The sequence below is a fragment of the Acidovorax sp. LjRoot38 genome, from assembly GCF_964252975.1.
Lineage (GTDB): Bacteria > Pseudomonadota > Gammaproteobacteria > Burkholderiales > Burkholderiaceae_C > Acidovorax > Acidovorax facilis.
Genome location: NZ_CAXUPT020000017.1, coordinates 1 through 55,832, shown reverse-complemented (window position 1 = coordinate 55,832; position 55,832 = coordinate 1). Strand labels below are relative to the sequence as shown.

Annotated in this window: 53 protein-coding genes, 4 tRNA genes and 1 pseudogene (1 of these 58 running past the window's edge); 30 read left to right on the top strand and 28 right to left on the bottom strand. The window is 62.8% G+C overall.

The genetic code is table 11. The annotated features are described in order from the left end of the window. The 6 genes from ureC to ACSQ22_RS23070 all read left to right on the top strand — a co-directional run. Positions 1-1,536 carry the 3' portion of an urease subunit alpha gene (gene ureC / locus ACSQ22_RS23095; protein ID WP_218298662.1) on the top strand. 183 nt of this gene lie to the left of the window's left edge, so 1,536 of the gene's 1,719 nt are visible here — the last part of the coding sequence; its start codon lies beyond the left edge, outside the window; the stop codon is at positions 1,534-1,536. Between the two features lie 12 nt (positions 1,537-1,548). Then, entirely contained in the window at positions 1,549-2,037 is a 489-nt protein-coding gene (locus tag ACSQ22_RS23090) for a GNAT family N-acetyltransferase (protein ID WP_121507379.1), read from the top strand. 70 nt (positions 2,038-2,107) lie between these two features. Continuing rightward, complete coding sequence (gene ureE, locus ACSQ22_RS23085; protein WP_436131667.1) at positions 2,108-2,722, top strand: urease accessory protein UreE; 615 nt, start codon at positions 2,108-2,110, stop codon at positions 2,720-2,722. Positions 2,723-2,733: 11 nt separating this feature from the next. Further along, positions 2,734-3,444, top strand: a complete 711-nt coding sequence (locus ACSQ22_RS23080) for an urease accessory protein UreF (RefSeq protein WP_436131666.1) — start codon at positions 2,734-2,736, stop codon at positions 3,442-3,444. Positions 3,445-3,494: 50 nt separating this feature from the next. Next, complete coding sequence (ureG, locus tag ACSQ22_RS23075; protein WP_176888578.1) at positions 3,495-4,172, top strand: urease accessory protein UreG; 678 nt, start codon at positions 3,495-3,497, stop codon at positions 4,170-4,172. A 19-nt stretch (positions 4,173-4,191) separates the two neighbouring features. Then, a tRNA-Ser gene (locus ACSQ22_RS23070) sits at positions 4,192-4,279 on the top strand. 603 nt (positions 4,280-4,882) lie between these two features. Here ACSQ22_RS23070 and ACSQ22_RS23065 read toward each other — a convergent pair. Further along, the gene (locus ACSQ22_RS23065; RefSeq protein WP_228898688.1) at positions 4,883-6,634 is read right to left on the bottom strand and encodes a GGDEF domain-containing protein; all 1,752 of its coding nucleotides are present in this window, start codon (positions 6,632-6,634) and stop codon (positions 4,883-4,885) included. A gap of 317 nt (positions 6,635-6,951) precedes the next feature. Between ACSQ22_RS23065 and ACSQ22_RS23060 the strand changes: the two genes are divergently transcribed. Continuing rightward, positions 6,952-7,281 carry an I78 family peptidase inhibitor gene (locus ACSQ22_RS23060; RefSeq protein WP_082437489.1) on the top strand — a complete coding sequence of 110 codons (330 nt, stop codon included), beginning with the start codon at positions 6,952-6,954 and terminating at the stop codon, positions 7,279-7,281. A 79-nt stretch (positions 7,282-7,360) separates the two neighbouring features. Here ACSQ22_RS23060 and hemW read toward each other — a convergent pair whose 3' ends face one another. The 5 genes from hemW to ACSQ22_RS23035 all read right to left on the bottom strand — a co-directional run bounded on the left by hemW (position 7,361) and on the right by ACSQ22_RS23035 (position 12,190). Then, positions 7,361-8,620 (bottom strand): radical SAM family heme chaperone HemW, encoded by a 1,260-nt coding sequence (gene hemW / locus ACSQ22_RS23055; RefSeq protein ID WP_436131665.1) that lies wholly within the window; start codon positions 8,618-8,620, stop codon positions 7,361-7,363. A 16-nt stretch (positions 8,621-8,636) separates the two neighbouring features. Continuing rightward, the gene (gene rdgB, locus ACSQ22_RS23050; protein ID WP_182118292.1) at positions 8,637-9,236 is read right to left on the bottom strand and encodes an RdgB/HAM1 family non-canonical purine NTP pyrophosphatase; all 600 of its coding nucleotides are present in this window, start codon (positions 9,234-9,236) and stop codon (positions 8,637-8,639) included. A 68-nt stretch (positions 9,237-9,304) separates the two neighbouring features. Then, entirely contained in the window at positions 9,305-10,039 is a 735-nt protein-coding gene (gene rph, locus ACSQ22_RS23045; protein WP_436131664.1) for a ribonuclease PH, read from the bottom strand. Positions 10,040-10,242: 203 nt separating this feature from the next. Continuing rightward, positions 10,243-11,145, bottom strand: coding sequence for a PP2C family protein-serine/threonine phosphatase (locus ACSQ22_RS23040; RefSeq protein ID WP_431152021.1), 903 nt, complete (start codon positions 11,143-11,145; stop codon positions 10,243-10,245). A gap of 28 nt (positions 11,146-11,173) precedes the next feature. Continuing rightward, on the bottom strand, positions 11,174-12,190 hold the full coding sequence (locus tag ACSQ22_RS23035) for a serine/threonine protein kinase (RefSeq protein WP_008905072.1): 1,017 nt from the start codon (positions 12,188-12,190) through the stop codon (positions 11,174-11,176). 75 nt (positions 12,191-12,265) lie between these two features. Between ACSQ22_RS23035 and ACSQ22_RS23030 the strand changes: the two genes are divergently transcribed. The 4 genes from ACSQ22_RS23030 (at position 12,266) to ACSQ22_RS23015 (ending at position 16,440) form a co-directional block, all read left to right on the top strand. Then, positions 12,266-13,183 carry a YicC/YloC family endoribonuclease gene (locus ACSQ22_RS23030; protein WP_121422508.1) on the top strand — a complete coding sequence of 306 codons (918 nt, stop codon included), beginning with the start codon at positions 12,266-12,268 and terminating at the stop codon, positions 13,181-13,183. A gap of 36 nt (positions 13,184-13,219) precedes the next feature. Beyond that, positions 13,220-13,840: a guanylate kinase gene (gene gmk, locus ACSQ22_RS23025; protein WP_055399040.1), complete on the top strand. Its 621-nt coding sequence runs from the start codon at positions 13,220-13,222 to the stop codon at positions 13,838-13,840. 17 nt (positions 13,841-13,857) lie between these two features. Beyond that, a complete protein-coding gene (gene rpoZ, locus ACSQ22_RS23020; RefSeq protein WP_005794722.1) occupies positions 13,858-14,061 on the top strand; it encodes a DNA-directed RNA polymerase subunit omega in 204 nt (67 codons plus the stop codon). Between the two features lie 96 nt (positions 14,062-14,157). Then, positions 14,158-16,440, top strand: a complete 2,283-nt coding sequence (locus ACSQ22_RS23015) for a RelA/SpoT family protein (RefSeq protein WP_055399042.1) — start codon at positions 14,158-14,160, stop codon at positions 16,438-16,440. Between the two features lie 71 nt (positions 16,441-16,511). Here the strand turns inward: ACSQ22_RS23015 and greB are convergent, their stop codons facing one another. From greB to hrcA, 4 genes are all read right to left on the bottom strand, one after another. Next, on the bottom strand, positions 16,512-17,078 hold the full coding sequence (gene greB, locus ACSQ22_RS23010) for a transcription elongation factor GreB (protein ID WP_176888572.1): 567 nt from the start codon (positions 17,076-17,078) through the stop codon (positions 16,512-16,514). A 78-nt stretch (positions 17,079-17,156) separates the two neighbouring features. After that, positions 17,157-17,233: transfer RNA gene (locus ACSQ22_RS23005), tRNA-Arg, on the bottom strand. Between the two features lie 205 nt (positions 17,234-17,438). After that, positions 17,439-17,515 (bottom strand) — tRNA-Ile (locus ACSQ22_RS23000). Between the two features lie 51 nt (positions 17,516-17,566). Continuing rightward, positions 17,567-18,571, bottom strand: a complete 1,005-nt coding sequence (gene hrcA / locus ACSQ22_RS22995; RefSeq protein WP_055399047.1) for a heat-inducible transcriptional repressor HrcA — start codon at positions 18,569-18,571, stop codon at positions 17,567-17,569. A 28-nt stretch (positions 18,572-18,599) separates the two neighbouring features. Between hrcA and ACSQ22_RS22990 the strand changes: the two genes are divergently transcribed. The 3 genes from ACSQ22_RS22990 to rapZ are packed head-to-tail and all read left to right on the top strand — an operon-like array spanning position 18,600 to position 22,032. Beyond that, positions 18,600-19,496 (top strand): NAD kinase, encoded by an 897-nt coding sequence (locus ACSQ22_RS22990; protein WP_436131663.1) that lies wholly within the window; start codon positions 18,600-18,602, stop codon positions 19,494-19,496. Positions 19,497-19,498: 2 nt separating this feature from the next. Then, entirely contained in the window at positions 19,499-21,169 is a 1,671-nt protein-coding gene (recN, locus tag ACSQ22_RS22985; RefSeq protein ID WP_436131662.1) for a DNA repair protein RecN, read from the top strand. Then, positions 21,169-22,032, top strand: a complete 864-nt coding sequence (gene rapZ / locus ACSQ22_RS22980) for an RNase adapter RapZ (RefSeq protein ID WP_436131661.1) — start codon at positions 21,169-21,171, stop codon at positions 22,030-22,032. The genes recN and rapZ overlap by 1 nt, the downstream gene beginning before the upstream one ends. Positions 22,033-22,059: 27 nt before the next feature. Here the strand turns inward: rapZ and mutY are convergent, their stop codons facing one another. From mutY to mutM, 3 genes are all read right to left on the bottom strand, one after another. Continuing rightward, on the bottom strand, positions 22,060-23,130 hold the full coding sequence (gene mutY / locus ACSQ22_RS22975) for an A/G-specific adenine glycosylase (protein ID WP_436131660.1): 1,071 nt from the start codon (positions 23,128-23,130) through the stop codon (positions 22,060-22,062). Next, entirely contained in the window at positions 23,127-25,088 is a 1,962-nt protein-coding gene (locus ACSQ22_RS22970) for a dynamin family protein (RefSeq protein WP_055399056.1), read from the bottom strand. The genes mutY and ACSQ22_RS22970 overlap by 4 nt, the downstream gene beginning before the upstream one ends. A 106-nt stretch (positions 25,089-25,194) precedes the next feature. Next, on the bottom strand, positions 25,195-26,010 hold the full coding sequence (mutM, locus tag ACSQ22_RS22965; protein WP_121422496.1) for a bifunctional DNA-formamidopyrimidine glycosylase/DNA-(apurinic or apyrimidinic site) lyase: 816 nt from the start codon (positions 26,008-26,010) through the stop codon (positions 25,195-25,197). A gap of 29 nt (positions 26,011-26,039) precedes the next feature. Between mutM and ACSQ22_RS22960 the strand changes: the two genes are divergently transcribed. The 7 genes from ACSQ22_RS22960 (at position 26,040) to pth (ending at position 31,943) form a co-directional block, all read left to right on the top strand. Further along, positions 26,040-27,818, top strand: coding sequence for a tetratricopeptide repeat protein (locus tag ACSQ22_RS22960; RefSeq protein ID WP_436131659.1), 1,779 nt, complete (start codon positions 26,040-26,042; stop codon positions 27,816-27,818). A gap of 44 nt (positions 27,819-27,862) precedes the next feature. Then, positions 27,863-28,354, top strand: a complete 492-nt coding sequence (locus tag ACSQ22_RS22955; RefSeq protein ID WP_436131658.1) for a lipoprotein insertase outer membrane protein LolB — start codon at positions 27,863-27,865, stop codon at positions 28,352-28,354. 30 nt (positions 28,355-28,384) lie between these two features. After that, positions 28,385-29,242 (top strand): 4-(cytidine 5'-diphospho)-2-C-methyl-D-erythritol kinase, encoded by an 858-nt coding sequence (gene ispE, locus ACSQ22_RS22950; RefSeq protein ID WP_436131657.1) that lies wholly within the window; start codon positions 28,385-28,387, stop codon positions 29,240-29,242. Positions 29,243-29,272: 30 nt separating this feature from the next. Then, a tRNA-Gln gene (locus tag ACSQ22_RS22945) sits at positions 29,273-29,349 on the top strand. A 46-nt stretch (positions 29,350-29,395) separates the two neighbouring features. Continuing rightward, complete coding sequence (locus tag ACSQ22_RS22940; RefSeq protein ID WP_055399067.1) at positions 29,396-30,370, top strand: ribose-phosphate pyrophosphokinase; 975 nt, start codon at positions 29,396-29,398, stop codon at positions 30,368-30,370. 171 nt (positions 30,371-30,541) lie between these two features. Further along, entirely contained in the window at positions 30,542-31,177 is a 636-nt protein-coding gene (locus tag ACSQ22_RS22935; protein WP_055399069.1) for a 50S ribosomal protein L25/general stress protein Ctc, read from the top strand. 157 nt (positions 31,178-31,334) lie between these two features. Beyond that, the gene (gene pth / locus ACSQ22_RS22930; protein ID WP_055399071.1) at positions 31,335-31,943 is read left to right on the top strand and encodes an aminoacyl-tRNA hydrolase; all 609 of its coding nucleotides are present in this window, start codon (positions 31,335-31,337) and stop codon (positions 31,941-31,943) included. A gap of 119 nt (positions 31,944-32,062) precedes the next feature. Here the strand turns inward: pth and ACSQ22_RS22925 are convergent, their stop codons facing one another. Further along, positions 32,063-32,320 (bottom strand): YfhL family 4Fe-4S dicluster ferredoxin, encoded by a 258-nt coding sequence (locus ACSQ22_RS22925; protein ID WP_436131656.1) that lies wholly within the window; start codon positions 32,318-32,320, stop codon positions 32,063-32,065. 208 nt (positions 32,321-32,528) lie between these two features. Here ACSQ22_RS22925 and ACSQ22_RS22920 point away from each other — a divergent pair, with 208 nt between their 5' ends. From ACSQ22_RS22920 to ACSQ22_RS22885, 8 genes and pseudogenes are all read left to right on the top strand, one after another. After that, on the top strand, positions 32,529-33,491 hold the full coding sequence (locus tag ACSQ22_RS22920; RefSeq protein WP_055399075.1) for an ABC transporter permease: 963 nt from the start codon (positions 32,529-32,531) through the stop codon (positions 33,489-33,491). A 7-nt stretch (positions 33,492-33,498) separates the two neighbouring features. Further along, entirely contained in the window at positions 33,499-34,371 is an 873-nt protein-coding gene (locus ACSQ22_RS22915; protein ID WP_436131655.1) for an ABC transporter permease, read from the top strand. A 33-nt stretch (positions 34,372-34,404) separates the two neighbouring features. Next, positions 34,405-35,445: an ABC transporter ATP-binding protein gene (locus ACSQ22_RS22910; protein WP_121423058.1), complete on the top strand. Its 1,041-nt coding sequence runs from the start codon at positions 34,405-34,407 to the stop codon at positions 35,443-35,445. After that, entirely contained in the window at positions 35,442-36,317 is an 876-nt protein-coding gene (locus ACSQ22_RS22905; protein WP_436131654.1) for an ATP-binding cassette domain-containing protein, read from the top strand. Before ACSQ22_RS22910 ends, ACSQ22_RS22905 begins: the two co-directional genes overlap by 4 nt. A gap of 102 nt (positions 36,318-36,419) precedes the next feature. Continuing rightward, positions 36,420-37,910, top strand: a complete 1,491-nt coding sequence (locus ACSQ22_RS22900; protein WP_055399081.1) for an ABC transporter substrate-binding protein — start codon at positions 36,420-36,422, stop codon at positions 37,908-37,910. A 264-nt stretch (positions 37,911-38,174) separates the two neighbouring features. Continuing rightward, a complete protein-coding gene (locus tag ACSQ22_RS22895) occupies positions 38,175-39,578 on the top strand; it encodes an amidase (RefSeq protein ID WP_436131653.1) in 1,404 nt (467 codons plus the stop codon). A gap of 103 nt (positions 39,579-39,681) precedes the next feature. Continuing rightward, a complete protein-coding gene (locus ACSQ22_RS22890) occupies positions 39,682-40,290 on the top strand; it encodes a hypothetical protein (RefSeq protein WP_055399085.1) in 609 nt (202 codons plus the stop codon). A 23-nt stretch (positions 40,291-40,313) separates the two neighbouring features. Next, positions 40,314-41,651, top strand: a pseudogene (locus ACSQ22_RS22885) (tetratricopeptide repeat protein); the annotation flags it as partial. Between the two features lie 581 nt (positions 41,652-42,232). Here the strand turns inward: ACSQ22_RS22885 and ACSQ22_RS22880 are convergent. The 8 genes from ACSQ22_RS22880 to ACSQ22_RS22845 form a co-directional block, all read right to left on the bottom strand. Continuing rightward, on the bottom strand, positions 42,233-42,904 hold the full coding sequence (locus ACSQ22_RS22880) for a histidine phosphatase family protein (RefSeq protein WP_209817548.1): 672 nt from the start codon (positions 42,902-42,904) through the stop codon (positions 42,233-42,235). A 133-nt stretch (positions 42,905-43,037) separates the two neighbouring features. After that, entirely contained in the window at positions 43,038-43,256 is a 219-nt protein-coding gene (locus ACSQ22_RS22875) for a hypothetical protein (protein ID WP_431152007.1), read from the bottom strand. Between the two features lie 84 nt (positions 43,257-43,340). Continuing rightward, positions 43,341-44,189 carry a DUF429 domain-containing protein gene (locus ACSQ22_RS22870; protein ID WP_436131652.1) on the bottom strand — a complete coding sequence of 283 codons (849 nt, stop codon included), beginning with the start codon at positions 44,187-44,189 and terminating at the stop codon, positions 43,341-43,343. Next, a complete protein-coding gene (locus ACSQ22_RS22865) occupies positions 44,186-45,067 on the bottom strand; it encodes an EamA family transporter (RefSeq protein WP_436131651.1) in 882 nt (293 codons plus the stop codon). Before ACSQ22_RS22865 ends, ACSQ22_RS22870 begins: the two co-directional genes overlap by 4 nt. A 248-nt stretch (positions 45,068-45,315) precedes the next feature. Beyond that, positions 45,316-45,738 (bottom strand): BLUF domain-containing protein, encoded by a 423-nt coding sequence (locus ACSQ22_RS22860; protein ID WP_055399097.1) that lies wholly within the window; start codon positions 45,736-45,738, stop codon positions 45,316-45,318. 2 nt (positions 45,739-45,740) lie between these two features. Further along, entirely contained in the window at positions 45,741-46,469 is a 729-nt protein-coding gene (folE, locus tag ACSQ22_RS22855; protein ID WP_055399357.1) for a GTP cyclohydrolase I, read from the bottom strand. A 197-nt stretch (positions 46,470-46,666) separates the two neighbouring features. Beyond that, positions 46,667-47,905, bottom strand: coding sequence for a cardiolipin synthase ClsB (gene clsB / locus ACSQ22_RS22850; protein ID WP_436131650.1), 1,239 nt, complete (start codon positions 47,903-47,905; stop codon positions 46,667-46,669). 133 nt (positions 47,906-48,038) lie between these two features. Continuing rightward, a complete protein-coding gene (locus tag ACSQ22_RS22845) occupies positions 48,039-48,776 on the bottom strand; it encodes an endonuclease/exonuclease/phosphatase family protein (RefSeq protein ID WP_055399101.1) in 738 nt (245 codons plus the stop codon). A gap of 176 nt (positions 48,777-48,952) precedes the next feature. Between ACSQ22_RS22845 and ACSQ22_RS22840 the strand changes: the two genes are divergently transcribed. Beyond that, positions 48,953-50,698 (top strand): tetratricopeptide repeat protein, encoded by a 1,746-nt coding sequence (locus tag ACSQ22_RS22840; protein WP_436131649.1) that lies wholly within the window; start codon positions 48,953-48,955, stop codon positions 50,696-50,698. Positions 50,699-50,704: 6 nt separating this feature from the next. Here ACSQ22_RS22840 and nudB read toward each other — a convergent pair whose 3' ends face one another. The 6 genes from nudB to ACSQ22_RS22810 form a co-directional block, all read right to left on the bottom strand. After that, positions 50,705-51,187 (bottom strand): dihydroneopterin triphosphate diphosphatase, encoded by a 483-nt coding sequence (nudB, locus tag ACSQ22_RS22835; protein ID WP_436131648.1) that lies wholly within the window; start codon positions 51,185-51,187, stop codon positions 50,705-50,707. A gap of 18 nt (positions 51,188-51,205) precedes the next feature. Next, positions 51,206-52,021: a CsgG/HfaB family protein gene (locus tag ACSQ22_RS22830; protein WP_369801375.1), complete on the bottom strand. Its 816-nt coding sequence runs from the start codon at positions 52,019-52,021 to the stop codon at positions 51,206-51,208. A gap of 154 nt (positions 52,022-52,175) precedes the next feature. Continuing rightward, positions 52,176-53,978, bottom strand: coding sequence for an aspartate--tRNA ligase (aspS, locus tag ACSQ22_RS22825; RefSeq protein WP_121507410.1), 1,803 nt, complete (start codon positions 53,976-53,978; stop codon positions 52,176-52,178). Positions 53,979-54,018: 40 nt separating this feature from the next. Then, positions 54,019-54,642: a DUF502 domain-containing protein gene (locus ACSQ22_RS22820; protein ID WP_055399363.1), complete on the bottom strand. Its 624-nt coding sequence runs from the start codon at positions 54,640-54,642 to the stop codon at positions 54,019-54,021. Positions 54,643-54,651: 9 nt separating this feature from the next. Further along, positions 54,652-54,996, bottom strand: coding sequence for an FmdB family zinc ribbon protein (locus ACSQ22_RS22815; RefSeq protein ID WP_436131647.1), 345 nt, complete (start codon positions 54,994-54,996; stop codon positions 54,652-54,654). Positions 54,997-55,137: 141 nt separating this feature from the next. Further along, a partial coding sequence (locus tag ACSQ22_RS22810) for a group II intron maturase-specific domain-containing protein (protein WP_436131646.1) occupies positions 55,138-55,832 on the bottom strand: 695 nt, incomplete at its 5' end.

The window sequence follows — 55,832 nt, the reverse complement described above, 5'->3', positions numbered from 1 at the left end:
AGCCAGCGCAGCAACGCCCAGGGGGCGGTGGACACGGTGCTGACCAATGCCCTCGTTGTGGACCACACCGGCATCTTCAAGGCCGACATCGGCTTGCGCGCAGGCCGCATCGCATCCATCGGCAAGGCCGGCAACCCCGACACCCAGCCCGGCGTTGACATCATCATCGGCCCCGGCACCGAGGTCATCAGCTGCGAGGGCAACATCGTCACCGCAGGCGGCATCGACAGCCACATCCACTTCATCTGCCCGCAGCAGATCGAAGAGGCCCTGGCCAGCGGCGTGACCACCATGCTGGGCGGCGGCACCGGCCCCGCCACGGGCACGCTAGCCACCACCTGCACCTCAGGCCCCTTCAACATGGAGCGCATGCTGCAGGCGGCCGACGCTTTCCCGATGAACCTGGGCTTTCTCGGCAAAGGCAACGCCAGCCTGCCCGATGCCCTGCATGAGCAGATCAACGCAGGCGCCATCGGCCTCAAGCTGCACGAAGACTGGGGCACCACGCCGTCGGCCATCAGCAACTGCCTGGACGTGGCCGAAGAAACCGACACGCAGGTGGCCATCCACAGCGACACGCTCAACGAATCGGGCTTTGTGGAGAACACCATTGCCGCCGTAGGTGGGCGCGGCATCTGCGCCTTCCACACCGAAGGCGCGGGCGGCGGCCATGCCCCCGACATCCTGCGCGTGGTGGGCGAGGACAACTTCCTGCCCAGCTCCACCAACCCCACCATGCCGTACACGCACAACACGCTCGACGAGCATGTGGACATGCTCATGGTGTGCCACCACCTCGATGCCAGCATTGCCGAGGACCTGGCCTTTGCCGAAAGCCGCATCCGCAAGGAGACGATTGCCGCGGAAGACATCCTGCACGACCTGGGCGCCATCAGCATGATGTCCAGCGACAGCCAGGCCATGGGCCGCGTGGGCGAAGTCATCCTGCGCACCTGGCAAACCGCGCACAAGATGAAGGTGCAGCGCGGCAGCCTGCAAGGTGACACCGCCCGCAACGACAACACGCGCATCAAGCGCTACGTGGCCAAATACACCATCAACCCCGCCATTGCGCACGGCATCAGCCATGAAGTGGGTTCGCTCGAAGTGGGCAAATGGGCCGACATCGTCATCTGGAAGCCCGCATTCTTTGGCGTGAAGCCCGCGCTCATCTTGAAGGGTGGCCTCATCGCCATGGCGGCGATGGGCGACCCGAACGCCTCCATCCCCACGCCCCAGCCCGTGCACTACCGGCCGATGTTTGGCGCGTTTGGCGGAGCGATTGCCAAGACCTCCCTCACCTTTGTCTCGCAGGCAGGTTTGGCGGCGGGCATCGGTGAGCGCTTCGGCCTGCGCAAAACGCTGAGCGCGGTGCGCAACATCCGCAGCGTGCGCAAGCAGCACATGGTGCATAACAGCTACACGCCCAAGATGGAAATCGACGCGCAGACTTATTCGGTACGCGCAGATGGGCAGCTGCTCACTTGCGAGCCCGCCACCGTGCTGCCCATGGCGCAGCGCTACTTTTTGTTCTGAGGCCCACGTCCCATGAGCGCCGTATTGCAAGACCTGATGATCCGCCTGGACGACCTGAGCGACCCGCGCATTGAAGCCTTCATGCAAGAGCACCTGGTGGACATGCGCGCCGTTTCACCGCCTGAAAGCGTGCACGCGCTGGACATGGACCAGCTGCGCCAGCCGAACATCGCGTTCTGGTCTGCCTGGCTGACCGGAGCGGATGGCGACATGCTGGTGGGCACGGGCGCGCTCAAGCGGCTCGATGCCGGCCACGCTGAACTCAAATCCATGCGCACCAGCACCCGCCATCGCGGCCGGGGCATTGCGCGCCAGCTGCTGAACCATTTGCTGCAAGAGGCCCGTGCACGCGGCTTTGCCCGCGTGAGCCTGGAGACGGGTACGCAACCGTTCTTCGAGCCCGCGCGGCAGCTCTACCTGCAGAACGGCTTCGTCGAATGCGGCCCTTTTGCCGACTACTGCCTCGACCCTTACAGCTTCTTCATGACCCGTACGCTGTAAACAAACGCGCTGCCCAGGGTTGAGCCCCTGGCACACAATGCACGTTTGCCCGCTGCAACAAAGAACCTCCATGATCCAAGCCTCCAAACTGATCCCCCAAGGCAAGGGCCTTGCGCCCGTACTGGTCAAGCGAGCCACCACCATCGAACTGGACTGGGACGTGCGCCAGAAAAGCCGCTTTGCCGCCACCGACTCCGCCGGGCGCGAGCTGGGCATCTTCCTGCCGCGCGGCACGCTGGTGCGTGGCGGTGACGTGCTGGTGGCCGAAGACGGCTCCATGGTCCGCGTCATCGCCGCACCGCAGCCCGTGCAGGTCATCACGCACTGCACACAGCACGGCACCCCCTTCGACCTGACCCGCGCCGCCTACCACCTGGGCAACCGGCACGTGCCCATCGAGCTGCAGCCCGGCCACCTCAAGATCGAGCCTGACCACGTGCTGGCCGACATGCTGCGCGCGATGCACCTGATCGTGAACGAGCAAAACCTGCCGTTCGAACCCGAAGGCGGTGCCTATGCGGCGGGACACGGTGGCGGGCACCACCACCATGGTGGGCACGATCACAGCCATGATCACAGCCACGCAGCAGCAAACACCACAGCCCCAGGCCCCGGGCGCACCGTGTCCATCCCCGTGGTGGCCCAGGGGCATGTGCACGGCCCCCACTGCAACCACGACCACTGACTCCCCGCTCCATGCGCCTGGACCGCCCCGCGCCCCTGCCCGCCGCCAGCTTCCTGCAGCTGATGTGGCTGGCCTCCCCCGCGTTGCCCGTGGGCGGGTTCTCGTATTCCGAAGGGCTGGAAAGCGCCATTGAAAACGCGGGCCTCGCCAGCGAAACCGCCGTGGGCGACTGGCTGCTGGACCAGTTGCACATCACGCAGGCGCGCGGCGACATGGCCCTCATCGCCAAAGCAGCAGGCGCCTGGCGCCGCGCCGACTGGGCGCACGTGCGCGAACTCAACGACTGGGTGCTACACACCCGCGAAACCAGCGAAATGCGGCTACAGACCGAGCAGATGGGCCGGTCGATGACCGACTGGCTGCGCAACCAGCACCAGGGTAACGAAGAGTCCCTGCCCGCCATCCGCCACCTGGCCGCCCTGCCCCCCACATACCCCGTGGCATTTGCACTGGCCGCCTCCACCACCCAGGCGCCCGTGCGCGATGTTCTGCTGGCCTACGCCTTCGGCTGGGCCGAAAACATGGTGCAGGCCGCCCTCAAATCCATGCAGCTGGGCCAAAGCGCAGGCCAGCGCATCCTCGCAAAACTGGCCGATGCCATACCTGCCGCCGCCGACCACGCCATGGGCCTGATGGATAGCGAGCGCCAGGCCTTCTCGCCGATGCTGGCCATCCTGAGCGCCCAGCACGAAGTGCAATATTCAAGACTTTTTCGTTCCTAGCGCTTGCAAATACTGCGCCAGCAGCTACTTATTTGATAGCAAAAAACGCCATGACCAACACACTGCACCACATCCCGAACCGCACCAAAAACCTGCCCCCGCTGCGCGTCGGCATCGGCGGCCCCGTGGGCTCCGGCAAGACCACGCTGCTGGAAATGCTGTGCAAGACCATGCGCGATGAATACGACCTCATCGCCATCACCAACGACATCTACACCAAGGAAGACCAGCGCCTGCTGACAGTGAGCGGTGCCCTGCCCGCCGAACGCATCCTGGGTGTGGAAACCGGCGGCTGCCCCCACACCGCCATCCGCGAAGATTGCTCCATCAACCTCGAAGCCATCGACCGCATGCTGGGCGAGTTCCCCAACGCCGACATCGTGTTTGTAGAAAGTGGCGGCGACAACCTGGCCGCCACCTTCAGCCCTGAGCTCTCGGACCTCACCATCTACGTGATCGACGTGGCCGCCGGCGAGAAAATCCCCCGCAAAGGCGGCCCCGGCATCACCAAGAGCGATCTGTTCATCATCAACAAGACCGACCTGGCCCCCCACGTGGGCGCCAACCTGGACGTGATGCACGCCGACACCACCCGCATGCGCACCAACGCCCAGGGCCTCAAGCCGTTTGTGATGACCAATCTCAAAACCCTGGCAGGCGTGGCCGATGTGGTGAAGTTCATCGAGACCCGGGGCATGCTGAAAAAATCAGCACCCGCAGTCGGCTAGAATTCGCGCCTTCCCTCCCGGAGACTTGGGTGAGTGGTTTAAACCAGCAGTCTTGAAAACTGCCGACGGGCAACCGTCCGTGAGTTCGAATCTCACAGTCTCCGCCAAAACATCCAACACAACGGGCCTTCACGGCCCGTTGTGCTTTGTGCCCCACCACCCTACCCGCCGTCAGTGGCGGCCTTCGGGCAAGCCAGAAGCATGGGGCGAAATGGGTGTCAGATCTTCTGGTCGGCACACCTCCTCACTGCCGGCCAATCGGACCCACAGGCCCGTTCTTCGGATGATGACGTAGTCCACGCTGACACGTCGGCCCTTGTAGATGAATTGCGCCCCGGGCTTGTACAGAATCATTCTGGTTTTGTAATCAATAGCGGTGGCCCCACGATGACACCCCACCTGGCTGTGAATGATGCAGCCCCCTAGCGCAACGTGCAGAGGATGGGGTCAAAGAACCCAGTATTCACCTGCTCATTCATGACAAGCCCCATGTCTTGCGGTTAGCGGTGCAGGCACTGGCAGGACGGGAAACGGGCAAAAAAAAGCCCGCTGGGTGCGGGCTGAACACTTGCTTGTGCAAGCGGGAGGGATGTCGACGGGGTATCGACGGACAAATAGTAGGCCGCCCCGTGACCGAGGTGTGTAGGACATCTTCGACTTTCGAAGGACGTCTTCCAAGCCCGCTGACCCGGCGCATGCACGCTGGGCGGTCACGCACCATAAATCCGCACACAACCGCGCCCAGAGGCTTTCGCCAGGTACATCGCGGAATCGGCCTTGCGCAGCAGCTCTTCGGCGTTCGTGGCGTCGGCAGACGACATCACGATGCCTACAGAGGCTCCGATCTGGATGAAATGCGATTCAATTTCCGTCGGCTGGGCAATGGCCTGCACCAGACGCTCGCCCAGCCGAAGAGCGCTGTCGCGGTCAGAGACGCCACGCTGCAGCAGGGCAAATTCGTCGCCCCCCAGCCGCGCCACCACGTCGTTTTCGCGCGCCGCCTGGGCGAGCTGCCGGGCCACCCACGCCAGCAATTGGTCGCCCACAGCATGTCCGAAGCGGTCGTTGATGGGCTTGAAGCCGTCCAGGTCCACATACAACACGGCAAAGCCCTGGCCCTGGCGCCGCGCATCGGGCACCGCCGCCTGAAGGGTTTGCAGGAAGGCCGAGCGGTTCAGCAACCCCGTGAGTCCATCGTGTTCGGCAACATGCCGTATGCGGTGCTCGGCCTGTTTGCGCTGGGTCACGTCGGTGAAGGTGCGCAGCGCACCTCCACCTTTGATGGGCACGGTCTGGACCTCCAGGATGCGCCCGTCGGGCCGGGGGCGGTCATAGACCTGCTGCTGATCGACCCCGCCGTCACTGTTCAGCAGCATGTCTTGGATCTCTTGCGAGGCCCCGTCAAACTCGCCCCGTGCGCGCAGGTAGGCCAGCACATTCACCAGCGAGGGCTTGGAGGCCATCAGTTCGACGGGCAAATCCAGCAGCTCTAGCGCGCGGCGATTGCACAGCTCCACAATGCCCGTGGCACTGATCTTGGCCACGCCCTGGTCCATGTTTTCCAACGTGGCTTCCAGCAGGATGGACTTCTCACGCAGTTGCGCCTCGCTGTCGCGGGCACTGCGCTCGGCCTGGGCAAGCCGACGCTGCTGGCGCTTGAACTCGGTGATATCCACATGTGCATAGAACACGGTCCCGTCCAAACCCTGCTTGGCGATCACGCGGCTCCAGCGGTTGCGGGGCAAGGGCACCTCAAACGGTGCGCCTGCAAATCGCATGTGTTCGTGCAGGATGGTGAGCCCCTCATAAAAGGGCGCCATGTCACCCGGCCCATCCGCAGCCCAGGCCCCCCGGTAAATGTCCTCAAAGCTCAGGCCCGTTGCAGCGGCGCGATCAACAAGGCTGTACATCTGCATGAACGGCTCGTTGACCCATTGAATGCGCTGGTCCTCCCCACAGATCATCAAGCCATCGGGAATGCGGTCAAAAAGCTCTGTACTTTCCACCATGGGGCTGCGCGGATAGCCGGGCTCGTGGATGTTGGCATCGCCCACCTTGTCCAGCTTTTCCTGTTCTTGTGGACTTTGCACCGCCTCTGCACGCCAGACCCGCACGCGCCCTACCCCGGCGATCGGCAACGACGATACGTGGACCCGCAGGCCCCGGTGCTCAAAGCTGTAGGGGCGCGTCTGTGCGCGGTGCCGCTCCACGCCTGCCGCGATGTAGCGGTCGATATTGGGCAGCTCCTGCGCATCCAGCCGCTCGGTGTAAAAGCGCCGCAGATTGGCGTGGTAGGGCTCGCCCACGTAGACATGCCCCTCATGCTCCGGGAAGAACTTGAAGAACGTACGGTTCCATGCGAGCGTGCAATCGTTTTCGTCAAACGCGCACAAGGCGACGTCCAGACCATCCAGGGTGTCGCCGAGAGAGTGGATGAGGCTGAAGATGGGATCGTCGGACATGGTGGTTCGGGGATGCACAAACTCGGTTGCCAGAAGCCCGTGCGCTCCACACTGGCCCCGGTGTTCTGCCTACCCAGTGCGGGGCGCAGACCACCAACAGTCCATTGTGCGGACAGGGCCTTACGGCAAACCATCGCCGGGCACCCTTCGTGCAATGGAGGCGCGCTGCCTGTCGCATTCAGTCAACATTTTCTTGACCCTCATCAAGTCATCCAACCAGCTGGAGGGACAACCGCCCTCCCCCCGTGTTACGCGTGGACACCCGCGCTCACAGGGCTTCCGGTATGGTGAGGGTCTTGTTTTCTGGAGCCTCACCCATGACGAAAATCCCTTTTGGCATCTCTGGCAGCCTGGTGGTTGCGGCGCTGATGACGGGTTGCGCCAGCCAAGGCCAGCCCCCGGCCCCCTCTGGCAGCCCGGCGCCGGCAGAGCCCGCGCCAGGCGGCCTGTGCAACGCCCAGCCGGCCCAGTCGGCGGTGGGGCAGAACAGCACGGCATCGGTGGTGGAACTGGCCCGGGTGCGGTCGGGCGCACAAATGGCCCGCGTCCTGCGCCCCGGCCAGATCATCACCAAGGAATTCAATGCCCAGCGGCTCAACCTGGAGGTGGATGCCAACGGCCGCATTGTGGCGGTGCGCTGCGGCTGACCACGCGGGGACGGTGCGCTGCACACAGCGCCAACCATAGGCAGGTGCGGCGGCGCCACGGCATCAGCGGTAGCCCCGGTCAGTCCGCCAGGAACAGCTCCTGCAGGTCGCTCAGAAAATCAAAGCCCCGCTCTGTCGGGCGCACATGGGTCAGGTCGCGCTCGATCAAACCTTTGCTTTCGGCCGCCTTCAACCCCTTGGCGATGGTGGTCAGCGGCAAACCCGTGCGATCCATGAAATCCTGCAGCGCAAAACCACCGCGCAGGCGCAGGGCGTTGAGCATGTATTCAAACGGAAGTTCGGCCCGGCGCACGTCTTCATCCTGCGCCACAGCCCTGCCGACCAGGGCGTTGTCCATGTAGCGGCCTGGGTCGCGAAAGCGCACCTGGCGCACCACGCGGTGCGCAAAACTGAGTTTGCTGTGTGCGCCCGCGCCAATGCCCAGGTAATCGCCAAACTGCCAGTAGTTGGTGTTGTGGAAACACTGGTGGCCGGGCTGCGCATAGGCCGATATTTCGTAGCGCGCCATGCCCGCCTGGCCCGTCATCTCGGTGATGCGGTCCAGCATGGCATAGGCCTGGTCGTCCTCGGGGATGGCTGGCGGAAACTTGGCGAAGTAGGTGTTGGGCTCGATGGTGAGGTGGTAGATGGAGATGTGCGGCGGCTTGAAGGCCAATGCCGTCAACATGTCCTGCTCCAGCTCCTGCGGCGTCTGGCCCGGCAACGCGTACATGATGTCGAGGTTGTAGGTGTCAAACGACGCGGCAGCCTCTTCCACCGCCGCCAAGGCCTGGCTGCTGTCATGCACACGGCCCAGGGCCTTGAGGTGCTGGTCGTTGAAGCTTTGCACCCCCACCGACAGGCGCGTGACGCCCGCCGCCCGGAAGGCGCGGAAGCGGTCTTTCTCGAACGTGCCGGGGTTGGCCTCCAAGGTGATCTCGCAGTCGGGCGCAAGGAGCAGGCGGGCGCGGATGTCGCCGATCAGCCGGTCAATGGCGGCTGGTGAAAACAGGCTGGGCGTGCCCCCACCGATAAAGATGCTGTGCACCGTGCGGCCCCAGATGAGCGGCAGCGCGGCTTCCAGGTCGGCCATCAGCGCGTCGATGTAGCGCTGCTCGGGCACCCCTGCATTGCCCGCCGCATCGCTGCCACCTTCGCGGTACTCATGCGAGTTGAAGTCGCAGTACGGGCATTTCTTGAGGCACCACGGCAGGTGCACATACAGAGACAACGGTGGCAGGCTGGGCAGCTGCAGCAGGCCGGGGCGCATGTAGTGCTGGATGTCGCGCACCACGGCGGGTTCGGCCTCAGCCTGCGGCGTGATCGGGATGTGGGCCACGTTCTTGTCGTCCCTTCTACAGCCAGCGTTCGCGCATCAGCGCCAGCATCTGCGCGGCCGAGCGGCCCCGGTGGCTGTGGGCGTTCTTCACTTCCACAGGCAGCTCGGCAAAGGTCTTGCCGAATTCGGGGATAAACATCACGGGGTCGAAACCAAATCCGTTGCTGCCCCGGGGTTCGGTGGTGATCTCGCCCACCACCCGGCCCACGGCAATCAGCGGCTCAGGGTCTTGCGGGCTGCGCACGGCAACCAGGGTGCTGACCATGGCGGCGCGGCGGTTGGCGACGCCCTGCAGCTGCTCCAGCAGGGCGCGCACATTGTTGTCGTCGCTTTTCTCGTAGCCAAACTGGGTGCAGTAGTAGGCGGTATCGACGCCCGGCAGGCCGCCAAAGGCATCCACACACATACCGGCGTCATCCGCCAAGGCGGGCAGGCCGGTGTGGGCCGAGGCAAAGCGGGCTTTGGCCAAGGCATTCTCCACAAAGGTGCGAAATGGCTCTTCGGCCTCACCCACGCCCAAGTCGGCCTGGCGAACCAGCTCGACCCCGAGTGGCGCGAACATGGACTGCAGCTCGGCCAGCTTGCCACGGTTGTTGGATGCTAGAACGATTTTCATGATTCAAATTGGCATCTAGCGCTTATCCAGCAAGCGCAAGTAGCTATCAATTAGTGAGTATCAACGGGTTACGGGGTTTGCAGCAGCGCCCGCTGCTGCAACTGCACCAGCTCTGCGATGCCTTTTTCGGCCAGCGCGAGCAGCTGGTCCATCTCCGTCCGGGTAAACGCCACGCCTTCGGCCGTGCCCTGCACTTCCACAAAGTGGCCTGCGCCCGTCATCACGACGTTCATGTCGGTGTCGCAGTCCACGTCTTCCACATATTCCAGGTCCAGCAGCGGCGTGCCCTGCACGATGCCGACCGAGATGGCGGCCACGGGCTGCACCAGGGGGGACTGCGTGATCTTGCCGCTGGCCAGCAGCTGGTTAACCGCATCCTGCGCCGCGACCCAGGCGCCGGTAATGGCGGCGGTGCGGGTTCCGCCATCGGCCTGGATCACGTCGCAATCGAGCTGGATGGTGCGCTCGCCCAGCAGCTTGAGGTCAAACACCGCGCGCAGGCTGCGACCGATGAGGCGCTGGATCTCTTGCGTGCGGCCGGTCTGCTTGCCGCGCGCGGCCTCGCGGTCGCTGCGGCTGTGGGTGGCACGCGGCAGCATGCCGTATTCGGCCGTGACCCAGCCCTCGCCGCTGCCGCGCTTGTGGGGCGGCACGCGCTCTTCCACCGAAGCGGTGCAAAGCACTTTGGTGTTGCCGAACTCGATCAGCACCGAACCTTCGGCATGCATGGTGTAGCGGCGGGTGATGCGCACGGGGCGCAGCTGGTGGGCGGCTCGGTCGCCGGTGCGGGTGAAGGTGGTCATAGAATTTTCAGTAGAAAAATGGGCGTGCCTCATGCATGACCAAAGGCTCGCCCGAAACGCGCGGCCGAGGCCAGCGATCGCCGTGCGAGGGCCGCCCAGGCTGCGTAGCTGCGTCTCCCTTGCGTGCACTGGCAGTGTCCCTTTTCCCGAATCGCACAGCGATTCGAGAGAAGGGGGAAGACGCGCAGCGACTCAGGGGGGTGTCATGCTTTCCGTGCGGCCGAGCGGCGAATGGCTTCGTTGATTTCGGCGATGGACCGCTCGATGGCGGCATCGTCCAGGTCATCCACCAGGCCATCGAGTGGCCCTGCCTGGATAGTGGACGCAAATACGTCGTCGCTGATGCTGTCGGTCGAGACGCCCTGGGTGGATTCGAACGCGTCGGGCGTCTCCCACTCCAGAGCGATCACGGTCACGTTGTCGCTGCTGTCCCCCGCCTTGCGCAGTGCGTCTTCCACCAGCTCGGGCACAGCATGCGACACGGTGTTGCGGCCGAGTTGGGTGGAAATCTCCTCGTCGCTGAGGGTGCCCCACAGCCCATCCGAACACAGCAAAATGCGGTCGCCCTGCTCCAGGTAAACCGGGCCGGTGATGTCATAGATGGGCTTGGTGGGCGAGCCCAGGCAGGTGAACAGCACGTTGCGGTTGATGCGCTCCAGGCCCGGCGGTGGGGAGTTGCGCAGCTCCATGTAGGAATGGTCGCGGGTGCGTGTGAGCAAATCACCGTCGCGCACCATGTACAGCCGCGAATCGCCACAATGCACCCAAGTGGCCGTGCCGCCCTGCAAAACCGCTGCCACCAGCGTGGTGCGCGGCGTGTCGAGCATGCCCTTGTCGGTGGCGTAGCGCAGGATCTGGTGGTGCGCCGCCAGCAGCGCGCCCGACAGAAACTCCTGCACATCCTTGAGCTGCGGCTTGGCTTGGCGCTGGAACAAAGCCGAGATGGTCTGCAGTGCAATCTGTGCAGCCACTTCGCCTTCCGGGTGGCCACCCATGCCGTCGGCCAACACAAACAGGCCCGATTCGCGCGTGTAGCAATAGCCCATGCGGTCTTCGTTCTTCTCGCGGCCACCACGGCGGCTGATCTGGAAAACCGAGAATTTCATAGCGACTCACGCAAAGAGGGCTTCGGGTTCATTTGGGTTTGGCTCCGATACCGGTGGCTTCACCCACCTTTTGCACATTCTTCTTGGTGTCGGACACCAGGGTGTCGAGCTGCAGGCGCATCTTCTCGGCCACCGTCAGTTTGGTGTAGCGGCGCTCGCCCTCGCGGCTCAGTTCCTTTTGCAGCGCAAACACCGACTGCGGGCGCGACAGCGGATCGAGCGCCATGCACCATTCCACCACCTCGATGAGGTTGTCGGAGTACACGCCACGCAGCTTGGTCAAGGCCAGCGAGAGGCGGTCCTTTTCGATGCGCTGGGGCGCCTCGTTGGGCGGAAAGCCTTGCATGCAGGCGTAGATGCAGGCACCAATCGCGTAAATATCGGTCCAGGGGCCCATGGACGAATCGCGCCGGTACATCTCGGGAGCGGCAAAGCCGGGCGTGTACATCGGGCGGATGAAATTGCCCTCTTTGGACAGCACTTCACGCGCAGCGCCAAAGTCGATCATCACGGCCTTGTTGTCGTCGGTGATGAAGATGTTGGCCGGCTTGATATCAAGATGCAGCATCTTGTGCTGGTGCACGATGCGCAGCCCGCGCAGCACCTCGTCGAACAGCGAGCGGATGGTGGATTCGCGGAAGACCTTCTGTGTTTTCAGGTCGCGCGCGGTGATGATGAAGTCCTGCAGGGTCGCACCCTCCAGGTAGTTCATCACCATGTAGACGGTTTCGTTCTCGCGGAAGAAGTTGAGCACGCTCACCACAGAGGCGTGCGAGATCTGGGCCAGCGCCCGGCCTTCTTCAAAGAAGCTCTTGAGCCCCAGGCGGTAGAGCGAGAGTTTTTCGGACTGCACCTTGGGCAGCAGCTCGCCCGGTGCACGCGTGGCCAGCGACGAAGGAAGGTATTCCTTGATGGCGACCTGTTGCCCTTCGGCATCCAGGGCCAGATAGACCACACCAAAGCCGCCAGAAGACAACCGGCGCACCACGCGGTAGCCGCCAATTGCGGTATCGGGCGGCAAAGGAGCCGGCTTGATTTTTGACATATTTTGCGAAGATGACTCGGGGGTGGAGCGGAACCCGGATAATCGCCGGATCGCAAGCAACCATCAAAAAGTCCAATGCCAGTTTACAGCATGACCGGATACGCCAGCGCACAGCATGGCGCATCTGCCACTGGCGCTGAAAACGACACCCGCGCGCCCCAATCACGCAGACTGGGGCTGGAAATCCGCTCGGTCAACAGCCGCTTCCTGGACCTTTCGTTCCGCCTCCCCGATGAACTGCGTGCCATGGAGCCCGCGCTGCGCAGCCTGCTGACCGCCCGCCTCAAGCGCGGCAAGGTTGAAGTCCGCGCCGCCCTGGAAAACGAGGACAGCAACACCCTGCAAGACCCGCCCGCGCGGCTGCTGCAACGGCTCAATTCTTTGCAAGATTCCGTCAAGGCATGGCTGCCGACCGCGGCGCCCCTCACGGTAGCCGACGCCCTGCGCCTGTGCGCCAACGCCCCATCGGGCTCTGAAGACTGGAGCGATGCCGTTCCTGCTTTGGCCGAAGAAGCCCTGACCGCCCTGATGGCCGCCCGCGAACGGGAGGGCAAGCGCCTGGCCACCATGCTGCTGGACCGGGTCAAGCAATTGCGCGCCCTGGCCGAACAGGCCGTCCCCATGGTGCCGCTGCTGGTCGAGCAACAGCGACTGCGCTTCATGGAGCGCTGGAAGGAAGCCATGGCGCTGACCGACGGTGCCACCCTGCCCGAGGCCGCCCGCGACCGCGCGCTGACCGAGGCTACGGCGTTCGCCATCCGCATTGATGTGGCGGAGGAAATCACCCGGCTGGACTCCCACCTGGACGAGATCGAACGCCTGCTCAAGAAGGGCGGCGAGGTGGGCAAGCGCCTGGACTTCCTGATCCAGGAACTCCACCGCGAGGCCAATACGCTGGGCTCCAAATCTGCCGCTCTTGACCTGACCCGCATCAGCGTGGACATGAAAGTGCTGATAGAGCAGATGCGTGAGCAAGTACAGAACATCGAATAACACTCATTTTTTGATAGCGCCTGGCGCACATCAACTATGGACTATCCAGGAAATCTCATCGTAGTGGCAGCCCCCAGCGGCGCAGGCAAATCCAGCCTGGTCAAGGCCTTGCTGGAACTGGACTCCCACGTCCACCTGTCGATCTCCCACACCACCCGCGCTCCGCGCGGGCAGGAAAAGCACGGCCGCGACTACTACTTTGCATCGCAATCCGAGTTTGATGCCATGGTGGAAGGCAACGCCTTCGTGGAGTGGGCGCATGTACATGGCAATCGCTACGGCACCTCCAAAAAGGCGATCGAGGAGCGCATTGCCCAAGGCTCGGACGTGATCCTGGAAATCGACTTTCAAGGCGCACTGCAGATCAAGGAAGCCTTCGCGAATGCCATCCTCGTGTTCATCCTGCCCCCCAGCTGGGAAGAACTGCGTTCGCGCCTGGAACGACGGGGCGAAGACTCCCCCGATGTCATCGAAGTCCGTCTCAAGAACGCGGCTACCGAGATGGCCCAGGTGAGCAAATTTGACTTCGTTATAATCAATGAGTTGTTTGAGCGCGCGCTTTTCGACCTGAAAGCCGTAGTTCACGCTCAGCGACTCAAGTACGCCGCCCAGCGCCGCGCCCGTGCTGACACCTTCCAGTCGCTCAATATCACCTGAATCCCCGGAGTAAAACGATGGCACGCATCACCGTAGAAGACTGTCTGGAAAAGATCCCCAACCGCTTCCAGCTCGTGTTGGCCGCCACGTACCGTGCCCGCATGCTGAGCCAGGGCCACGCCCCCCGCATCGAAAGCCGCAACAAGCCTGCCGTGACCGCCCTGCGCGAAATCGCAGAAGGCAAGGTTGGCCTGGAAATGCTCAAGAAGGTTCCTGGTTGAGCTTCTTCCTGGGCGCAGCCCGCAAAGAGCACCGCGACAGCGGTGCTTTTTTTTGCCCCAAAGTCTCCTGATGCGCTCCCGCGCTACATTTAAGGCATGAACGCGGTGCTCAACTCACCTTCTGCAACGCAAGCCCGCCCCGGCGAAGTACCAACGGCGGGAACTTTGTCGGCAGCCGCAGCGGCAGCCAATGCGGCTGCGGCCAGCTTTGCTGCGCTGACAGACAGCCTCGACTACCTGGACGCGACCAGCATCGAACAGGTGCGCCAAGCCTATCGCTTCGCTGACGAGGCCCACCTGGGTCAGTTGCGCAACAGCGGTGAGCCCTACATCACGCACCCCATTGCCGTGGCTGCACAGTGCGCCACCTGGAAATTGGACGCCCAGGCGCTGATGGCCGCACTGCTGCACGATGCCATGGAAGACTGTGGCGTCACCAAAGCAGACCTGATAGACCGCTTTGGCGCCCCCGTGGCTGAACTGGTAGATGGGCTGACCAAGCTCGACAAGCTGCAGTTCAACACCCGCGAAGAGAACCAGGCCGAGTCTTTCCGCAAGATGCTGCTGGCCATGGCGCGCGACGTGCGCGTCATCCTCATCAAGCTGGCGGACCGCACGCACAACATGCGCACGCTGTCGGACATGCCGCGCAGCAAATGGGGCCGCATCTCCTCGGAGACGCTGGAGATCTATGCACCCATTGCCCACCGCCTGGGCCTTAACCAGACTTACCGGGAATTGCAGGATCTGGCCTTTCGGCACCTGCACCCATGGCGCTACGCCACGCTATCCAAGGCAGTCAACAAATCACGCAACCGCAGGCGCGATCTGGTGCAAAAGGTTCAGGCCGAGGTGGACACCGCCTTCTCCAAGATCGGTATGAAGGTCCGCCTTGCCGGCCGCGAGAAAACGCTGTATGCCATCTACCAGAAGATGGACCTCAAGCACCTGAGTTTTGCCCAGGTCACCGATATTTACGGATTCAGGGTGATCGTACCCACGGTGACAGACTGCTACACCGCCCTGGGCGTGCTCCACCAGATGTACAAGCCGGTTCCTGGCAAGTTCAAGGACCACATCGCCATCGCCAAGCTCAATGGCTACCAATCCCTGCACACCACCTTGGTGGGCCCTTCCGGCGTGAACATCGAATTCCAGATGCGTACGGACGAGATGCATGTCATCGCCGAGGCTGGTGTGGCCGCTCACTGGTTGTACAAGGCGCAGGACGGCGATGGCACATCGGCCGAGCGACTAGGGACCAAGTGGCTGCAGTCCCTGCTGGACATCCAGAACGAGACCCGCGATGCCGCCGAGTTCTGGGACCATGTCAAGGTGGACCTGTTCCCGGACGCTGTCTACGTTTTCACCCCCAAGAGCCAGATCATGGCCCTGCCTCGCGGAGCTACCGTGGTGGACTTTGCCTACGCCATCCACAGCAATGTTGGCGACCGCACCACGGCGGCAAAAATCAACAATGAGCAAGTGCCCCTGCGCACCGAACTCAAGAATGGCGATGTGGTGGAGATCATCACAGCCCCGGTATCCACGCCCAACCCGGCCTGGCTGGGTTTTGTGCGCACGGGCCGCGCACGCTCCAAGATCCGGCACTACCTGAAAACGTTGGCACAGACCGAATCTGAAGGCCTGGGCGAGAAGCTGCTGACCCAGGCCATCCGGGCGGAAGGCCTGGAGCAGCTCCCTCCCCAGGACGCAGAGACCCAACCGATGTGGGACAAACTGCTGCGCTTTACAGGAAACCGCACCCGCAGCGAACTGATGACGGACCTGGGCCTGGGCAAACGCATCGCCAGCATCGTGGCCAAGCGACTCATGGTGCTGATGTCCGAACACGGCCATCGCCCTGATGCGCTGCTCATGACACGGGAGCGCTACACATCCCACGAGACGCTTTCGCAAGGAGCGGTAACTCTGGATGGCAGCGAAAATGCCTCGGTGCAGTACGCATCCTGCTGCCGCCCCGTCCCTGGCGACAGCATCGTGGGCTATCTGGGCCGTGGCGAGGGCTTGGTGGTTCACAACGCCCACTGCACGGTGGCCAAGCGGCTGCAGCACAAGGACAGCGAGCGCTTCATCGCGGTGGACTGGTCGGACGAGCCCACGCGCATGTTCGAAACCGGGGTCGTGGTGACTGTCACCAACGGCAAAGGTGTGCTCGCCCGCGTGGCCGCTGAACTGGCCAATTCAGAAGCTGACATCACCCATGTGGATATGGATGACGAGGCGGCCCTCGACACCACGGACTTGCGCTTTATTGTGGCGGTGCGAGATCAGACCCACCTCGAAACCGCACTGCGCAACCTGCGGCGCACCCAGGCCGTCATTCGCGCTGCACGCATCACCCCGCAGGCCACGTAAGCACTTCACAGCGCTGAGCAGCGCCATCAACCCAAGCATGGCTTAGCGTAAAGCGGTGTTGTAGCCCCTGCTCAGTCCGCATGTGCGGCGCGCTGCGGATACTGCACTGCCACCACTTCAAGGCTTCGCACGCCTCCTGGCGTAGGCAGCAGCACCTCGTCACCCACATGGGCCTTCAAGAGCGCACGTGCCACTGGCGAGATCCAGCTCACCTGCGATTCTCGGCTGTCTGCCTCATCGATGCCCATGATGGTGATCGTGCGCTCTATACCTTCGTCATCGATGTACGTGACTGTGGAGCCGAAAAACACCTGATTGCTGCCCGCATGCAGGCTGGGATCCACCACTTCGGCAATCTCGAGCCGCTTGGTGAGAAAGCGGATGCGCCGATCAATCTCTCGCAAACGCTTCTTGCCGTAGAGATAGTCGCCATTTTCAGACCGATCTCCGTTGCTGGCAGCCCAGTGCACGGCTTCGACCACTTTGGGCCGCTCGTTGTCAATCAGGTCCAGCAACTCATCACGCAGGCGCGCGTATCCTGCCGGAGTGATGTAGTTCTTGCCGCCCGCAGGCAACGCAGGCAACACCAATTCATCCTCATCGGAAGCATCGGTTTCTTTGGTAAAGGCCTTGCTCATGGAAGATCTCCTCCGTCAGCGAGAAACGCTTTGACAAATGAAAAAGCCTGCAATCTTGCGATTGCAGGCTTTAAACATTGGTGCGGCTGGCAGGAATCGAACCCACGACCCCTTGGTTCGTAGCCAAGTACTCTATCCAGCTGAGCTACAGCCGCTAAGCTTCGAATTATAGCATGATTTCTTGGCAATCCTTGAAATCAACTTTTTTACTGTTACCTGCCGCATGGGCCTGATCAGCAAAGCTCAACTCAACGCAAGCAGCAATTGTAATGCACTCCAGAGACTCCAAAAGAAGAAAGGCGCACATTGCGACAAGAAAACTGGCCGTGATCGTGATGATCGCCCATTCGAATGAATGGGTGGTAGGGCGTGTTGGACTTGAACCAACGACCAAAGGATTATGAGTCCTCTGCTCTAACCAACTGAGCTAACGCCCCAAGCCATGCTCCAGCGCTATACAACGGGGCAAGCGCCGTATTGTAGGGGCTTTACTTGCGATGGCTGAGTGCGTTGGACACCAGCTTTGATGTGATGTCCACGATCTGAATCATCCGGTCGTATGGCATGCGCGTGGGGCCGATCACGCCTAGCGTCCCGACCACTTTGCCGTCCACCTCATACGGAGCACTGACGATGGACAGCTCTTCAAAAGGCACGACATGGCTTTCGCCGCCAATGTAGATGCGCACTCCCTCGGCCTGGCTGGAGATATCCAGCAACCGCAGAATTTGGGTTTTCTGTTCGAACAGATCGAAGGCACGTCGCAAGTTGCCCATGTCGCTGGAGAAATCACTGACCGCCAGCAGGTTGCGCTCACCAGAAATCACGACCTCGTCCTGCGCTTGGGACAAAGCCTCAGACCCCACATTCACCGCAGCCTGCATGAGCGAAGCGATCTCGCCGCGCAGCACATCCACCTCAGATTTCAGGCGCTCACGCACTTGCTCCATCGCAAGCCCCGCGTAATGCGCGTTCAGAAAGTTGGAAGCCTCAATGAGTTGCGACTGGGAGTAGTCCACGTCCGTGAAGATCACGCGATTTTGAACGTCGCCCTCGGGCGAAACGATGATGACCAAAAATCTCCGCTCGGACAGCCTCAAGAACTCAATATGGCGGAACACCGATGTTCTGCGTGGTGCCATAACGACACCGACGAACTGAGAAAGATTGGATAGCAACTGGGCAGCGTTGGCGATCACCTTTTGCGGCTGTTCGGGCGCAAGCTGGGGAGGGGTCAGAGGGTCCCGCTGCACTGTCAGCATGGTGTCCACAAACAGCCGATAACCTCGTGCAGTAGGAATGCGACCGGCTGAGGTGTGGGGACTCGCGATCAGCCCTAACTCCTCCAGATCCGCCATGACGTTACGGATAGTGGCTGGAGACAAATCCAGCCCAGACGCGCGCGACAAAGTGCGGGATCCGACGGGCTGCCCATCGGCGATGTAGCGCTCGACCAGCGCTTTGAGCAACAACTTGGCACGGTCATCGAGCATGGAATGATTTTAATGATGTAATTTCGCGATGACGTCCAATTTCCGCCATGTCGCACTGATAGGCAAGTACCAAGCTTCTTCGGCGGGCTCCATCGGTGAAAGCTCCCGCCAGGCCCTGGAAGACATCGCCCATTTTCTTAAACGCCAGGGTTGCGAAGTGATGCTGGAAGCTGAGACCGCAAGCAACACCGGGCTCACACACTATCCAGTCCTGAATGTAGACGAGATAGGCAGTCGATGCGATCTGGGCCTGGTGGTCGGAGGCGATGGCACCATGCTGGGCATAGGTCGGCGGCTCGCCCGGTTTGGGACGCCCCTGATCGGCATCAACCAGGGACGGCTTGGCTTCATCACCGACATTCCTTTCGATACCTATCAGGCCACTCTGCCCCCCATGCTCCAGGGCGAATACGAGGAAGACTTGCGACCGCTGATGCACGCAACGGTCGTGCGCGACGGGCGCGTCGTCTTCGAAGCCCTCGCGATGAACGATGTCGTTGTGAACCGAGGCGCGACTTCAGGCATGGTGGAATTGCGGGTCGAGGTCGGCGGCCGATTTGTGGCGAACCAACGCGCAGACGGGCTCATCATCGCCTCACCCACAGGGTCAACGGCGTATTCGCTGTCAGCCGGTGGCCCCATGCTTCACCCCTCCATTCCTGGATGGGTGCTGGTGCCCATCGCCCCTCATACGCTCTCCAACCGACCGATTGTTCTATCGGATGCCACCGAGGTGGCGGTTGAGGTTGTGAGTGGCCGGGATGTCAGTGCCAACTTTGACATGCAGTCACTGGCCTCACTGCTACATGGTGACCGCATTCTGGTGAAAAGGTCAGAGCACTGCGTGCGGTTTCTCCATCCTCAAGGCTGGAACTACTTTGCCACCCTGCGCAAAAAATTGCGCTGGAACGAAGGGGGCTCCTGACCATGGCGCTCCGGCGGATTACCCTGCGCGATTTTGTGATCGTTCAAGCGCTTGAACTTGACCTAAGTTCCGGCTTCACCGTGCTGACGGGAGAAACAGGCGCTGGGAAATCCATCCTGATTGATGCACTGCAACTCGTTTTGGGCGCACGCTCCGATGCAGGTGTGGTTCGCGAAGGCGCTGACAAAGCGGATCTTTGCGCTGAGTTCGATTGCCCACCCCATCTCCAGCCATGGCTCGAGGACGCGGGTTTTGACATTGATGAGCTGTTGCTTTTGCGTCGGACCGTGGACTCTCAGGGCAAAAGCAGGGCTTGGATCAATGGCACCCCAGCCACTGCTGCCCAGCTGCGGACTTTGGGAGACAGCCTGCTAGACATCCACGGGCAGCATGCTTGGCAAAGCCTTACAAGACCCGACTCGGTACGCGGCCTGCTGGACGCATTTGCAGGGGTGCACACATCAGAAACCGCAGCGCTCTGGGCACAATGGCGAAAGGATCAAAAAGCCCTGGAGCAAGCACGCCTGGCCCAGGCTAATTTGCAGCAGGAAAGTGAGCGTCTGCAATGGCAGATCAACGAGGTGGACAAGCTCGCACCCATTGATGGCGAATGGGAAGAACTCGACGCACAACATAAACGCCTCTCACATGCGCAGGCGCTGCTGGAAGGGGCAGAGGGCGCCATCCAAGCCCTCCAAGATGAAGATGCTGGTGCACTGACTGGGCTTGCACGCGCGCACGATCTTCTCCAAAGCCACGAGCATATTGAGCCCGAGTTCGCACCGCTCGCAGACATCCTTTCTTCCAGCCTCGCACAAGCCAGCGACGTGCTCCACTCGCTGCAGCTGTATCTGAGGCACGTGGAAATAGATCCACAGCGTCTGGCCGAACTCGACACCCGCATTTCGCTCTGGATGACCTTGGCACGCCGTTACAAGCGCACGCCAGCAGAGCTGCCGGCTCTACACCAGAGCTGGAAGGAGGAGATGCGCCGGCTGGACGCAGCGACAGATCTGGAACGACTGGAGGCCGCCGAGGCCGCCAGTGCCAAGGCCTACCACGCGTCGGCACGCGCGCTGTCTCTGGGTCGCGCCAAAGCCGCCCCGAAACTGTCTCACGCCATTACCCAAGCCATGCAGGGCCTGGGCATGGAGGGAGGAAAATTCGAGGTTTCCATGACCAAGGCCTCCGAGCCCTCGCACCACGGTATCGATGACGTGGTATTCCTCGTCGCGGGCCATCCCGGGATGACACCGAAACCCATCGGCAAAGTCGCATCGGGCGGCGAACTCTCCCGCATTTCGCTGGCCATCGCTGTAACAACCAGTGAATTGGGTATGGCCCCCACGCTCATCTTTGATGAAGTGGACTCTGGCGTAGGGGGGGCGGTGGCTGAAACAGTGGGGCGGCTGATGCAGCAGCTTGGCAGCGACCGTCAGGTGCTCGCGGTCACCCACCTGCCGCAGGTGGCGGCTTGCGCACACCACCACCTCAAGGTGGCCAAACGCAAGAGCCCGAATGGCACCACCAGCGCCGTATCGACGGTACAGGGCGAGAACCGTGTGGCAGAAATTGCCCGCATGCTGGGCGGCGAACGATCCACCCAGACTACGCTCGCCCACGCGAGCGAGATGCTGGATCTCGCGGCCGTTGCACGAGAAGGACATGGCTGATGGCACTTGAAATCGTTTTGATCACGGGTATGTCGGGATCAGGAAAGTCCGTGGCGCTGCATGCGCTGGAGGACGCAGGGTATTACTGCGTAGACAACCTGCCCCCAGAACTGCTGCCAGCTTTTGTGGCGCTGGAACACCGTCACCACGGCAACCGCGTTGCTATCGCGATGGATGTTAGAAGTGCCACCTCATTGCATCAGGTTCCACAGGAGCTGAGTCGGCTCAGGAGCGAGGGCGTTTCGGTGCAATCGGTTTTCCTCGACGCCACCATCGATACGCTTGTCAGGCGTTTCTCAGAAACACGCAGGCGCCACCCGCTGTCGCACGACGATCTCCAACAGGGTCGAAAAGCGCTCGTGCAGATTATCGAGCTGGAGCGCGAGCTGCTGGCGGAACTGCGAGAACAGTCGCATGTGATCGACACAAGCACCATACGGGCTTCACAGCTCCAAAGCTACGTGAAGAGTTTGCTTGTCACCACCCGGGGACAGATGACCCTGGTATTCCAGTCTTTTGCATTCAAGCGTGGCATACCGATGGACGCTGACTACGTCTTTGATGTGCGAATGTTGCCGAACCCACACTATGAACCTGCGCTGCGGGATCTGACGGGGCTGGACGAACCTGTCGCCCATTTCCTGCGCCAGCAACCCGATGTGTCGCTGATGCAGGCGCATATCGAGCAATTTCTCGCGCACTGGCTAGAAATCCTTGACCGGAACCACCGCAGTTATGTCACGGTCGCGGTAGGCTGCACTGGCGGCCAGCACCGCTCGGTCTACTTGGTGGAACGACTAGCCGATGTTTTGAGCAGCCGCTGGGCAACCCTGAAGAGACACCGAGAGCTGGACGGACGCTGATATCTACGCAACAAAGCCCGGGCACTCTCACCGCAACTGGGCTTGGGTCGAATCAAGCAGCTTGCGGATGGGGGCGGGCAGGCCGATAGAGGACCACTCATTGACCCCAAACCACGCCCCTTCTTCAGTGGGCTGATCTGGAATCTCCCCCGTGACCAACACGGGGTGAAGATGCAAATCCCTGTGTGTCAGCACATGGAGAAATGGCTGGAGTTCGTTGCAGGCAATGCGAGAAGCATCACCTAAGAATTTGACATATCCGTTCAAAGAGACGCCGTCGGCGAAGACCGGCACACAATGCATGCCAGCCCATATCCCAGCAGAGGGGCGACGTTGCAACCACACCTGGCCAGCAGAATTTCGAAGTACCAGAAGCTGCCAAGACTCAGACCGGCGTGCCAGCTTGCGCGTCTTGACGGGGTAGCGTTGTGGATCTCCGTCTTTGAATGCTACACAGCGGCCCACCAAAGGACACCGGTCACAGCGTGGCAATCGTGGCGTACAAATCGACGCTCCCAGATCCATAAGTCCCTGGGTATATCGGGGCATGGCCGTAAGCAGATTTTTCTGCGGCAGCAATGACTCCGCCTCCTTCCACAGCAGACGCTCGTTCCCCGACGACGCGAGGTCCTTTTCAAAGCCGAGCAAGCGCGTCAAAACCCTGCGCACGTTGGCATCAAGAATAGGCACGCGTTCCGAGAAACAGAATGCGGCAATCGCTCCAGCGGTGGAGCGACCAATCCCCGGCAAGGTAGCCAGCATCTCGGCGGTGCGAGGAAAGGCGCCTCCGTGCTCTGCCACAACCTGCTGGGCGCAGCGATGCAGGTTGCGGGCCCGGGTGTAGTAGCCCAGCCCGCTCCAGAGACCCATCACTTCATCCTGCTCTGCCTGCGACAGGGCCACTACGTCGGGAAAACGCTCCAGAAAGCGCGCGTAGTAGTCAAGTACCGTAGTAACCTGCGTTTGCTGCAGCATGATCTCGGACAGCCAGACCCGGTACGGATCGCGCGTCTGTTGCCAAGGCAGGTGATTGCGGCCATGAGACGCCTGCCATGCGACCACGAGCCCAGCCACATCCTCCCGCCCGCCGCCGCTCATGCAGATACCAGATGGCTACCCGATGTCACGGAGTCAAGACCGGGCAGAGCAACAAGCTGAGAGGTCAGCTCCTGCAGCCTTTGCTCCAGTTGGACCAACTCATCCTCACTCGCTTCAATTTCAGCAATGCGCTCCACCAAACCGCTGGCAGCCTGCTGGATGCGATCCACAGCCTCGATGCGACGCGCAAAACTACGGCGACGCTCACGCAGCTGCGCATCCAGTTGGGCCGTAGCAGATTTGCTCCACAGTTCAAGATCGTTCGCGGCCGATTCGTACACGGTGCGCAAACGCATGGCAAGAGCCCGGACCAGACGTTCCGCAAACTCGGGCTGGGCCAGCTTGAGCGCATTACCCATGCCGAGGTACTGGAGATGGCTCTGTTCGATCTGATTGAGATCGTGCGTAAAGTGCTCCAGCTGCGGAGGCGAGGGGACCTGCAGAGAAAAGCCGAACTCGGCATTGAGTTGCCTGAAGGTGCCACCCAACATGGCCTGAATCTCAGTGCCTGACGCTTGTGCTTTGTCCAGCGTACCGCGCAACTTGTCGAAAGTCTGAAGATAGATTTTCTTCACACCCAGCTTGAGCCCTTTTTGCTGCAGGGTCTGTGCCAATTCCGAAAGCTCGACTTTGAGCGCCTTGGCTCCCAACTGCTGAAATACATCTCGAAGCAGCTTCAGATGGACCGCACGCACCGCCTGGATTTTAGAAGTGCTCAGGTCAAACTCCCGCTGTTCCTGTTCGATGCGGTGCCGCATCGATTCGATCACAGACGCATTCTTGCCGCGCAAGCTTCGCAATTCGGCCATCTGGTCGTCAAGATCTCGGCGTCGGATATTGATGACCCGAGAAGTCTCAGTGCGCAAACTGGCCACGCCGTTGGCCACAGCCGCCCGCAAAATAGACTGCCGCCGCCCCATGATTCCTTTGGCCAGCGCCTCTTCCAGAACAGGCAGGCCGCTGGTCTCCAGCAGCAGATCATCAGCAGTGATCTTGGCGACCAACCCTTTCTGCGCAGACACGGGCACAACCCTGTCCAACGGAACACCCAGCATTTCTGCAGACGTACTGCACTGGCGCTCCATCTGCGCCTGCACCTGCTCTGCAGAATTGAGCGTGTCCCACAAGGTGTCTATCTTGTTGAGCACCACCAGCCGGGCATCCATGCTGTCCGCCGAAATGGCCAGGTGCTCGCGCCAGATGGACAAATCAGAGCGGGTAACTCCGGTGTCAGCGCTCAGAATGAAGACCACCGCATGCGCCTGCGGAATCAGGTTGACGGTAAGTTCAGGCTCAGCGCCCACGGCATTCAGCCCTGGTGTGTCCAGAATCACCAGCCCCTGTTTCAGCAAAGGATGGGGAATATTGATGAGGGCGTGGCGCCACATGGGCACCTCCACCAAGCCCTGGGCATCAGGCACAGGGTTTTCATCGGTCAGATCATCGTGCCAAAAGCCCAATGCCCGCGCGTTGTCCAGGCTGACCTTTCGTACTTCGGCCACCTTTTCGAGCGCCTTGGCAATCTGGTCCGCGTTTCCGACATCCAGGGGGATCTCCTGCCACCGGTCCGTTTTAACCCGCCACTCCGCTAGGCTCTGCATCTGCAGTCGGGTTTCAATGGGCAGCAGCCGAAGGCTGGGCGCCACGCTGGCATCGTACCCAAGTTCGGTGGGGCACATGGTGGTGCGCCCTGCACTCGCAGGCATGATGCGGCGGCCATAGTCTGCAAAGAAGATCGCGTTGATCAACTCAGATTTGCCGCGCGAAAATTCGGCAACAAACGCCACCATGACCTTGTCGCTGCGAACCTGCTCCTCCAGGCGTTGCAGCCGCTCCTGGACGGCTGCGTCCATGAGTTCGTGCGAGGACATCCACTCGGCCAGCCGCTTGAGTTGCTGGGCGAACTCACGCCGCCAGGCACCATGCTGGTCGAACTGTTCGTTGAATGAAGGTCCCACTTTGCTCCCAGAGATCTAAGAATGGCCTGAAGGGCAGGCATACACAAAATATAGCATCGACCGCTCGCAGGCCGTCATGCCACGGCGAATTGGCGCTTGACCTGATTCAAGGCCGCTGGCACATCGGGCAAAAATAGCTGCTCCGCTGCCCCTGGCGCAGCACCTTTATCGAAGTGCCACAAACATGGCATGGCGCTCCATCGCGTCCATAAACGTTGGTCTGGGTCTGAAAGTGGCCTGCCATTCCATCTGCATTGGAAAAATCGCGCAGCGTGCTGCCCCCCATATCCACGGCCCGCGCCAATACAGACCGAATGGCAGCGTGCAATTTGAGCACCCGCGCAGGCCCGATACGCGACGCACTCGTCGTGGGACGGATTCCAGCCAGAAAAAGCACTTCTGACGCATAGATATTGCCAACCCCCACCACCAGCCGGCCAGCCAAGAGCAACTGTTTGATGGGCATCTGGCTCTTTTTCAGACCAGCCTGGAAAACAGCAAGAGAGAATCCGTCAGACAGCGGCTCCATTCCCAGCCCGCCCAGAAGCTTGGTCGCAACAGGGTCTTGTTCCCCATGAACGTACACCACGGCACCGAATCGGCGCGGATCGTGCAGCCGCAGCGTCCCCTGGCTGGTCAGCATGTCAAAGTGATCGTGGACTCCGGCCGCCGGTAACCCCTGGCTGAAGCGCAGGCTGCCCGACATCCCAAGATGCACAAGCAGAACTCCTCGACTGGTATCTGCCAGCAAATATTTTCCGCGCCGGCGCAGGCCCATCACCTGCTGCCCCACCAAAGTCTGTGGCGCGCACCCCAGAGGCCAGCGCAAGGGTTTGCCGAGCGTGACCGCCTCAATGCGGGCGCCAGTGATGGCCTGAACCAAACTGCGGCGGGTCACTTCCACTTCGGGCAACTCAGGCATACAAAGACCCCGGCAATGGGTTAACAGGCATGGATTATTATGACCCGATGGTGCTATTTCACAGCTTTCGGATTGCCGCATTGACGACCGTGATCGCGGTATCCGCCCACTCAGCATGGGCACAACAGACCGGCAGTGACAGCCGCCCCGCCACAGATGAATCTCCAGTGGTATCCAACCCGGCACTGGATGCTGAATTGTTCTACGAGATTTTCCTGGGCGAAATCAGCGCCCGGACAGGCGACCCCGGTGCTGGTTATGCCTTCATGCTGGAGGCTGCACGCCGCAGCGCAGACGGCCAACTCTACCAAAGGGCCGCAGATATCGCCTTGCAGTCACGATCGGGTGAATATGCACTGGCAGCGGCCAAGGCATGGAAAGAGGCTCTGCCACAGTCGCGCGAGGCGAATCGCTATGTGCTGCAAATTCTTGTTGCACTGAACCGTATTGGCGAAACACCCGATCTGCTGCGCCAGGAACTCGCCCAATCATCCCCCCGCGCAAAGGCTTCGACCCTGTCTGCACTGCCCCAGATGTATGGGCGTGCCAGCGACAAGGCGCTGGCAGCGAAGGTGGTAGAAGCCGCCCTCGTGGACGAGCTTTCCCACCCTGCCACCGGCCCTGTGGCCTGGGTATCCCTGGGTCGCCTTCGCCTCGCGGCGGGTGATAAATCGGGGGCACTGGATGCCGCTCGGCGCGCGCAGGCCCTTGACGACGCTAACGAGGGGGCCGCCAGGCTGGCGCTGGAGCTGATGGAAGAGAACACCCCCGAGGCCGAACCACTGGTAACACAAGCACTTGCAAAACAACCCGTGCCAGAGTTGCGAATGGGCTATGCGCGGGTTCTTTTGGGCTTGCAGCGCTATCCCGATGCTGCCCGCCAACTGGAATACGTCACCAAAGAGAAACCGGACTTGGTAGAGGCCTGGCTGGTGCTGGCCACCCTGCAGTTGCAAGACAACAGGCTCTCCGCTGCAGAGAGTGCGCTGCAGCGCTTCATGGAGCTCACCTCCGCCGCGACCGATCCTGAAGTGCGTCAGAAAGGGCTTACGCAAGCCTATTTGCTGTCCGCACAGCTCGCAGAGAAGAAGGGCGATTTTGCCGCTGCAGAGGCGTGGCTCAACCGCATCGACAACGTGGACGAAGCGTTCAGTGCGCAAAGCCGCCGCGCGTCCCTGCTGGCACGGCAGGGCAAAGTGGCCCAGGCGCGGGAACTGCTGCGAAACCTGCCAGGAACCTCTGCTGACGACAAACGCATGAGGCTGCTGGCCGAGGTGCAGCTACTGCGTGACCTGCGGCTTTACGAGGAAGCCTACCAAGTCCAGAGCGAGCTTGTGGCGCTCGCACCTGATGACGCCGAACTGGTGTATGACCAAGCCATGCTGGCCGAAAAAGCGGGTCACCCGGAGACTATGGAGAAACTGCTGAGGCAGGTGATTTCCCAGAAGCCTCAATACCACCATGCTTACAACGCCCTCGGTTATTCATTGGCAGACCGGGGCGTGCGACTGGACGAAGCCAAACAGCTGATTCTGAAAGCACTGGAGTTCGCCCCCTCCGATCCCTTCATTACCGACAGTCTGGGCTGGGTGGAATTTCGCATGGGCAACAAGGCAGAGGCCAAGCGGCACCTGGAAACCGCCTACAAAGCTCGCCCGGATGTAGAAATCGCAGCGCATCTCGGTGAGGTGCTTTGGAGCCTGGGTGACAAGGAAGCTGCTCTCAAGGTCTGGAAAGAAGGCGCGCGGACAAGCCCTGACAATGAAACGCTGAAAGAAACGCTGAAGCGCCTTGGGGTGAGCCTTTGATGCACGGAGTTTCAGGAACTCCTTTTCAACGCGTTGCGCGCGTCATGGTCGGCCCACGTGTCGCCGGGCTGCTGTTGTGGGTGGCCTGCGCACTGTGGCTGGTCGGCTGCGCGCAGCCGCCACAGGTACCTGCAGGCGAAGAAGATGCCTGGAATGGGCGTATCGCCCTGCAGGTGGAAGGACAGGCATCGCAGTCGTTCTCTGCAATATTTGAACTGCGGGGCAATGCACAGACCGGGGGGCTTGCACTGATCAGCCCGCTCGGCAGCCGCATCGCACAGCTGGAATGGAAAGATGGCCATGCACAGCTGACCAGCGCGCAAGAATCGCGGACCTCTGATTCGCTCGACGCACTGCTGCAGGATGTGACGGGCGCGCGCATCCCCGTGGCCGCCCTCTTCGCTTGGCTCAAGGGTGTACAAACCACCGTGCCAGGCTGGAGGGCCGACCTTTCGGCCCTGGAACAGGGGCGACTGGTGGCACACCGCGACGACCCCGCCCCCCAGGCCACTTTGCGCATTGCACTGACCCGCTAGCCGCCCTCCTCACGCGCCCTATTCGTTGCCATGCAATCCCTGTATGACGTGCCGGCTCCGGCAAAGCTCAACCTGTTCCTTCACATCACAGGCCAACGCGCGGACGGGTACCACCTGCTGCAGTCGGTCTTCATGTTGATCGACTGGTGCGACACCCTCCATTTCGAGCGCCGCGCCGGTGGCGCTATCACACGCGAAGACCTGGGCACGGCACTGCCAGAGCTAGACCTGACGATCAAGGCCGCGCTCGCACTGCAGCGAGCCACCGGCTGCACCCAGGGTGCACACATTGGCGTCGTGAAAAACATCCCCTCGCAGGCGGGCATGGGTGGTGGCTCTTCCGATGCAGCCAGCACCTTGCTTGCCCTTAACAGGTTGTGGGGTCTGAACCTGTCGCAATCGGCACTGGAAGCTATTGGTCTGAAGCTCGGTGCAGACATTCCATTTTTTTTACGCGGTCACAACGCCTGGGTCGAAGGAATTGGTGAGACAATCACGCCGCTTGAGAAAGCACAGCAACTACCGCAAGCGCGCTTTGCCATCGTGAAGCCCGCTGCAGGCTTGGAGACAAAAGCAATTTTTTCGTCACCAAGTTTGAAACGCGATTCAGATAGTGCTACAATCTTAGGCTTTGCTGCAGCACACTTTGACTTCGGTCGAAACGACTTGCAGCCAGTTGCCCAGGCACTTTGCCCCGAGGTTACCGAAGCCATTGAATGGCTCGGTGCCCGAGGATTGCAAGGCAGGATGACAGGCTCAGGAAGTGCAGTGTTTGCGCATATGTCACATGCAGTTGACTTGAGTGGAGCCCCACAGGGCTGGCAAGTTAAGGAATGTGAAAATCTGATGGTCCATCCTCTGGCAGGTTGGGCATCAGGCAAGAATTAAGGTTAGCTGCCTTCGGTAGTTGACCTGTGTAGGGGAGTCGCCAAGCTGGTTAAGGCACCGGATTTTGATTCCGGCATGCGAAGGTTCGAATCCTTCTTCCCCTGCCAAACGCTTTCCGCGTACGGGCTTTTATTTCAGACTGCTGGGACGCTCATGCAAGCCAACCACCCCGACTTCATGGTTTTCACCGGCAATGCCAATCCAGGCATGGCAGCTGAAATTGCCCAACACCTCGGCACCACCCTCGGTGCGGCTGACGTGGGTCGATTCTCCGACGGTGAAGTCACCGTTGAAATCAAGCAAAACGTGCGTGCACGCGATGTTTTCGTGGTGCAGTCCACCTGCGCCCCCACCAACGAAAACCTCATGGAACTGCTGATCATGGTTGATGCGCTCAAGCGTGCATCGGCTGAGCGCATCAGCGCCGTGATCCCCTACTTCGGCTATGCCCGCCAGGACCGCCGCCCGCGTTCGACGCGCGTGCCTATCACCGCCAAGGTGGTGGCCAACATGCTGCAAGCTGTGGGCGTGGCACGCGTGCTGACCATGGACTTGCATGCCGACCAGATCCAGGGCTTTTTCGACATCCCGGTGGACAACATCTACGCGTCGCCCGTGCTGCTGGGCGACCTGCGCCAGAAGAACTATGAAGACCTGATTGTGGTCTCGCCCGACGTGGGTGGCGTGGTGCGCGCCCGTGCACTGGCCAAGCAGCTCAACTGCGACCTGGCCATCATCGACAAGCGCCGCCCCAAAGCCAACGTGTCCGAAGTCATGCATGTGATCGGCGAAATCGAAGGCCGCAACTGCGTGATCATGGACGACATGATCGACACCGCCGGCACGCTGGTAAAGGCCGCTGAAGTGCTCAAGGAGCGTGGCGCCAAGAAGGTGTACGCCTACTGTACGCACCCTATTTTTTCGGGTCCTGCCATCGAACGCATCGCCAAGGGCTCGGCCCTCGATGAAGTGGTGGTGACCAACACCATCCCGCTGAGCGACAACGCCCGGGGATGCGCCAAGATTCGCCAACTTTCCGTGGCCCCGCTGATCGCAGAGACGATCCAGCGCATTGCCAAGGGTGAGTCGGTGATGAGTCTGTTCTCGGACCAAGACAACCTGTTCTGACAAACGCGGGGCTCGCAAGAGGCCTTTGGCTTGGAAAGACGGTTGATCAGGACACCAAGCCTCCTTCGGGAGGCTTGTCTGTTGGTTCGGGAACGAAGTGTGGCCTGCTATCGCGGGCCTTTTTAAAACAGGGCAAGACTGGTCGCGGTCTGTCCTTTTCAGGAGCTAGTTATGAACTTCGTCGCTTTTGAGCGCGCCAAGCAAGGTACGGGTGCGAGCCGCCGTCTGCGCAATTCGGGCAAGACGCCTGGCATCGTCTACGGTGGCACCGCCGAACCCCAACTCATCGAGGTGGACCACAATGCACTGTGGCACGCCCTCAAGAAGGAAGCTTTCCACTCCAGCGTGCTGGACATGGAAGTTGCCGGCACGACCTCCAAGGTTCTGCTGCGTGACGTGCAATACCACCCCTACAAGCAACTCGTGCTGCACATCGACTTCCAGCGCGTGGACGAAAAGACCAAGCTGCACATGAAGGTGCCACTGCACTACAGCGGTGCTGACGAGTCCAACGCCGTCAAGGTCGACAAGTGCATGGTCAACCCGATCGTGAATGAGCTGGACGTGACCTGCATGCCTTCGGACCTGCCTGAGTTCATCGCTGTGGACCTGTCCAAGCTGGAAAAGGGCGCATCCCTGCACCTGAAGGACATCAAGCTGCCCAAGGGCGTGACGGCCAAGATCCGTGGCGGTCAGAACAACAACCCCGTGCTGGTGTCCGTGGTGCCTCCAGTGGTGGTCGTTGAGACCCCTGCCGAAGCCGCTCCTGCTGCCGACGCCAAGGGCAAGGGCAAGGGCAAGAAGTAATCGGTCAACGACCTCGATGACTTCACCCGGTCAGCCCGCCCTGCGGCGTTGACCCCCAACGGCCCACCTTGTGTGGGCCGTTTTCATTGGCGCAAAGCCATTCGCATCTGCAAACCGTCTGGCTCTAACCACCCCACACCCACCGATAATCCCGCCAATGATCAAGCTGTTTGTAGGCCTTGGAAACCCCGGGCCAGACTACGAAGCCACCCGCCACAACGCCGGTTTCTGGTGGATTGATGCGCTGGCGCGCGAACTCAAGGCCACGCTGGTGCCCGAGCGCAGCTACCACGGGCTGGTGGCGCGCACGACGGTGCATGGGCAAAGCGTCTGGCTGCTGCAGCCACAGACTTTCATGAACCTCTCGGGCAAGTCGGTGGCTTCGCTGGCGCGCTTCTTCAAGATCCAGCCCGAAGAAATCCTGGTGGTGCATGACGAACTGGACATTCCGCCAGGACAGGTCAAGCTCAAGCGCGGCGGCAGCCATGCAGGGCACAACGGCCTGCGCGACATCCATGGCCAGCTCGGTTCCCCTGACTATTGGCGCCTGCGCGTGGGCATCGGCCACCCGGGCGTGAAAAGCGAAGTCGCCAACTGGGTGCTCAAAAAGCCCTCCCCCGACCAGCGCACGCTGATCGAAGACAGCATCGTCCATTCGCTGAAGGCCTACCCGGCCATGCTGGCGGGCGAGATGGACAAGGCCACCTTACTCATCCACACCACCAAACCGCCGCGCCCCAAGCCCCCCCGCCCTGCAGAAGACTGAGCGGCGCGGCTGGAAAAAGGGTAACGACGGTCCGCCGCATCCCTTTCTGTCAATAGCTATTATTTTTATAGCGTCTTACGCTTGATGGATAAGCGCTAGAGCCAAAAAAACACTACAAACTAACTCGAAGCTTGCGTCTGTAACCGCTGGAACTTCTGCCACAGGGTTTCGCGGTTCTCGACGTGCTGCGGGTTCACGGGGATGCAGGCGACGGGGCAGACCTGCACACATTGGGGCTCGTCAAAGTGCCCCACACATTCCGTGCACTTGTTCGGGTCGATCTCGTAGATCTCCTGCCCCAGATAGATGGCCTGGTTAGGGCATTCGGGCTCGCACACATCACAGTTGATGCACTCGTCGGTGATCATCAGCGCCATACGGCCTCCCTGGGCACAGGGCCAAAAACAATGGAGACGGGGTACGCGGCGCGGTTCATGCTCCGTATTATCCCGCGCTGGTGGCATGTGCCTTGCATGCCACACTGCAACCCACCACCGCTGACGGGGATGTTTTTACCGTTATGCTGTGTATACACATTAATTTTGACGCCCGCGCGCCCTAACCCTCTCCTCACCCACCTCACCCATGGGCCTGTTTTTTCTCAAGCGGTTTATTACCCTCCTGGCCACGCTTATCGGCGCGTCCATTGTTGTGTTTCTGGTGCTGGAGATCCTTCCGGGCAACGCCGCCCAAATGCTCATGGGACCCGACGCCTCGCCCGAAGCCGTGGCTGCGCTGGCCAGCAAGCTGGGGTTAGACCAGCCCGCCAGCCTGCGCTACTGGCAATGGGTGAGCGGGCTGGTGGTCGGCAACATGGGCGACAGCTATGCCTACAGCTCACCCGTGCTCGACCTGGTGCTGGAACGCCTGGCCCTCACGGTGCCCCTGGCACTGATGGCCATGGTCATCACCACCGTGCTGGCCCTGGTGGCAGGTGTGTATGCAGCATCGCGCCACAACAAGATCGGTGATGTCGGCGTGATGGGGCTGGCACAGATCGGAATTGCCATCCCCAATTTCTGGTTCGCCATTCTGCTGATCCTGCTGTTCTCCGTGAAACTGCAGTGGTTCTCGGCCGGTGGCTTCCCCGGCTGGACCGAAGACGCTGGCGGTAGTCCACTCGAAGCCCTCAAGGCCCTGCTGCTGCCCGCCATTGCGCTGGCCGTGGTGCAGGCCGCCATCCTCGCGCGCATCACGCGCTCGGCCGTGCTGGAGGTGCTGCGCGAAGACTTTGTGCGCACTGCCCGCGCCAAGGGCCTGTCGCAGCGCGCGGCGCTCTGGGGCCATGTGCTGCGCAACGCCATGATCCCGGTAATCACCGTGATGGGGCTGCAGTTTGCCAACCTGCTGGCCGGCACCATCGTGGTGGAGAACGTGTTCTACCTGCCCGGCCTGGGGCGGCTGATCTTCCAGTCCATCTCCAACCGCGACCTGATCGTGGTGCGCAACTGCGTGATGCTGCTCGCCGCCATGGTGGTCATCGTGAATTTCGTGGTGGACATCCTTTACGCCGTGATCGACCCGCGCGTGAAGGCCTCCGACATCTGATCCCCCCATGAACGCTGTCATTCCTTCGCCTTCTGTCACCTCTGCCCCCAGCTGGCTGCACCGCGCGCTGCGCCACCGCAGCTTCGTGATCGGCGCCGTCCTGTCGCTGCTGCTCCTGCTGGCCGCTGCACTGTCGCTGGTCTGGACACCCTGGTCGCCCTACGAGATGGACCTGGCCTCCAAGCTGCAGTCGCCCACCGGCACACACTGGCTGGGCACCGATGCCTTTGGGCGTGATGTGGCGTCGCTGTTGCTGGTGGGTGCGCGCAATTCCATTCTGGTGGGCGTGATCGCCGTGGGCATCGGGCTGACCGTTGGCACGGCGCTGGGCCTGCTGGCTGCGGCCAAGCGCGGCTGGGTCGAAGAACTCATCATGCGGCTGGCCGACTTTACGTTTGCCTTCCCGGCCATCCTGTCCGCCATCATGCTCACCGCTGTGTTCGGCGCGGGCATCGTCAACTCCATCATTGCCATCGGCATCTTCAACATCCCGACGTTTGCGCGCGTCACCCGTGCATCGGCCAACGCGGTGTGGTCGCGCGAATACATCCTGGCCTCGCGCGCCTGCGGCAAGGGCAGCTTGCGCATCACGCTGGAGCATGTGCTGCCCAACATCCTGTCGGTGCTCATCGTGCAGGCCACCATCCAGTTCGCCATTGCCATCCTGGCCGAAGCCGCCCTCTCCTATTTGGGCCTGGGCACCCAGCCGCCCCAACCCTCCTGGGGCCGCATGCTCAGCGAAGCACAGACGCTGATGTTCCAAGCCCCGCAGCTGGCCGTCTGGCCTGGTGTGGCGATTGCGCTGGCCGTGCTGGGACTGAACCTGCTGGGCGATGGTCTGCGCGACCTGCTGGACCCACGCTTGTCGCGCAAGCGCTGAAACCTCCGCCGAACCTTGCACGAACTGTTCTCCATGTCTTTCCTGCTCGAAGTCTCCAACCTCCGCATCCGCCTGCAGACGCACCGGGGCCCGGCCGATGCCGTGCGCGGCGTGAGCTTTTCGCTGGCGCGCGGTGAAACCCTGGGCCTGATTGGTGAATCGGGCTGTGGCAAATCCATCACCGCCATGTCGCTCATGGGCCTGCTGCCTGACAGCGCGCAGGTCACCGGCAGCATTCGCTTTGATGGCCAAGAGCTGGTGGGCCGCACCGATGCACAGATGTGCCAGATGCGCGGCAACCGCATTGGCATGGTGTTCCAGGAGCCCATGACCGCACTGAACCCCGTGCACACCATAGGCCGCCAAGTGGCGGAGCCGCTGCGCCTGCACCGGGGCATGAATGCAGCAGCCGCACGCACCGAAGCGATTGCCTTGCTGGACCGCGTGGGCATCCCCAACGCCGCACAGCGCTTTGACGCCTACCCGCACCAGTTCTCGGGCGGGCAGCGCCAGCGCATCACCATTGCGATGGCGCTGGCCTGCGGGCCCGACCTGCTGATCGCCGACGAGCCCACCACGGCGCTCGACGTGACCATCCAGCAGCAGATCCTGGACCTCATCAGCGACCTGGTGGCTGAGCGCAACATGGCGCTCATCCTCATCTCGCACGACCTGGGGGTGATCTCGCAGAACGTGGACCGCATGATGGTGATGTACGGCGGCAGCGTGGTCGAAAGCGGCTCCACCGCCTCGGTCTTCTCGGCCATGGCCCACCCCTACACACGCGGCCTGTTTGCCGCCCGGCCTCACCTGGGCGCCGTGCACGCGCCCGGCCAGCGACCTCGCCTGTCCACCATTCCGGGCACGGTGCCTGAGCTGGTCGACCTGCCTTCAGGTTGCCCTTTTGCGGGCCGCTGCAGCTACACGGTGGATGCCTGCCACCACAATCAGCCCGAGGCCACGCTCGTGGCCACCGATGCCGATGGCGACCACGAGGTGCGCTGCCTGCGGCGCGAGGCCATTGCCGAAGCCCAGAGTGCCCAGGTGGTAAACATCGTCGAGGTGGCCGCATGACCCAGGCGCTGCACAGCACCCATCCCGCAGAAACGCCGCTGCTGCAGGTCAAAGACCTGGTGCGTGAATACACGCTGCCGCGCGACCATCTGTTCAAGCCACCCGGCAAGGTGCATGCCCTCAACGGCGTGAACTTCTCGATTGCCTCTGGCCGCAGCCTCGGCATCGTCGGCGAATCGGGCTCGGGCAAGTCCACCCTGGCACGGCTGGTGATGGCGCTCGATGCGCCCACCTCCGGCACTGTGGAGCTGCTGGGCCGCAACCTGCACCAGTTGCCCGCCGAGCAGCTGCGCCAGGCGCGCCGCGATTTTCAGATGGTGTTCCAGGACCCGTACGGATCGCTGGACCCGCGCCAGACCGTGGAGCGCATCGTGACCGAACCACTGCAGGCGCAAGGCCAGACCACGCGCGCCGAGCAGCGCGAGCAGGCCGCCCAGGTGCTATCGCAAGTGGGCCTGCGCACCAACGACCTGGGCAAGTACCCGCACGAATTTTCTGGCGGCCAGCGCCAGCGCATCGCCATTGCACGCGCCCTCATCACCCGGCCCCGCCTCATCGTGGCCGACGAGCCGGTGAGCGCACTCGACGTGTCGGTACAGGCCCAGGTGCTCAACCTGATGCAGGACCTGCAGCAGCAGTTCGGCATCACCTACATGCTCATCAGCCACGACCTCGCCGTGGTGAATCACCTGTGCGACGAGGTGGTGGTGCTGTACCAGGGCCGCATCGTAGAGCGGGGCTCTCCCGGAGAGCTGTTCCGCAACGCGCAGCACCCGTACACGCAATCGCTGGTGGGTGCGGTGCCGCAGGTGCTGCCGGGCCGTGCAAGGGCGCGCCGTGCCGCTGCTGCGGCCGCAGCAAAAATCGTGTAACCAAATACCGATGTGATGGTGTAAAAAGCTTTTGTGCTCCCCGGTAACCCATTGCAAAGGCGCCGGGGTCTTCGTCTGGTTTTTTGTCTGGAGAGTCCGAACATGCTGAACCGCCGTACCGTCCTTGCCACTGGCGCCATCGCCGCTGTGCCCTTGTCCACCTCGCTTGGCGCCATGGCGCAAAGCCGCAAAGATGCGGTGACGCTGGCGATGACGCTGGAGCCCCCAGGCCTGGACCCCACCGCCGGTGCGGCATCTGCCATCGCCGAGATCGTTCAGTACAACATCTTCGAGACGCTCACCAAGATCAACCCCGACGGCAGCGTGTCGCCCCTGCTTGCCGAAAGCTGGGAGGTCTCGCCCGACCTCAAGACCTACACCTTCAAGCTGCGCCGTGGCGTGAAGTTCCAGAACGGCGAGCCCTTCACCGCTGCGGCCGTCAAGTTCTCGTACGACCGCGCGGGCGGCGAGAAGAGCACCAACAAGGACAAGCGCACCTTTGCAGGCATCACCACCCAGGTGGTGGACGACTACACCGTGGTGCTGCTCAACAAGGAGATCGACCCCGACCTGTTGTTCATCCTCGGCCAGGCCACCTCCATCATCGTGGAGCCCAAGAGCGCCGACACCAACGCGAACAAGCCCGTGGGCACCGGTCCCTACCAGCTGCAGGCCTGGAACAAGGGGTCGTCCGTGGTGCTGACCGCGTGGGACGGCTACCGCGACGCCAAGGCCATCAAGATCAAGCGCGCCACCTTCCGCTTCATTTCCGACCCCGCCGCCCAGGTGGCCGCCCTGCTGGCCGGTGACGTGGACGCCTTCCCGCGCGTCACACCGCGCAGCGTGGCACAGTTCAAGGCCAACCCGAAGTACCAGGTGATCGTTGCAGGCTCGCGCGCCAAGACCATTCTGGCCATCAACAACGGCAAGAAGCCGCTGGACGATGTGCGCGTGCGCCGCGCCATTGCCGCAGCCATTGACCGCAAGGCCGTGATCGAAGGCGCGGGCGACGGCTACGGTGCGCCCATTGGCAGCCACTACGTGCCTGGCGCCTTTGGCTATGTGGACACCACGGGCGTGAACCCCTACGACCCCGAGAAGGCCAAGAAGCTGCTTGCCGAAGCCGGCATCAAGACGCCGCTGGAGCTGACCATGACGCTGCCCCCCACGCCTTACGCCCGCCAGGGCGGCGAGGTGGTGGCTGCCCAGCTGGCCAAGGTCGGCATCATCGCCAAGATCCAGAACGTGGAATGGGCGCAGTGGCTCAGCGGCACCTACGGCAGCAAGAACTACGACCTGACCATCATCAGCCACGTGGAGCCCTTCGACCTGGGCAACTTTGCCAAGCCCGACTACTACTGGGCCTACAACTCGCCCAAGTTCAACGACCTGTTCACCCAGATCAAGAACGCAGCACGCCCCGCCGACCGCGCCAAGCTGCTGGGCGATGCGCAGCGCCTGTTGGCCAACGATGCAGTGCACGCCTTCCTGTACTCCAACCAATGGATCACGGTGGCCAACAAGAACCTCAAGGGCCTGTGGAAAGACATGCCCGTGTTCGTGAACGACATCTCCGCGCTGTCCTGGTCTTGAGATGGGGCACCCCCCTGAGGCCCTTCGGGCCTTCCCCCCGCTCTCGCATTACTGCGCAATGCGGGCAGGGGGACGCAGCCCTCGCTGCGGGGCGGCCCTTGCTCGGCTGCCCGCGCCTGGGCCGCGCCAGTTTCGCGGGCAGCGCACAGCGCAGTGAATAGCTGAAGCCCGCAGAAGCAGACAGCTCCCAAAATAATAGCTGCCAGCGCTTTACCGATAAGCGCTAGCAGCCTTTTTTATTGATAAAACTTCCCAAACCCCGCCATGACAGCCCTGCACGACCTGCCCGCCCACGACCTCCTTGCCGCCTACCGCCAGCGCACGCTGTCCCCCGTCGAGGTCACGCAGGCCGTGCTGGCCCACATTGAGCGGTGGGAGCCCCACATCCGCGCCACCTACCTGCTACGCCCTGAGATGGCCCTGGCGCAAGCCCGCGAATCGGAAGCCCGCTGGCTGCGTGGCGAGCCCAAGGGCGCGCTGGACGGCGTGCCCAGCACCATCAAGGAAAACATCGCCACCGAAGGCGATCCGACGCCGCTGGGCACGGCCGCCGTCGAGCTGGTGCCCGCCGCAGCCGATGCACCGCCCGCCGCCCGCATGCGCGAGGCGGGCGCCGTCATCGTGGCCAAGACCACCATGCCCGACTACGGCATGTTGTCCTCGGGCCTGTCCACCTTTCACCCCCTGTCGCGCAACCCGTGGGACACCCGCAAGGGCCCCGGTGGCTCCAGCGCCGGCGGTGGCGCTGCCGCAGCCGCAGGCTACGGCCCGCTGCACATCGGCACCGACATAGGCGGCTCGCTGCGCCTGCCCGCCAGCTGGTGCGGCATCTTCAGCCTGAAGCCCAGCCTGGGCCGCATTCCGATCGATCCACCCTACACCGGCCGCGCAGCTGGTCCCATGACCCGCACCGTGGCCGACGCCGCGCTGATGATGATGGTGCTGAGCCAGCCCGACGCGCGCGACAGCATGAGCCTGCCCTACCAGGACATCGCGTGGAGCCAGTTCAACAAGGGCGCCGAACGCTTGCGCGGCCTGCGCATTGGTTTGCTGCTGGACGCCGGATGCGGCCTGCCGGTGGAGCCCGAGGTGAAAGCCGCCGTAGAACGCGCAGCAAAACTCATGGAGGCGGCGGGCGCCACCATCGTGCCCATGGCGCCTTTCATGACCCAGGCCATGCTCGACGGCATGGACCATTTCTGGCGGATGCGCTCGCACATCGACCTGCAGGCCCTGCCCGCCGCGCGGCGCGACAAGGTGCTGCCCTACATCCGCACCTGGGCCGACAGCGCAGCGGGCATGAGTGGCACCGAAGTCTTCAACGCCAGCCACCAGTTCCACCTGACGCGGGTCAACACCGTGAAGGCCTGCAGTGCCTTTGACTATGTGATCTCTCCCGTGGCGCCCATGCCCGCCTTCCAGGCCGAACTGCCCTCGCCCACCAACGACCCGCTTCGCCCGCTGGAGCACATCGGGTTTACCGTGCCCTTCAACATGTCCGAGCAGCCCGCCGCGTCGGTCAACTGCGGCTACACCACAAGCGGCCTGCCCATTGGCCTGCAGATTGCGGGTGCCCGTTTTGACGACCTGGGGGTGCTCCAGGTGGCACACGCGTTCGAGCTGATCCGTGAACCCCAGCGGGCATGGCCCCAGCCGCCAGCGAGCTGAAAGCATGGCCGGAGGTTGTTGGTAACCTTGGGGTTTTGTTGGCAGACACCGGGCCACCCTGGGCCACCACTCTCCCACCCCCTGTACGAACGCACCACACCGCATGGACATCCTCATCCTGGCGATCCTGATTGCCACCGGCACCTACATGCTCAACGCCAAAGAGCAGCGCAAACGCATTGCGCTGCTGGGCAGCCACCTGGCCAACTACCAGATCGAAAAGCTCATGGAAGCCCTGACCGACGGCTACCTGCGCGCCCTGGGCGAAAGCACGGACGAGCGCCGCCAGCAGATCTGGAGCCTGCTGAGCACCACCGAAGCGCAACTCACCGAGCAATTCAGCCGGTTTGCCGCCGACTTTGCCAAGGAGCCCGAGGCCACCACACGCGTCAGCCGCCTGGCAATGGCGATCCCCTTTGCCGAGAAGATATTGCCCAGCTTCACCTTCGACATGCGCAAGGCCCTGGCCATCCACGCGCGCGGCATTGCGCACGTGGTGCAGAACACCAGCCACCTCGCGCCCAAGGACCGGGCCTTCATGATGACGGCAGAACTGTTCCTCATGCAGCACACCTGCCACTGGTTCTGCAAATCCAAGACCATTGCCACCGCCCGCATGCTGGCGCGCCACCAGACGCCGCACGAGCAGTTGGTGGCCTCTGTGTCTGCCGACACCCGCAAGGCCTATCTGACGCTGATCAAGGGCGGCTGATCCACCACCCCTAACAATGCCCCATGCCATCCTCCACGCACACCCGCATGACCGATAGCCTGGGCAACCCCGTCACCTTGCAGGACCCGGCAAGCGCCGCCGCCCTGAACGACTTTGTCGAAGGCTTCATCGCCTGCGAAGCCCGCGCGGTGAATGTGCTGAACGCAGCCGCAGACACCAGCCCCATCGTGCAGGCCAGTTGCGCGGCGCTGCACATGTTTGCCGAATCGGCCGACGCACCGCGCAACGCGCGCCCCTTCATCAACCAGGCGCTGGCCAACGCCCCACAAGCCAGTGACCGCGAGCAACGCTTTGTCGCCGCCGTGGCTGCCTGGGTGGATGGCGACCTGCCCCGTGCGATTGCGCTGCATGAGGAGCAGGCACGCCTGTTTCCACGCGACCTGGCATCGCTCAAGCTCGGTCAATACCATTTGTTCAACCGGGGCGACTCGCCCGGCATGCTGCGCCTGGCGCTGCAGGCTGTGCCTGCCGCCGCCGATGTGCCCTACCTGCACGGCATGCTGGCCTTTGGCTGGGAGCAATGCCATTTGCTCGACCGCGCCGAGGCCTCCGCCCGCCACGCCATCGCCCTTTGCCGCAAGGAGCCCTGGGCCCACCACGCCCTGGCCCACGTGATGCTGACGCAGGGACGCATCCGCGAAGGAGGCGACTTCATGGCCAGCATGAGCGACACCTGGACGGGCCTGAACTCCTTCATGGTCACGCACAACTGGTGGCACCAGGCGCTCTTTCTGCTGGAGCAGGACCGGTACGCCGAAGTGCTGGCGCTGTATGACAGCCAAGTCTGGGGGGTGGTCAAGGAATACACGCAGGACCAGATCGGCGCCGTGTCATTGCTCGCTCGGCTGGAACTGGCGGGCGTAGACGTGGGCGACCGCTGGACCGACGTGGCTGACCACCTGGCACTGCGCCTAGCCGACCATGTGTTGCCCTTCCTGGACCTGCAATACCTCTACGGCCTGGCCCGCGCCGGGCGCATGGAGGCCGCGCGCACGCTGCACAACAACATCGCAGCCCACGCCGCCACCCGCACCGAGGCGCACGAGCGCACCGTGTGGCAGCAGGTGTGTGTGCCTGCAGCGCACGGCCTTCTGGCACATGCGCAGGGCGACTGGGCCACGGCGGTGGAGAAGCTGGGCGTGGCCCTGCCCCGGCTGGTGGAGATTGGCGGCAGCCATGCGCAGCGGGATTTGTTCCACCAGATCTGGGTGGATGCGCTGCAGCGTAATGGGCAGTGGGGGGCGGTGCAGAACGTGTTGCAGCCGTTGGTGAATGGGCAGCCGGAGTCGGTGCGATTGGCGAAGCAGGTGCGGTTAGTGAACAAGCAATTGGGGCTACCTGAAAAGTACAAAAAGCCCGCCTCACAGATCAACAAGTTGCGTCTGAGACTGATGCACCAGCAGGCACTTCAAAGATTGAGTGACTCGGAATTGCTCCATAACGCATCAGACGACGGCGATCAATTTGATTCCCAGTATTTGCTGCGCTTGCTAGGCATGGAGCTTTTGCTCAAAGTGGTTTTTGAGAAAACGCTCCATGAAAAGGCACACGGGCATAGATATGACAAGCTGTTCAAACGCTTGCCGGAAGATCTGCAAGATCGCCTTATCCGCCTGGCAGGAGAGCGAATTGGGCCGTCCGGCTTAACGGACAATGCCCAAAGCCTTTTCAAGGAATGGGGACAGAACTTTGTCGCCTTACGGTATCCATGGGAGCGCTATGATGGGCTATCAGAAGACCAGTACGCAACGCTTGAAGAAAAGTGGATTGCTGAGGGCGCCCCACTAAAAAAGGCAACTTTTCGGTATCACCCCGAAGAGCTCTTCGGCATGCTTTACGCACTTCAAACCGTCGCAGATGAGTTGCGCGAGTCTTGATTTATGACGCGTGACCATCCGAGCCGACTTCCCACTCTCTGACCTCACCGCACCACCAACTTCGTCTGGTCATACACCGGCTGCTCCGGCAAATCCGCCAGGTGCCGCACATCGGCCCAGTCCAGCACTTCCACCGCCTCGCCACTCACCCGCACGCGGTTGAGCCCCGCGTTGGGGATGTCGCTCTGGCGCGGGCCGTCCAGCCCGGTGCCACGCGCAGTGCGCCAGATCATGTCGAGCACGCCGCCATGGGTGACCACCATCACCGTCTGGCCGCTGTGCTGCTGCGCGATGCGGTAGACAGCGTCCATCACGCGGGTGTGGAACTGGCGGGTGGTCTCGCCGCCGGGCATGCCGTAGTCGGCTTCAAAACGCAGCCACTGGTTCCATGCGTCGGCGTGCTCCAGCTTGACGTCATCCACGCGCTTGCCGTCCACCACGCCAAAGTTTTGCTCGCGCAGGGCGCTGTCGGTGAGGGTGTCGATGCGGGCCTCAGGGAACAGCACCTGCAGGCTGGGTGTGGCGGTCTGCTGGGTGCGGATGAGGTCGCTGCAGATGAGGTGGTGCACCACCGGGCGCTCTGCAGCCAGACGCTCAGCCAGGCGGCGGGCCTGTTCGTGGCCGGTGGCGTTGAGGGGCACATCCACGTGGCCCTGAAAGCGCAGCTCGCGGTTCCAGTCGGTCTCGCCGTGGCGGATCAGGATCAATTCAGTCATGCGTGCCATTATCGAATGTACACACATTAATGCAAGCAATTTTGGCCTCTAGCGCTTATCCAGCAAGCGCTAGTAGCTATTATTTTTATAACAAGCACCGCAATCACCAGAAGCCATTGGCAGCCAGCCACAGCTACCGCATGGGCACGATCAGCACCTTGCGCCGGGGCTGGCAGCCAGGGCCTTCATAGGCAGCGCTGTCGCGCTCCCAGCCGTGGCCGGGCGAGGTTTGTGCACACACGCGCTGGCCATCGACCAGGCTGCGCCAGTAATACCAGGGCGCGGGGGCGGCCTGTACCAGCAGAGGGGCCAGCAGGACCAGCGCGAACAAAAGGCGGGGGGCGAAAGGCATGGGCAAACAAAGCATCCGGCGACTTCCACCCATGCTACTGAGCCTGCGCAGGGCCGATGCCCTGAAAAGCGGCAGGTTCGTCAGTCAGGGCTTATCCGCCGTGACGATCCAGCCTTCCAGCGGGTCGAGCCCCGGCGGCAGACCATAGAGTGCGTCGCCCTCAGCATGGTGCTGCTCGGCCCAGGCGGCTTGCAGCAGGCACAGCACAGCGTCCAGGCTGTCGCCGCTGGCGTCCTGCACCAACGCATCGCGCTGGGCGTGGCTGAGCTTGAGGCGCAGGTCCAGGCGGGTCTGGCCCAGTTCCAAGGCGTTGATCAGGTCCTTGCGGGCAATGAGGCGATCCGGCGTCTGCTTGGCGCGGTCGTCGCTTTTGTAGCTGCGGCGCTGCAGCACCTCGCGCGCCAGCAGGCCGGGGTAGGCCTCCAGCGCCACGCGGTGAGGGGCGCCAGGGTGCAGGCCGGGCAGGTGCACACCCGCATCCAGCAGCAGTGGCAGGCCCGCGTGCAGCATGTAGGCCACGGGCGGATTCACCCATTTCATGGAGGGGCTGGAGCCTGCGGGCCCATCGGTGGCGCGGTGGGCAAACTTGCCGCCCACGGGGCGCGCATCGCAGAACGCCGCAAACTGCGCGCGGATCTGCTCGCGGCTGAGGCTGCGGTAGTGCAGCATGCAGGCATGCCAGTCGGTGGGCCAACCCAGCGCCTGCACCAGCTCGCGCGGCAGGCCAAAGGGCAGGTCGAACCCGCCCACCCAGTCGCCGGGCTGGGCCAGCCACTGGCCGAACGCGGCCAGGGTGTCGAACGGCTGCAGCGCGGTGAGCGACACGCGCGCGCCCTGGCGCTGGCCCAGCGCCAGCACGATGGGTTTGCGCCGCGTGGGGCTGCTGGAGAAGTCGCAGCCCAGCAGCAGGGTTTGTGGTGCGGCGGCCGTCATCCCAGTGCCAACGCCGTGACACCGGCCGCAATACACAGCGCGCCAAAAATGCGCGCCACGCGGTCACCCTCGCCCAGCAGGTGCCCGCCAATCAGCGCTGCAAACAGCATGGACACCTCGCGCGCCGGGGCCACGTGCGACAGGGGCGCCTGCTGCATGGCGTACAGCACCAGCACATAGGCCACCGGGCTGACCACCGCCACGGCCAGCGCAAAACGCCACTGGGCCAGCCAGAGCGTTCGGGCCGTGGGCAGGTCGCGCAGCACCACGGGCGCGAGCAGGCCCACGCGCACAAAGTTGCCCATGTAATCCACCAGGATGGGCGACATCAGCAAAAACTTGACCGCATAGCCATCGACCACCGTGTAGCTGGCAATGAACGCGCCTGTGAGCAGGCCATACAACATGCCCTTGTGCACCCGAGCCCGCGCAGCGGGGTCGTGGGCGGCGCGCAGCAGGCCCGGGCCGCCCGCAATCAGAAACACGCCCCCGACCACACCCACGATGCCCAAAGCGCCCAGCGCGGAGATCTGCTCGCCCAGCAGCGTGATGGCCACCAGCGACGACAAGAGCGGCCCCGAGCCGCGCGCCAGCGGATAGACCACGGTGAGGTCCGCCACACGGTAGCCGCGCAGCAGGATGACGAAGTACGCCACATGCAGCAGCCCGCTGGCGGCGACAAAACCCCACTCCACCGCACCCCACTGCGGCACGGCGTCGCGCCCCAGGTACCAGCCCAACGGCGCCCAGACGAGCATCATGATCACCGAGGTGAAGAACGCAAACCGCGAGTCCCCCCCGGCCTTCTTGGCCACGATGTTCCAGCACGCGTGGATGAGGCCGGCGAGGATGATGAGGGCGAAGGCGGTGAAGGTCACGGTTCAGAAAGAGAGAGGGCTTTTGAATGCAAAAAGCCGCAGCGCTGTAGCGGCTGCGGCTTGGAGGGCGCGAAAGGGTCGATCGATTGAAGGGCTGAATATCGCTCAAGGCATCTGCAACTGGCGCGACCCAAGCCGGGAGCCACCGTGCAAGGGCCGCCCCGCCGCACTGGTGGCGTCCCCCTGCCCGCACCGCCCAGCGGTGCGAGAGCGGGGGGAAGGCGCGCAGCGCCTCAGGGGGGTGATCTCTAAGCTCTTCCGATGATGGAGGCCGTGGCCATCAACTCTTCGAGCAACGCAAACGACACCTTGCCCGACACCGCATACGGGTCCAGTTCGGGCTTTTCGGAGTATTTCAGCAGGATCGAGTGGTTGATCTTGGACAGGTTGACCTGTCCCATGGTCCAGCCACCAAAGCGGCGCTCGGCAATTTCTTCGTAGTGCAGCAGTTCCACGTTCTTGTGGCGCGGGTCCTTCTGGATGTGGCCATACAGCTCGCTCACCGCAGAGCGTCCGCCCTCGATGGCTTGCAGAAACACACCGCCCCCATAGCACAGCACGCCGGTGATGCCGCTGCCTGGGTTGTGCTGGCGCGACTGCGTCAGGATGGCTTCGATGGCGGCGGGCGAGGTATCGACCGCGCGACTGGCGTAAAGCAAGCGTACCAGCATGGTCAGTTCTTTCCAGGAATGAGGGACAAAAATTCACGGCGCAAAGCGCTGTCCTTGAGGAACACGCCGCGCATGACCGAGTTGATCATCCGGCTGTCGTTGTCCCGCACACCGCGCCAGGACATGCAGAAGTGGCTGGCTTCCATGACGATGGCCAGGCCGTCGGGCTGGGTCTTTTCCATGATCAGGTCGGCCAGTTGCACCACGGCTTCTTCCTGGATCTGGGGGCGGCCCATGATCCAGTCCACCAGGCGTGCGTATTTGCTCAGGCCGATCACGTTGGTGTGCTCGTTGGGCATCACGCCGATCCAGATCTTGCCGATGACGGGGCAGAAGTGGTGGCTGCAGGCGCTGCGCACGGTGAGCGGGCCCACGATCATCAGTTCGTTGAGGTGCTCGGCGTTGGGGAACTCGGTGATGGGCGGCTGCGCCACGTAGCGGCCCTTGAACACCTCGTTGAGGTACATCTTGGCCACGCGGCGCGCGGTGTTGTTGGTGTTGTGGTCGCCCTGGGTGTTGATCACCAGGCTGTCGAGCACGCCCTGCATCTTGACTTCGACCTCGTCGAGCAGCTTTTCCAGCTCGCCGGGCTCGATGAATTCGGCAATGTTGTCATTGGCGTGAAAGCGCTTGCGGGCGGCGGCAAGGCGTTCGCGAATCTTCACGGAGACAGGCGTGCCTTCATCATCCGGCGGGGTGGGCGTCATATCGGCGGCGGGTTGGCTAGACATGGCCAGAATCGTAACAGCGAACGCTGGCGCATGGATTTCAAGGGTTTTAGGCATCCAGCGCTTGATAGACAAGCGCAAATAGCTACCAAAACAATAGCACAATGCCTTGCAGGATTCCGTCGTTCATGCCACCTGCCCACGGCCCAGGCGCAGGCAAATGGCACGTCCGGGGCGCGCAGCACCCCATGGGTGCCTGCTCAATACCTGTTTCCGGTAACCCACAACGCCAGCCGCATGAGGCCAAAGGCAACGCGGTCGAGTACGCGCTGGCGCAGGGGGCGGCCTGCGTACCGGGCCGGGTCCATGCGCCGACCGGCATGCTGCATGGCATGCACCAGGCGCTGGCGCAGGTCGGTGGCAAAGGCGGCGTCTTCCACCACCACGTTGGCCTCGCGCGCCAGCAGCAGGCTCAGGGGGTCGAGGTTGGACGAGCCCACGGTAGCCCAGGGTTTGTCGCCCAGCGCGTCGATGACAGCCACCTTGGCGTGCAAAAAGCTGGGCGCGTATTCATGTATCTCCACCCCCGCCTCCAGCAGCGCGCCATACACCGGCCGCGCCGCGTGGTACTGCATGAAGTACTCATAACGCCCCTGCAGCAGCAGGCGCACGCGCACGCCCCGGCGCGCTGCCATCACCAGCGCACGGCGCAGCTTGCCGCCGGGCATGAAATACGCGTTGGCGATGATCACTTCGTGCCGCGCCGCGCCAATGGCCTTGCGGTAGGCCTTCTCGATGCGGCTGCGGTTGCGCACGTTGTCGCGCAGCACCAGCGCAGCCCGCATGGGCGGGCCTGCCTCGGCGACCCGGGCCGCGTGCTGGGCGGCGCTGGCCGCGCGCAGGGCCTGCAAGGCCTCAGGCAGGCGGCGCTGGCGCGCGTCGCGCACGGCCTGCATGCGCCACCACAGCTGGTCCATGGTCTCGCTGGCCGACGCCACCAGGCTGCCCGTGGCCAGCACCGCAAAGTCGAAACGCGGCGCATCCAGCGTGCCGTAGTTGGGGTCGTGGAAATCATCCAGCACGTTGATGCCGCCGCAAAACAGCATGCGCCCATCGACCACACACAGCTTGCGGTGCAGCCTGCGCCACCGGTGCGGCAGCAGCAACCCCAGCGGGCCGAGCGGCGAGTACACGCGGTATTGCACGCCGGCCGCCTGCAGGCGCTGCGCCCAGTCGTGCGGCAAGGCGCCGGTGCCCACGCCATCCACCACCAGCTGGGTGCGCACGCCGCGCGCGGCAGCCCGCATCAGCGCCTCGGCCACTGCAGCGCCTGCGCCAGTGAAGTCAAAGATGTAGGTCTCGAACTGGATGTCCGACAAGGCCGCATCCATGGCCTGGATCAAGGCAGGGAACAGCTCCTCGGCCCCCTGCAGCAGGCGCACCTGGTGGTCATCGGCAAACTCGAATCCGCGCACCGTGGCGGAAGACTTTCTTCTCATCTCTGCAGGCCGCCACCAACTCGCGGCGAAACTGGCGCGGCCAAGGCGCGGGACACCAAGCAAGGGCCGCCCCGCAGCGTGGGTGTCGTCCCCCTCAGGGGGAAGGCGCCGAAGGCGACACAGGGGGGGAGCGTCACAGCCTGAACTCGGCAATCAGCGGCAAATGGTCGGACATGCGCCACCAGATGCGGCCCTTGGGCACGTGCAGGGACAGCGGCGTCAGGCCCCGCACATAGACATGGTCCAGTTGCGCCAGCGGCAGCCGAGCCGGGTAGGTGAAGGTGCGCGGTGCATCAAACTCGTACAAAAAATAGCCCGCGAGCATGCGCTTGATCTGCTGGCCCCAGTCGTTGAAGTCTCCGGCCACCACCAACGGGGCGCCACCGGGCACCTCGCGTTCGATAAAACGCTGCAAGCGTTCGATCTGGCGAATGCGGCTGCCAGGGATGAGCCCCAGGTGCACCACGATCACATGCACGCGGCGGCCATGGGCATCCACCTCCACATGCAGCAGCCCCCGCTGCTCGAAGCGGTGGTCAGAGATGTCTTCGTGCTGGTGGCCGATCACGGGCCAGCGCGATAGCAGGGCGTTGCCGTGCTCGCCGTGTTTGGTGATGGCGTTGGTGCGGTACACCGCCTCGTAGCCCTCGGGGGCCAGGAACTCGGCCTGGGGCAACTCGGGCCAACGCTGGAAATACGCCTGTTCCCGCCGGTGAAGTTTGCGCACCTCCTGCAGGCAGACGATGTCGGCGTCGAGCTGCTCCACCGCCAGCCCCAGGTTGTGGATCTCCAGCCGGCGCGCCGGGCCAATGCCTTGTACGCCCTTGTGGATGTTGTAGGTGGCCACCCGCAGAATGTCGTCGTGTTCCATGAGCCTCATCGGAGTAGTTGAGCGCGCTTGCCAGTCCCCATGCCGGGCCTGCGATGGGGGATTGTGTCGCAAGCCGCGCACGCAGCGGGTTTGCCCGGCATTTGCGCCGTGCGGGTCGCCCTTACACTGGGGGCTTCCCCTATCCACGCCAGCAGCAGGGCCGGTACACACCACCGATGGCAACCGAGAAAGAACAATCCGCCCCACCCCAGGTGCTGGCCTTGATTGTTGACAGCAATGCCACATCACGCAGCATTCTGGTGGGGCAGCTGCGTGAGTACGGCGTGACCCGCATCGTGCAATGCAGCCGTGTGCAGGACGCACGCAACCGGCTGGAGCACACCGTGTTTGACTACGTGCTGTGCGAACAATACTTTGGCGAAAGCGGCTACTCGGGCCAGACCTTGCTGGACGATCTGCGGCGCGCGCAGCTGCTGCCGTTTTCCACCGTGTTTTTCATGGTCACGGCCGAGGCGTCGTATGCCGCCGTGGCCGAGGCCGCCGAGTCGGCGCTGGACGGGTATCTGCTCAAGCCCTTCACCCCCAGCGCACTGTTTGAGCGCCTCAGCCTGGCGCGGCTGCGCAAGATCCATCTGCGCCCCATTTTTGACGCCATCGAGGCCGAAGATTTTGAGCGTGCCGCCCAACTGTGTGTGGAGCGATTTGAGTCTCGCCAACCCTATTGGCTGTATGCCGCGCGCATTGGCTCCGAGTTGCTGCTGCGCCTGGGTCGCCACGACGAGGCCCGCACGCTGTTTGAAGCCGTGATCGCCGCGCGCGCCCTGCCTTGGGCCAAACTGGGCGTGGCCCGCGCGCAGATCGAGTCGGGCCAGGCGGCGCGCGCCGTGACCACCTTGCAGGAGCTGATTGGCGAAGACGCCTCGTTTGCCGATGCCTACGACGTGCTGGGCCGGGCGCAGGTGGAGCTGGGCAATTTCTCGCAGGCCATCGAAACCTACCGCACGGCCAGCGGCCTGACGCCCGACTCGGTGGTGCGGCTGCAGAAGCTGGGGATGATGTCGTATTACATGGGCGACCGCGAAACCGCCACCAAGGTGCTGGCGCGGGCTGCCATCCTGGGCATCGACTCCAAGCTGTTTGACTTCCAGTCGCTGGTGCTGCTCACGTTCTCGTACTTTGCCGAGAACGACCGCAAGGGCATCGAACGCTGCATGGCCGACTTTGGCCGCATTCTGGAGCGCCACCAGGGCAGCGCCCGCGTGCTGCGTTTTGCCGAGGTGGCCCGCACGCTGCAGCTCATCCAGCAGCGGCAGTTCTCGCAAGCAGTGGAGTCGGTGCGCAGCATGGCACGCGAGATCACGGCCAGCAGCTTTGATTTCGAGGCCGCTTGCAACCTGGGCAGCCTGCTGGCGGTGCTGGCCGTCACGTCGATTGATCTGGCCGACGGCGAAGGCTGGGTGCGTGCGCTGGGCATGCGCTATGCCAACACGCGCGGCCTGACCGAGCTTCTGGCCAACGCCTGCAACCTGCACACGCCGTATGGCGACCTGGTGCGCGAATGCCTGGTCCACATCAACAAAACCGCCGAGGCCGCCATCGCGCAAAGCCTGCACGGAGACCCGACCGGTGCCGTCCATCATCTGCTGGCAGAGGCCGAGCGAACGCTCAACTCCAAGCTGGTGGACATGTCCCAGCAGGTGCTGCTGCGCCACCGGGCACGCATGGCCTCGCCCGAGCCATTGCAGGAGGCCATTGACACGCTGCGCGCCCGCGTGGGCTCCACCCCGGCACGGGCTATCCTGGGGCAGGACAGCGAGCGGCGGCCCGGGGGGGTGGTCATCCGCGCACGCAGCATCGCCGACGAACCCACACGCATTCCCCCGCCACCACAAGACAGCCTGGCACCAGATCCAGCCGACCCGTCCGACCCCGCAGCGCCATTGCGCCTGCGGCCCGTCTGACGGGCTTCAGTCCGCGTGCGTCTGAACCAGCCGGGGCAGCAGCAGGCAGGCTTCCGCGTTAGAAGCGGAGAAACAGGTGTCCGCAGCGACCTGCCAGGGCAGCCACTGGTATGCATCGTGTTCGCGCGGACTGAGCACCACCGGTGTACCCCGGGGCACTCGAAGTCCAAACACCCGCTCGCGATTGCGCACGACCCCCGGGGCGTATCGGTGCAGCCATTGCGGCCAGATGTCGTAGACGTTCTCCAAGGCCCAGTCGGTCAGCAGGCAGCCGGGCGCCCGCGCGTCAATGCCGGTTTCCTCGGCCACTTCGCGGCGGGCGGTTTCTTCAAAAGGCTCATCAAAGCGGTCTTTACTCCCGGTGACAGATTGCCAGTGCCCATCACCGCCCGTGCGGCGAATCAGCAGCACCTCCAGGGCGAGCGTGTGGATGACCACCAGCACCGACTCTGGAAGCTTGTAGGGCCTGTGCTGCGCTGTCGGCACCATGGGCGACACCTTCCCTCTTTACCCGGCCTTGGAACGCGGGGCTGAAGTGGTGGGAACGGGCGGCGGCAGCTCCTTGGCCTGCAGCGCCCTGACCTGCACCACCAACTGGTTGTGCGCGTCCAGGAAGGCAGCGGCAATGACCTTGCCCTCGTTGGTATTGCTCCAGCCCGCACCCGCTGCGCCCCCGAGCTTGCCGAACACGAGCCCGCCCACGCCCAGGTCAGTGGTGCGTGCAGACCCGGTGGCGGCGGCAACCTGCTCGGTGGTTTCGTTGTCGGACAGCAGCAGTGCCGTTTGCGCCTCCTTGAATTTGACTTGCTCCACCATGCCGGCCAGGCCCGCGATGTCGCGCAGCACCGGAATCATGGCAATCACGCCCGCCAGACCCCGTCCCGCGTCCTGCTCACTGAACGTGAGGCTGGGTGTGAGCGTGTACTGCGCCTCGTAGCCCTTGCCCTTTGCCACGGTGGAGTTGTTCTTGCGCAGCACGCCGGAGTCCTTGAGGTCCTGCTCCTGGATGGTTCCGCGCAGCCCGGCCGACCGGTCCACCACACGAAAGCAGCCACTTTGCTGGGCCAGCAGCTTGACCAGGGGCACGGGGGATGGCGGGAGGCTGTAGCCCGAACCCATGGTGTAGCCGCTGGGGTTTTCTGCCAGCGCCAGCGTGGCCACGGGCGCTTCGCAGCGCACCAGTTCGCGCGCAGCGTTGCTGGCTCCCGCCGGCCCTGCCGAGCCAGTGACCACGGAACCGCCCTGGCCCAGTTCGGTCTTCTTTTCACCGCAACCTGCCAGGGCCAGCAGCACGGCGCCCATCCACAAAGCCCGGGTCGTCATTGAACGCATGGAAAGTGTCCTTTCAGTGCCAGAGCCACATCGCCGAGGGCGCGGGCTGGCCAAGAAAAAAGCGGCGCAGGCTGCCAAGCCCTTGCCGCTTTGTCGTGCGATGCCACGAGAGTGGATCCGCGCCGGGTTCGGGGAAAGCCCCGGATCAGGCTGCCTTGACAGCGTCGATGTTGCGCAGGCGGATGTGCAGCTCGCGCAACTGCTTTTCGTCCACGGGCGAAGGCGCCTGCGTGAGCAGGTCCTGAGCGCGCTGGGTCTTGGGGAAAGCGATCACGTCACGGATCGATTCCGCACCGGTCATCAGCGTGATGAGGCGGTCCAGACCGAAGGCCAGGCCACCGTGTGGGGGCGCGCCGTACTGCAGGGCATCCAGCAGGTAGCCGAACTTGGCCTGTGCGTCTTCGGGTGTGATCTTGAGCGCATCGAACACCTTCTTTTGCACATCGGCGCGGTGGATACGCACCGAGCCACCGCCCAGCTCCCAGCCGTTGAGCACCATGTCGTAGGCCTTGGCGATGCACTTGCCGGGATCAGTGGCCATGAACTCTTCGTGGCCGTCCTTGGGGCTGGTGAAGGGGTGGTGCACGGCCGTCCAACGGTCTTCTTCCTCGTCGTGCTCGAACATGGGAAAGTCCACCACCCACAGCGGCGCCCAGCGGTTTTCAAAGAGACCGCTCTTCTTGCCGAACTCGCTGTGGCCGATCTTCAGTCGCAGCGCGCCGATGGAATCGTTGACGATCTTTTCCTTGTCGGCACCGAAGAACAGCAGGTCACCGTCCTGCGCACCCGTGCGCTTGAGGATTTCAGCGATGGCCGCGTCATGCAGGTTCTTCACGATGGGCGACTGCAGCCCTTCGCGGCCCTGGGCCACTTCGTTGACCTTGATCCAGGCCAGGCCCTTGGCTCCGTAGATTTTCACGAACTCGGTGTAGGCATCGATCTCACCGCGCGAGATCTGTGCGCCGCCTGGCACGCGCAGGGCAACCACACGCCCGCCCTTGGTGGTGGCGGGAGCAGAGAAGACCTTGAAGTCCACGTCCTTCATCACTTCGGTCAGCTCGGTGAATTCGAGCTTTACGCGCAGGTCGGGCTTGTCCGAGCCAAAGCGGAAAGCCGCTTCCTGGTAAGTCATGATCGGGAATTCGCCCAGGTCCACGCCCAGTTGCTGCTGGAACACCTCGGTGATCATGCGCTGGAAGATCGCACGGATTTCTTCTTCGCCCAGGAACGACGTCTCGCAGTCGATCTGCGTGAATTCGGGCTGGCGGTCGGCGCGCAGGTCTTCGTCGCGGAAGCACTTGGTGATCTGGTAGTAGCGGTCGTAGCCAGCCACCATCAGCATCTGCTTGTAGAGCTGGGGCGACTGGGGCAGCGCGAAGAACTGGCCGTCGTGCACGCGGCTGGGCACCAGGTAGTCGCGCGCGCCTTCGGGCGTGCTTTTGCCCAGCATGGGCGTTTCGATGTCGATGAAGCCTTCCTTGTCCAGGAAGTTGCGCACCTGGATGGAGGTCTTGTAGCGCAGCATCATGTTGCGCTGCATGTGCGGGCGGCGCAGGTCCATCACACGGTGCGTGAGGCGCGTGGTTTCCGACAGGTTCTCGTCGTCCATCTGGAACGGAGGCGTGACCGAGGGGTTGAGCACGTTCAGCTCATGGCACAGCACTTCGATCTGGCCGCTCTTGAGCTTGTCGTTGGTCGTGCCGTCAGGGCGGGGGCGCACCAGGCCCACCACCTGCACGCAGAACTCGTTGCGCACGTCTTCGGCGGTCTTGAACATCTCGGCACGGTCGGGGTCGCACACCACCTGCACGTAGCCTTCGCGGTCGCGCAGGTCGATGAAGATCACGCCCCCATGGTCACGACGACGGTTCACCCAGCCAGACAGGGTAACGGTTTGGCCCATCAGGGCTTCGGTCACAAGACCGCAATAGTGGGAACGCATGGCCATGGCAGAAACTTCCGGCGCCCAAGGGGCGCGTTAAAGGGATTTACTTACTGTGGGAAACAAGCGTGGGGTCAGCCGGAGCGACCACGCCCATCGAAACAATGTATTTGAGGGCGGCGTCCACGCTCATGTCGAGCTCGACGCAGTCGCTCTTGCGCAGCATCACAAAATACCCGCCAGTGGGGTTAGGCGTGGTGGGCACATACACGCTCACGAATTCATCGCGCAGGTATGCCGCCACCTCGCCATTGGGCGCGCCAGTGACGAAGGCCACGGTCCAGACGCCCTCGCGCGGCCACTGCACCAGCACGGCCTTGCGAAAGGCATTGCCGCTTTCGGAAAAAAGCGTGTCGGACACCTGCTTGACGCTGGAATAGATCGAACGCACCACCGGGATGCGGTGCACCACCGCATCACCCCACTGCACGAGCTTGCGGCCCGCGAAGTTGCTGGCGACGGCACCGACCACCAACAGGATCAGCAGCGTGAGAACCACGCCAAAGCCCGGGACGTGAAAGCCCAGCAGCTTGTCGGGATGCCATGCAACAGGCAGGATTTGCAGGGTCTGGTCCAGCGTGCTCACGATCCAGTTGAGCACCCAGGCCGTGATAACCCCTGGCACGATCACCAGAAGGCCGGTCAACAGCCACTTGCGCAAGGCAGCCATGAGGGTCACTCAGCTCGCAGAGGAGGTGGAAGTGGTAGAACTGCCACCAGCGCTTGATGCTGCTGCACCAGATGTTTCTTTTTTAGGAGCATCACCAGAACTTGCCGGCGCCGCGGCCTCGGTTTTCGGTTCTGTCTTGCTGTCCGTCGCAGGGGCAGAACTGCCGCCGCTGCCACCGCGAAAATCGGTCACATACCAGCCCGAGCCCTTGAGCTGGAAGCCAGCCGCTGTGACCTGCTTGGAAAATGCTTCCGCGCCGCAGGCGGGGCACACCGTGAGGGGCGCATCAGAGATTTTTTGCAGCACATCCTTGGCATGGCCGCAGGAGCCGCATTTGTAGGCGTAAATAGGCATGTCAGTGTGTTGAGGGAAAGTGGGAGGGTAGGGACAGCCCATTACTGGACCATCCCCCCCTAAGAACCGTGCGTGCGACTTTCACCGCACACGGCTCAAGCACAACTCAGTCCAGCAATAAGCAAAACACGCGATTTTACTCTACGCGCCTTTCTTATCCTGGACCCTAAGCCTTGTTGAGGCCGGCTTCGCGACCGGCAACCCAAGGGCATGCAGCCTCTGATGGCACACCGGGTGCAGGAGCACCCGGTTAGACATAGCGTCCGACCCGCCATTCACCTTGTAAACAATGTGATGATCGTGCCAGCCGCCCTCATGATCGAGCAATTCCGTGCAGAGTGCACAGCGCCCGTCCTGGGAGATATACAGCATTGACGCTTCGTAACGATGGCGCAGACTCTTTGCCGTGCGTTTCGTCCGCAGCATCTCTCCATATTCCTCCCAGACAGGATCAAAGGGGTTGTAGTCTCCTTTGATCTTTTCATGCCTTTCAATCACTGTGTCGCTTAATCGCGCCAACCGTTTCATGATCGGTTCGTCTTCTGTACCTACTTTGGTTGCGAACTCTGTCCTTTCACCAATGACCTTCCAGTAACGTTGGGTGCACCAGCTTGGGGACTTCTTCGGATGTCGCCTCCTCGCCCAGCGGACAAGCCGCCAGTAGATGAGGTAGTCCATCCGACTGAACGTCTCTTTCGCGACCACCGGTTGGTGATACCTAGCCCAGCCCCGAAGGATTGGGTTTAGTTGCGCAATGAGATCCTCCTGTTTCGTCGATAGATGCGTCCGCACGATTTCCGATACCTTTCGGTAAAACGCTTTCACGTTTTTCTTGC

Coding starts and splice junctions, on each gene's coding strand:
- ACSQ22_RS22940 (WP_055399067.1), top strand. CDS start 29,396: ATGCAAGCCAACCACCCCGACTTCATGGTTTTCACCGGCAATGCCAAT.
- ACSQ22_RS23080 (WP_436131666.1), top strand. CDS start 2,734: ATGCGCCTGGACCGCCCCGCGCCCCTGCCCGCCGCCAGCTTCCTGCAG.
- ACSQ22_RS22900 (WP_055399081.1), top strand. CDS start 36,420: ATGCTGAACCGCCGTACCGTCCTTGCCACTGGCGCCATCGCCGCTGTG.
- rph (WP_436131664.1), bottom strand. CDS start 10,039: ATGACCACCTTCACCCGCACCGGCGACCGAGCCGCCCACCAGCTGCGC.
- ACSQ22_RS22890 (WP_055399085.1), top strand. CDS start 39,682: ATGGACATCCTCATCCTGGCGATCCTGATTGCCACCGGCACCTACATG.
- ureE (WP_436131667.1), top strand. CDS start 2,108: ATGATCCAAGCCTCCAAACTGATCCCCCAAGGCAAGGGCCTTGCGCCC.
- ispE (WP_436131657.1), top strand. CDS start 28,385: ATGCAATCCCTGTATGACGTGCCGGCTCCGGCAAAGCTCAACCTGTTC.
- ACSQ22_RS22935 (WP_055399069.1), top strand. CDS start 30,542: ATGAACTTCGTCGCTTTTGAGCGCGCCAAGCAAGGTACGGGTGCGAGC.
- aspS (WP_121507410.1), bottom strand. CDS start 53,978: ATGGCCATGCGTTCCCACTATTGCGGTCTTGTGACCGAAGCCCTGATG.
- ACSQ22_RS22920 (WP_055399075.1), top strand. CDS start 32,529: ATGGGCCTGTTTTTTCTCAAGCGGTTTATTACCCTCCTGGCCACGCTT.
- ACSQ22_RS23065 (WP_228898688.1), bottom strand. CDS start 6,634: ATGTCCGACGATCCCATCTTCAGCCTCATCCACTCTCTCGGCGACACC.
- ACSQ22_RS22845 (WP_055399101.1), bottom strand. CDS start 48,776: ATGGAACACGACGACATTCTGCGGGTGGCCACCTACAACATCCACAAG.
- ACSQ22_RS22820 (WP_055399363.1), bottom strand. CDS start 54,642: ATGGCTGCCTTGCGCAAGTGGCTGTTGACCGGCCTTCTGGTGATCGTG.
- ACSQ22_RS23090 (WP_121507379.1), top strand. CDS start 1,549: ATGAGCGCCGTATTGCAAGACCTGATGATCCGCCTGGACGACCTGAGC.
- ureG (WP_176888578.1), top strand. CDS start 3,495: ATGACCAACACACTGCACCACATCCCGAACCGCACCAAAAACCTGCCC.
- gmk (WP_055399040.1), top strand. CDS start 13,220: ATGGACTATCCAGGAAATCTCATCGTAGTGGCAGCCCCCAGCGGCGCA.
- ACSQ22_RS23060 (WP_082437489.1), top strand. CDS start 6,952: ATGACGAAAATCCCTTTTGGCATCTCTGGCAGCCTGGTGGTTGCGGCG.
- nudB (WP_436131648.1), bottom strand. CDS start 51,187: ATGGTGCCGACAGCGCAGCACAGGCCCTACAAGCTTCCAGAGTCGGTG.
- ACSQ22_RS22870 (WP_436131652.1), bottom strand. CDS start 44,189: ATGACGGCCGCCGCACCACAAACCCTGCTGCTGGGCTGCGACTTCTCC.
- ACSQ22_RS22990 (WP_436131663.1), top strand. CDS start 18,600: ATGACGTCCAATTTCCGCCATGTCGCACTGATAGGCAAGTACCAAGCT.
- greB (WP_176888572.1), bottom strand. CDS start 17,078: ATGAGCAAGGCCTTTACCAAAGAAACCGATGCTTCCGATGAGGATGAA.
- hrcA (WP_055399047.1), bottom strand. CDS start 18,571: ATGCTCGATGACCGTGCCAAGTTGTTGCTCAAAGCGCTGGTCGAGCGC.
- clsB (WP_436131650.1), bottom strand. CDS start 47,905: ATGAGAAGAAAGTCTTCCGCCACGGTGCGCGGATTCGAGTTTGCCGAT.
- ACSQ22_RS22880 (WP_209817548.1), bottom strand. CDS start 42,904: ATGACTGAATTGATCCTGATCCGCCACGGCGAGACCGACTGGAACCGC.
- ACSQ22_RS22830 (WP_369801375.1), bottom strand. CDS start 52,021: ATGACGACCCGGGCTTTGTGGATGGGCGCCGTGCTGCTGGCCCTGGCA.
- ACSQ22_RS22905 (WP_436131654.1), top strand. CDS start 35,442: ATGACCCAGGCGCTGCACAGCACCCATCCCGCAGAAACGCCGCTGCTG.
- ACSQ22_RS23040 (WP_431152021.1), bottom strand. CDS start 11,145: ATGAAATTCTCGGTTTTCCAGATCAGCCGCCGTGGTGGCCGCGAGAAG.
- ACSQ22_RS22860 (WP_055399097.1), bottom strand. CDS start 45,738: ATGCTGGTACGCTTGCTTTACGCCAGTCGCGCGGTCGATACCTCGCCC.
- folE (WP_055399357.1), bottom strand. CDS start 46,469: ATGTCTAGCCAACCCGCCGCCGATATGACGCCCACCCCGCCGGATGAT.
- ACSQ22_RS22815 (WP_436131647.1), bottom strand. CDS start 54,996: ATGCCTATTTACGCCTACAAATGCGGCTCCTGCGGCCATGCCAAGGAT.
- ACSQ22_RS22925 (WP_436131656.1), bottom strand. CDS start 32,320: ATGGCGCTGATGATCACCGACGAGTGCATCAACTGTGATGTGTGCGAG.
- ACSQ22_RS23015 (WP_055399042.1), top strand. CDS start 14,158: ATGAACGCGGTGCTCAACTCACCTTCTGCAACGCAAGCCCGCCCCGGC.
- pth (WP_055399071.1), top strand. CDS start 31,335: ATGATCAAGCTGTTTGTAGGCCTTGGAAACCCCGGGCCAGACTACGAA.
- ACSQ22_RS22840 (WP_436131649.1), top strand. CDS start 48,953: ATGGCAACCGAGAAAGAACAATCCGCCCCACCCCAGGTGCTGGCCTTG.
- ACSQ22_RS22960 (WP_436131659.1), top strand. CDS start 26,040: ATGGATTATTATGACCCGATGGTGCTATTTCACAGCTTTCGGATTGCC.
- rpoZ (WP_005794722.1), top strand. CDS start 13,858: ATGGCACGCATCACCGTAGAAGACTGTCTGGAAAAGATCCCCAACCGC.
- ACSQ22_RS23035 (WP_008905072.1), bottom strand. CDS start 12,190: ATGTCAAAAATCAAGCCGGCTCCTTTGCCGCCCGATACCGCAATTGGC.
- ACSQ22_RS22910 (WP_121423058.1), top strand. CDS start 34,405: ATGTCTTTCCTGCTCGAAGTCTCCAACCTCCGCATCCGCCTGCAGACG.
- rapZ (WP_436131661.1), top strand. CDS start 21,169: ATGGCACTTGAAATCGTTTTGATCACGGGTATGTCGGGATCAGGAAAG.
- ACSQ22_RS22895 (WP_436131653.1), top strand. CDS start 38,175: ATGACAGCCCTGCACGACCTGCCCGCCCACGACCTCCTTGCCGCCTAC.
- mutM (WP_121422496.1), bottom strand. CDS start 26,010: ATGCCTGAGTTGCCCGAAGTGGAAGTGACCCGCCGCAGTTTGGTTCAG.
- mutY (WP_436131660.1), bottom strand. CDS start 23,130: ATGAGCGGCGGCGGGCGGGAGGATGTGGCTGGGCTCGTGGTCGCATGG.
- ACSQ22_RS22875 (WP_431152007.1), bottom strand. CDS start 43,256: ATGCCTTTCGCCCCCCGCCTTTTGTTCGCGCTGGTCCTGCTGGCCCCT.
- recN (WP_436131662.1), top strand. CDS start 19,499: ATGGCGCTCCGGCGGATTACCCTGCGCGATTTTGTGATCGTTCAAGCG.
- rdgB (WP_182118292.1), bottom strand. CDS start 9,236: ATGAAAATCGTTCTAGCATCCAACAACCGTGGCAAGCTGGCCGAGCTG.
- ACSQ22_RS22915 (WP_436131655.1), top strand. CDS start 33,499: ATGAACGCTGTCATTCCTTCGCCTTCTGTCACCTCTGCCCCCAGCTGG.
- ACSQ22_RS23030 (WP_121422508.1), top strand. CDS start 12,266: ATGCCAGTTTACAGCATGACCGGATACGCCAGCGCACAGCATGGCGCA.
- ACSQ22_RS22955 (WP_436131658.1), top strand. CDS start 27,863: ATGGTCGGCCCACGTGTCGCCGGGCTGCTGTTGTGGGTGGCCTGCGCA.